We start from the raw sequence: 57,671 nt of genomic DNA on the forward strand, positions 1-57,671 counted from the left end.
CCGGCAAACGCATTCTGATTACTGGTGTTGCGAGCAAATTATCAATTGCTTATGGTATTGCCAAAGCCATGCATGATCAAGGCGCTGAACTGGCTTTTACTTATCAGAATGAAAAACTCAAACCTCGCGTTGAAGAGTTTGCAGCCTCATTAAATTCTAACATCGTATTAGAGTGTGATGTGTCAAAAGATGAAAGCATTGACGCAATGTATGCAGAGCTAGCAAAAGTTTGGCCTAAATATGATGGTTTTGTTCACTCTATCGGTTTCGCACCTGCTGACCAATTAGATGGCGACTATGTTAACGCTGTCACTCGTGAAGGCTTTAAAATTGCCCATGACATCAGTGCATATAGCTTTGTTGCAATGGCAAAAGCAAGCCGTGCAATGTTAAATCCAAACTCTGCATTATTAACGCTGACTTACCTCGGTGCTGAGCGTGCAATTCCTAACTATAATGTGATGGGGTTAGCTAAAGCATCTCTAGAAGCAAACGTACGTTATATGGCAAATGCTATGGGTCCTGAAGGTATTCGTGTTAACGGTATCTCTGCAGGTCCAATTCGTACCTTAGCGGCATCTGGTATCAAAGATTTCCGTAAAATGTTAAATCATTGCGAATCTGTCACCCCTTTGCGTCGCACAGTCACTACTGAAGATGTGGGTAATACTGCAGCTTTCTTATGCTCTGACTTATCGGGTGGGATCACTGGTGAAATCATTCACGTAGACGGTGGTTTTAGTATTGCCGCAATGAATGAATTAGAGTTGAAATAATTTCCCTTTATTTCATTGCATTCTTTCTGAAAACCTCGAACCGCTTCGAGGTTTTCTTTTTTCATGAATAAGTTGTACTGTTCACAGATTTACAAAAGCCTATTTTATTTGCCAGATTTGCGTTTGCTAAATTCTTATAACGCCTTATTATCTAATGTTAGTGAGGGTATTTCTTATCTTCACGGGTATCACCACTTATTGATAGGGAGTTATTTAAGATGAAATTGTACTACACGCCAGGTAGTTGCTCGCTTTCTCCTCATATCGTTCTACGTGAAACGGGTCTCGACTTTTCTATTGAGCGCATTGATTTACGCACCAAAAAAACGGAGTCAGGGAAAGATTTTCTTGCCATCAACCCTAAAGGGCAAGTTCCGGTTCTTCAATTAGATAATGGTGATATTTTAACGGAGGGTGTTGCTATTGTGCAGTATCTTGCCGATCTGAAGCCAGATAGAAATCTTATTGCCCCACCAAAAGCATTAGAACGTTATCATCAAATTGAGTGGCTAAACTTTCTTGCCAGTGAAGTTCATAAAGGCTACAGCCCTCTATTTTCATCTGATACACCTGAAAGTTATCTCCCTGTGGTAAAAAACAAACTAAAAAGTAAATTTGTTTATATTAATGATGTACTAAGCAAACAAAAATGTGTTTGTGGTGATCACTTTACTGTGGCGGACGCGTATCTGTTTACGTTAAGTCAATGGGCACCTCATGTGGCGCTAGATTTAACCGACTTAAGCCATTTACAAGACTATCTAGCACGTATTGCACAACGCCCTAATGTGCATAGTGCACTAGTCACGGAAGGATTAATAAAAGAGTAAGTTGCTATATTATTAATAAACATAAAAAGCGGAAATTAATGACTTCCGCTTTCGCTTTATATTAATAATATGATTAATCTAACTGCGTTGCACAGAAGTTATGGGTTGGGTGCACCATTTGATCTTGAGCGGCGACGAGTTGTAACTCGTACTCATTCATCTCTTTAGTTTTTAACATCACTTCATAAACAGCAGCAGCAACATGCTCTAATGCGGTTTTTAGCTCAACACCTTTTAGTAAATCCACCAGCATTAAGCCACTGGTTAGATCCCCGACACCAACAGGTTGACGTTCACCAAAATCAACCAGCGGTCGGCTCACATGCCAACTGTGCTCTGCAGTCACCAGTAACATTTCAAAGCGATCATGACGAAAGCCTGCTCGTGATAAATGTTTTACTAATACAATTTTAGGCCCTTGCTGGCATAATTGACGCGCCGCTTTTACACATTGGTCAACATTATGCAGCGTTGCGCCACCAGCTAATGTTTCAAGTTCTAATAAGTTGGGTGCAATAATATCACTGATGGGCAAGGCATCTTCACAAAGTACGCCAGAAACTTCTGGAGGCACAATACAACCTTTTTCAGGATGTCCCATAACCGGATCACAAAAGTACCATGCGTTAGGATTAGCTTGTTTGACTTTTTTTACAATATCAACAATGCGTCGGCCTTGCTCTGCCGAGCCAAGATAACCACTTAATACCGCATCACACTGTGCTAATTTACCAATAGCAGCGATACCATCAACGATCTCAGTGATATGCTCCGCCGACATCACACAACCCGTCCATTTTTCTGGATATTGTGTGTGGTTGGAAAATTGAACCGTATTTAAAGGCCAAACATTTACCCCCATACGGCGCATTGGAAATTCAGCTGCGCTATTACCTGCGTGACCAAAAACTACATGAGATTGAATAGAGAGTATATTTTTCATGACATAAACCGATTATTGTGAATACACACAACACCCAAGCTTTATTATCATAGGCGAGGTATACACATTTATTTATTGTTATCAAAAAAGGGCAACCTACTGTTGCCCTTTTGTTGTCAATTATTTCCAGATAACAAGGCAGTAATGTTTTTTACCACGACGTAAAATGGAATAATGACCAAATAAGAAATCTTTTTCTTCAAAGACGTATTCAGGATTATCCTGTTTTTCGCCATTAATAGATACTGCGTTAGAGCCAATCATTGTACGAGCTTGACCACGAGAAGGAACTAATTCTGCATTGACCAGTGCTTGTTGTAAATCATTGCCTTTTTCTAACTCAATAGTTGGCATACCATCTTGCGCTAATTGTTCAAGATCAGCTTGCGTTAAATCTGCAATAGCTCCTGAAAATAGGCTATCGGTAATACGTTTAGCGGCAGTTAAACCTTCTTCACCATGAACTAAACGTGTAACTTGTTCTGCTAACACACGTTGGGCGCGAGGTGCTTGGCCGCTGTTTTTATCTTCCTCTTCCAGTGCATTAATCTCCTCAATGCTCATAAAAGTGAAGAATTTTAAGAAGCGATACACATCCGCATCCGCGGTATTGATCCAGAATTGGTAGAATTTATATGGGCTCGTTTTCTTCGGATCTAACCAAACAGCACCACCTTCTGTTTTACCAAATTTAGTACCATCAGATTTGGTAATTAAAGGTACTGTCATACCAAATACTTGTTTTTGGTTGAAACGGCGAGTTAGATCAATACCCGAAGTAATGTTACCCCACTGATCTGAGCCACCAATTTGTAACTCGACACCGAGGTTTTTGTTTAATGATGCAAAGTCATAAGCTTGTAACAGATTATAAGCGAATTCAGTAAAAGAGATCCCCACATCGTCACGGTTTAAACGCTGTTTAACCGCTTCTTTGTTGATCATTTGGTTCACAGAGAAGTGTTTACCGATATCACGCAGGAAGGTTAGCACATCCATTTGACCAAACCAGTCATAGTTGTTTGCTAATTCCGCACTGTTTTCACCACGGTCGAAATCTAAGAAAGGTGACACTTGTTTACGAATTTTTTCTACCCACTCGTGAACAGTATCTTGGGTATTCAGTTTGCGCTCGGTGGCTTTAAAACTAGGATCACCAATAAGACCCGTTGCACCACCCACCAACGCCACAGGCTTATGCCCGGCTAGTTGGAATCGTTTTAAACACAGCAAAGGAACCAAATGCCCCAAGTGCAGGCTATCAGCGGTAGGATCGAAGCCACAATAGAGAGCGATAGGACCTTGCTCCAAACGCTCCACTAAAGCTGCCTCATCCGTGACCTGAGCGATAAGCCCACGCTCCTGCAATTGTGTAATTAGGTTCTTGCTAGACATCAATGACTCCATCGGTTTATTGTTTTTGTCTATTTAAAATATAAGTGAAACACAAGTGGTATAGCATAAAGCGCCACTACATTAAGTACCAGTAGAAAAAGCCTTTTTGATACAAATTTATTAGCCCAATTAAGGTGCTAAACGTTCAATAGACCATCCTTCTGGTGATTTTTGGTATATAAAGCGATCGTGTAGACGATTTTCTCTACCTTGCCAAAATTCAACAGAGTCAAAAGTGACTCGATATCCTCCCCAGAAACTGGGTAGAGGTACTTCTCCATGTTGAAATTTTTGTTTTAACTCCAAAAACTTACTTTCAAGCACCCCACGGGCAGAAATGCGAGAAGATTGTTTTGATGCCCAAGCTGCTATTTGGCTATCTTTAGGACGGCTATGGAAATATTTTACGACTTCAAATGCTGAAAGTTTCTCAGCTTTCCCTAAAAAACAGACTTGTCGCTCTAAAGGATACCAAGGGAAGAGTAAACTGACTCTTTGGTTATGTTCTAAATGACTCGCTTTACGGCTACCTAAGTTGGTATAAAAAACTAAACCTTTTTCATCAAAGTGCTTTAACAGCACAATACGTTGATAAGGTTGTCCATTTTCATCAACGGTTGCCACACACATGGCAGTAGGATCACTTAAGCGAGCTTCACAAGCTTGCTTAAGCCATTTTTCAAATAAAACTAATGGCTGTTCGGTTAATTCATGACGGCGTAATCCACCTTTCATATATTCACGTCGAAGATCAGCAACATCAATAAAATCCAGATCTGTCATTTTTCACTCTCTCTTTTGAGATACTGTGCTCAGCATATCACGCTTATCGAGGATTTGTAGGATAAATCGCCCCTAAAATTGTTTCTCGTGATGCCCCTGTAACAGAAGGTAAATTGCCGGGTTCATTTGCCATTGTTCGTGCGGCCAACCACGCAAAAGCTAATGCTTCCATATCATCGCCACTAAGACCATATTTGTCCGTTAACGAGACTTCTGTACCCGGTAATAAACTAGCAAGACGATGCATAATTTGACCGTTTTTTGCCCCGCCACCACACACCAATAAACGCTCACATCCACCATTGAGTTGTACTTGCTGTGCAATACTGATAGCGGTTAGCTCTACTAAAGTTGCCTGTACATCCTCTGGAAATACATTGGGTACTTTAGCCAAATGATAATGTAACCATTGGGTATTAAAATATTCTCGTCCTGTACTTTTCGGCGCTGAACGAGAAAAATAGGGGTCTGCCAGCATTTCCTGTAATAATTGGGTATTCACATTTCCAGTTGCTGCCCATTGCCCATTATCATCATAGGCTGTCTGATTATGAACCCAGTTCCAACTGTCTAACAGCATATTGCCAGGGCCTGTGTCATATCCTTTCACTGCAACACCAGGTAATAGCAGCGAAATATTGGCAATACCACCAATATTTAACACAATGCGTTTTTCTGTAGGATGGCCTAATACTGCAAGATGAAATGCAGGAACCAATGGTGCACCTTGCCCACCATATGCCATATCACGACGACGAAAATCCCCGACAGTGGTTATTCCTGTCAAGGCAGCCACTCTATTGTTATCACCAATTTGCATGGTAAACGGGATATCACTTTCTGGCTCATGCCAAATTGTTTGACCATGACACCCTATCGCCGTGATATCAGCAGCACTTAATCGCGCTTTCGCTAATAATTCCATAATAGCTTTTGCATAGAGTTCACCCAGTTGCGCATCTAATAAGCCTAACTCATGCAACGTCACAGGTTGGCCTTGGCAAACGGCTAAAATGCGTTGACGCAAGGTTTGAGGATAAGGTAAAAAATGGTTGGCTTGTTGAGCAACCAGTTTATTACTAATGGCGGCCAACACCACATCAACACCATCTAAACTTGTACCAGACATCACACCAATGTATCGCCCTGCTTTCATGCCCTTTTCCTTATAATCAAGATGATGCAACTTTTTAACATATAATGTTATATTCTTTTTTTCGGAAATCTCTTCTGTGTTTACTTGCGCTCTTTACTATATAGTAAGAGGTATACGATTAAAATCAGTGTCGACATATGCAAAAAATAAGCTATAACTGATATTAAATTAAATTGATATAATCTGAAAAATTATTATCAGATTTCCATTAGGAGTAATTATGTTTAAGCATTTACTTGTTGGTCTTTTTGCTGTGACAACGCTGGCTGGTTGTGTAAATACAAGCTCTTTATCAGGTGATACTTATACGGCAAGTCAAGCTAAACAAGCACAAAACGTAACTTATGGCACCATTGTTTCAGTACGTGCAGTAAACATTCAAGCCGGTAGTGATGAAAATGTTCTTGGTGCTATCGGTGGTGCCGTATTAGGTGGTTTATTAGGTAATACAATTGGTGGTGGTACAGGCCGTAACCTAGCAACCGCAGCGGGTGCTATTGCTGGTGGTATGGCTGGACAACAAGCACAAGGTGCTTTAAACACAACCAAGGGTGTGCAATTGGAAGTACGTTTAGATAGCGGTAAAACTGTGGTTGTCGTACAAAAAGCAGACAATACTGCCTATAGACAAGGTCAACGTGTTGCTGTGATTGGTAACGGCAATAATCTCACCGTTTCTCCACGCTAAGTTTATTTACTTGAGATGTGTGATAAGCAAAACAGGCAACCATTCTAGTTGCCTGTTTTATTAATAGAAATTATTTTACTTATAATAACCAGTTTTATAACTTATTAATTAATTCAAACATTGCATTATCTACCTTTAATTAATGATAAAAATCACTCGCCTTTTATCATCAATTATTAATTGATAACGCTTTTATTATAAGAGCAACAATAGACTTCATAGATAAAATCATCTTATCTACCCTCTAGTAGAATTATAATAAATCCTTTGAAATTAAACAATAAATAGAATTATTACAAATAAAACCATTAGAAATAAAATTGCTGTAAATTAGCCCAATTTAATTAGTCATGTAATCTAATTATATTTTTCTCTAGCTTTTTAATAAGATAAATCAAGTTGTCTATTTCTTCCTTCTTTATACCACTTAATATTTCTTGACGTGTCTTCTCAATAACTGCATAAACTTCTGAAATAAAAGGTTCTGATTCTTTTGTTAACGTTATACGCTTTGCTCTGCGATCACTTGAACAAGTATGTCTACAAATCAGTTTTTTTTCTTCTAACTGATCGAGAGTTCTCACTAATGATGGTTGTTCAATACCAATTGCTTTAGCCAATTGGATTTGAGATTGTTCTGGAGGCAGTTGACTAATATTATACAACGTTACCCAATGAGTTTGGGTCAATTTTAATGGCTTGAGTCGGTGATCAATTAAGGCACGCCATAATCGAACTAAACGCGCTAAATCAGCTCCTAATGTTGATTCCACTTATCCCTCCTTAAATTCGCTTTTCTTTCAGCTTTTACAAAGTTTAGATATGTTCTTTAAAAACACTATTTTGTAAATTACATTATTTATTGATTGATGAGCCGACCTCTTTATCTTATTTTTATAATATTAGAATCCTATTTATTAGATAGGGAATTATTTTTAAGATCCAATTATGTTTATTTATCGCCACGAATGAATCTCTATAAAGAATAACCTTGTTATAAAAACTAATCTATATTTTTTTACATAATAATCATTATTATTTTACAAGGAAAGCCGAGAAAACAAAAAAACCTTACAATTCACGGAATTAAAAATCATTAACAAAACAAATATTTACAATGAATATTATTTACCTTGAAAATTAAATAAAATGAACTAACTAAATACAATCAATAAACTAATTAAATTATATTAAAACGTTAGTTTTATTTTAAAATTTAAAAATAAATAATAAATTTAAAATAAATCCAGCTGTTCATTCTCTTTTTCTGTTTCAGACACTGTTTTTTGTTGAGCTCTTAAATATCGTTGTCGACAAAGTCTCAATACATTTCGTTTTTCCTGTTGACTCATCGTTGACCAACTAAAGCGTTCTTGACGACTACGGTAACAACCAATGCAATACCCTTGTAAATTAGATTCACATCGACCAATGCAAGGGCTTGGGATATCGAAGAATTCTAATTGTTCTTGCATTGATTATTCTCCCCAATTATTTGTTACTATAGAGTATAGTAAAAAGAGATATTATCTGCCCATTTACTACAATACTGATGAATAAAGCGTAAATTGAACTATAGGGCTGTAACGCGTTATAGTACAACACCATCAGTTTATACTGTCGGGTGTCATATTTAACAAACACGAGAGGTTTATATGCGAGTACTTCATACCATGATCCGTGTAGGCGATTTACAACGCTCTATCGATTTTTATACCAAAGTTTTAGGTATGCAACTTCTACGCACCAGTGAGAATGAGGAATATAAATACTCGTTGGCTTTTGTTGGTTATGGTGATGAAAGTAGCGGTGCTGTTATTGAATTAACCTATAACTGGGGTGTGACTAGCTACGAAATGGGGACTGCATTTGGCCATGTTGCATTAGGGGTTGATGATGTAGCTGCAACTTGTGAAGCTATCCGTCAAGCGGGAGGTAACGTTACCCGTGAAGCAGGCCCTGTTAAAGGTGGTACAACAATTATCGCCTTTGTAGAAGATCCTGATGGATATAAAATTGAATTAATCGAAAACAAAAGTGCCAGTCAAGCACTGGGTAACTAAATATTAGTAAAACCAGAAAGGCATGTATTGCTTTTCTGGTTCCTGATTATTATTAATTTCTGATGTGCTATTTTCATCGGATAAGTACAGTTTAATGCCTGATAAAATAAACCCTAATGAATTATGTAACCGCTTTCGAGGTTACTATCCAGTCGTTATTGATGTTGAAACGGGTGGATTTAATGCCAAAACAGATGGCTTACTTGAAATTGCTGCTATCACTTTAAAAATGGATGAGCAAGGTTGGTTAAAACCTGATAATACATTGCATTTTCATGTCGACCCCTTTGAGGGCGCAAATTTAGAGCCAGCGGCGTTAGAATTTACCGGAATTGATCCTACAAATCCTCTTCGTGGTGCTGTCAGCGAATATGAAGCATTACACGCCATTTTTAAAATGGTACGTAAAGGAATGAAAGACGCCAACTGTAACCGTGCGATCATCGTGGCTCATAATGCTAATTTTGATCATAGCTTTGTTATGGCGGCAGCTGAGCGAGCAGGTTTAAAGCGTAACCCTTTTCACCCTTTTGCTACTTTTGATACTGCGGCTTTAAGTGGCTTAGTACTAGGACAAACTATTTTAGCGAAAGCCTGTATTACTGCAGGTATCCCCTTTGATAGTAAACTCGCTCATGGGGCTTTATACGATACAAATCGTACATCATTACTGTTTTGTGAATTAGTTAACCGCTGGAAAAAATTAGGTGGTTGGCCACTACCAACGCCCTAATCAAACTTATGTATTTGGCTGTGCCATATAAAGCAACAAAAAAGAAGCCAGTACAAATAATGCACTGGCTTCTTTTTTTAATTACGGTCAATTTAAATCATGGTGAAAAACGCAATGGGGATTATGCTTCTTCTTCACCACGGTATTTATCTGCAGTCTCTTTTAATAACTTCTGCAATTCACCGCGCTGATACATTTCTAAGATAATGTCACAACCACCGACTAATTCACCATCCACCCATAATTGTGGGAAAGTTGGCCAATGAGCATATTTTGGTAGCTCTGCACGAATATCAGGGTTTTGCAAAATATCGACATAAGCAAAACGCTCACCACAAGCAGAAATCGCTTGAACGGCTTGTGCAGAAAATCCACAGCTTGGTAATTTTGGTGATCCTTTCATGTATAACAGGATGGGATTTTCTTTGATTTGGCGTTCAATTTTTTCGATAGTCGTCATTTATTAAGTCCTTACAACCTTTTTATATTCAGTATGTTTTATATTGAGGAAAACATGAAAGAAGAATACCACTTTATATAAGAAAGCTCTATATAAGTTTAGTTATGTATCTAAATCAATAAATTACGGATAAATCACTCTATAATTGATGAGAAAACATACGACAAGGCATGACGATCTGGGAACAAATAAAATAAGATTAATGTTGGCTTAGCGAAAAATGCCGTAAACCCTCGCCCAATGTGAAGTACCCCCATAAAAAGCACCTAAATAAGTGTATAAATGCACATTACAGTAAAGGACACCAGATAATGTTTTAGTCGACGGATATCTGATGTCCCTGATCACACAAATTTTCAACGTCAATATCAATATCTCGTTAAATTGGATATTGATAAATTTCGTTATTTAATAGGCTTAACAATAATATCCCAACCTGTAGTACCTGAAGCGTGGTAATAATAACCGGCTTTTAATTGCTCTGGTTTTTTACTTGGCCCTTCAGCAACTAAAGTAGATTTCGTTGAGTTATTATCAATACGAATTACACCACCGCGAATACGATCTAATTCATTACCATTGAACAAGGTAATTTGTGGGGAGAAATGCGCATCACTTAAATCAATATGGATAAAAGTGTGCCCTGCATCATAAGCGGCTTTTAATTCTTTATCCGTAATGTCTTTACCATTCTCAAAGGGTAAATCAAAAAATGCTTTTGGATCAATTTTAGCAGTCATAAATACTCCTTTTTATGAATAAACATCAATCATTAGTTCAATTTAAATTATAGATCATAATTAAGCATTCGGATAAATATCCTGCTCACGCTTTGTAAGATACATATAAATTATTTATATATTCAATAAATTAACTTACCCATCTTTTGTTTTGCTTTTATTCAATAGAGATAGAACAATAAGTAAAATTAACTAATTATTTATATATATAAAAATGAGATGTTATTTCTAATAGGGATCTGCCATTATCATGGTTTCGTCAAAACTCGCTTATTTGAACTTATGAGTATTTAGTAATGGAAATGATTTTACTGTTTCTGATTGTGGGATGTATAACTGGATTTTTTGCCGGATTGTTAGGAATTGGTGGTGGAGCCATTATTGTTCCTATTGTGATGTATGTTGTTAGCCAACAAGCTATCCCTGCAGATATGGTAATGAAAATCGCCCTCTCAACCTCTTTTTCTGTCATTATATTTTCTACCGCCTCTTCTGCTTATTCGCATAATAAACATAAAGCGATTTTATGGTCACAATTTCCGCTCCTCGCTGTAGGCACTCTTCTCGGTATGCTAGTTGGGACATTCCTAGTACAAAAACTCTCAAATACCCTATTGCAAATTATCTTTTGTATTTTTATGGCCTATACCATATATGGATTACTGACCAAGAAAAAAGAAGCTGAACGTGTTGAGAATGCCCAAGATCCGGTGGTTTCAAAACCAGCACTGACAACCGGTGGTGGCTTAGTGGGTTTTATTTCAAGTTTTATTGGTATAGCTGGTGGCACCATAACAATACCGCTACTAAGCCACTGGGGGTTTAATACCCGTAAATGTATTGCAACATCATCAATGCTGGGTGTGATTATCGCCACTATTGGGACTGTTATGGGGATCGTTTATGGTTGGCAACAAACTGAATTAGCAGACTATTATTTAGGTTTTGTCTATCTACCTGCTTTTATTGGTATTAGTATTACCAGTATACTTACAGCCCCTATCGGCGTAAAAGTTGCCTATAAACTACCTATTGCCAGAGTACGCCAAATATTTGCCCTATTCTTATTAATCGTCATGGCTAAAATGTTATATCCCCTGATATTGGGATAGTGTTTTAACACTTTACCTCTATCTTAGTGAGAGATACTCTTATCAATATAACTAATCTATATGTTCTATACTAATAGATAAAAGATATTTAGCTGTTATTTCAATGAATTTTTGTTAAAATAATTAGCAAAATAGTAACAACTTAGTGAGTTCATTTGCCTCATTTTATCAATTCAGTTGAATTAGATGGAATGGTTTAAGGCACAAAACCCGAAAATGATAGGATAAAGGAGTACGCAATGTCTTTCGAATTACCAAAATTACCTTATGCGTTAGATGCTCTTGAGCCACATATCTCTAAAGAAACATTAGAATACCACTACGGCAAACACCACCAAACTTACGTAACCAACTTAAATAACTTGGTTAAAGGTACTGATTTAGAAAATAAATCTTTAGAAGAGCTCATCAAAACTACTGAAGGTGGTATTTTCAATAATTCTGCTCAAGTTTGGAACCATACATTCTACTGGAATTGCTTAGCACCAAACGCAGGCGGTGCACCAACAGGTAAAATTGCAGAAGCAATCAATAAAGCGTTTGGCTCTTTTGAAGAGTTCAAAAAACAATTTAATGATGCAGCTGCAAAAAACTTTGGTTCAGGTTGGACTTGGTTAGTGAAAAAAGCAGATGGCTCATTAGCCATTGTTAATACATCTAACGCTGCAACACCTGTTTCTGGCGAAGATAAACCACTGTTAACTGTTGACGTCTGGGAGCACGCTTACTACATCGACTATCGTAATGCACGTGTGAAATACTTAGAAGAGTTCTGGGCACTGGTTAACTGGTCATTTGTTGAAGCAAATCTTGCTTAATTGACTGTTTCAGAGATGGGAAAACCATTTTTGATAATCTAATAACAAAGGGCCTAGCGCCCTTTGTTATATTGATATATTTGATTGCTCACTTTGGATAGCTAAAATTTAAGCAAATAATTAGCAATTAACAATCAAAACAATAAACTTGCATATATTACGATCATAACCAGTGCTGCTACTGCGGTACTTAAACCAAATTTCAGATCCGTATCCATCTATTTCTCCCTCAAAATGATTATAATACTCAGATTAAACCATAATCTTGTCATGGTTAATTATTATTACATATCAAGTTTTGCTAAAATAGCGACTAGAGCACAATTTATAACATTGATTAATACTTTCACTTTTGAGCTAGATCATACAAAATTCACAGCTAATCGCTAAATTATTGCCAGTGTTTGCCCTATATATGACTATACTGGCAGTTAAACCATAAAATGAATTAAAAGAGACCAATGAAGGTCAGGAGTTTTCCACACCATGGCAACAATAAAAGACGTGGCAAAACGCGCAGGCGTATCAACCACGACTGTTTCTCATGTGATCAACAAAACTCGTTTTGTTGCTGAGAACACAAGAGCGGCAGTTTGGGCTGCGATAAAAGAATTAAATTATTCGCCGAGTGCTGTCGCACGTAGTTTAAAAGTCAATCACACTAAATCTATTGGTTTATTAGCCACGTCCAGTGAAGCACCTTACTTTGCTGAAGTGATTGAAGCTGTTGAAAATAGTTGTTATAGCAAAGGCTACACGCTAATTTTATGTAATTCACATAATAATCTTGATAAACAAAAAGCTTATTTAGCTATGTTGGCACAAAAACGTGTTGATGGTTTATTAGTCATGTGCTCAGAATATCCCGATCATCTTCTTTCTCTCTTAGAAGGTTATCGTAATATTCCGATGGTCGTCATGGACTGGGGAAAAGCCCGTGGTGACTTTACTGATACCATTATTGATAACGCATTCCATGGTGGCTATATAGCCGGTCGTTATCTTATTGAACGAGGTCATCGTGATATTGGTATTATCCCCGGCCCTCTAGAGCGAAATACCGGAGGCGGTCGTTTACAGGGCTTTTTAAAAGCCATGGAAGAAGCGAAAATTACGGTAAAAGAAGAGTGGATTGTACAAGGTGACTTTGAACCTGAATCTGGTTACAAAGCCATGACCCAAATGCTCAATCAAAAGCAACGCCCTACTGCCGTATTTTGTGGCGGTGATGTTATGGCGATGGGAGCAATATGTGCAGCTGATGAGTTAGGATTACGTGTTCCTGCCGATATTTCCATTGTCGGCTACGACAATATCCGTAATGCACGCTATTTCACACCAGCTTTAACCACGGTTCACCAGCCGAAAGAGCGTTTAGGACAAATGGCTTTTTCCATGTTACTCGACCGTATTGTGAATAAACGCGAGGATGCACAAACTATCGAAGTACACCCGCGTCTAGTAGAACGTCGCTCTGTTGCCGATGGTCCATTTATTGATTATCGCCGCTGATCCCCTTCATTAACGAAGCCATTCCTCATTTAAGGTTTGGCTATCGCCTAGATAATCTAATAGCCAAGTTAATGCCGGCGATTCGCTTTTATCAACCCATGTTAGACAGCACGGACTGTCTGGCAAGGGTTGTGCTAAGGTAAGGGTAACCAACTTACCTTGTTCGATTAATGGCTCTGCTCGGTGCCAAGGCACCATACCAACACATAATCCTGCTAATAAACACTCAAGCCCCATATCCCATGAAGGTACTATCATTCGGCGCTGGTTATTTAATGCCCAAGTATCTCGTTTTGGTAAACTACGTGAGGTATCTTCTAAACATAAACTAGGATAAGGCCGTAACTCATCATCGGTTAAAGGATGTGCCGCGCTTGCAAGAGGATGATCAGCATGACACACACATCGCCACGGCATAAAGCCCATATCTTTAAAACTATAACGTTCACCAATAGGTGAAGCTCTGGTGGCACCAATAGCCAAATCAACACGCCCGTTCACTAGTGAATCCCAGACACCGTTAAAAACTTCAGGATAAACATAGAGTTCGATATCAGGAAAATGGCGATAAAAGTCCAGAATAAGTTGCTGTGTTCTAGCCGGTTTGACAATACCATCCACGGCAATGCTAAACTGCCCCCGCCAGCCATTTGAGACTTGCTGGCACATATGGCGAGTGTCATTCATTTTTTTGATAACAGAACGGGCTTCTTTAATAAAGATCTTACCCGCATCGGTTAATTCAACATCACGATGCCGGCGTTCAAACAAAGGAACGGCAAGCCATTCTTCTAATTGTCTCACGGTGTAACTCACCGCGGAGGGTACTCTGTGCAATTCTTGAGCGGCTGAGCTAAAACTCCCCGTTCTAGCGACAGCATCAACGACCTCTAGCGAGTATTCTGACCACATAATATTTATTCCTTTGAATTTTTTTCACAGCATTAACCAAATATTCCCGTTTCACAAGTAAAATCACTCTTAGCTACAATATATAAAATGTTTTACATCACATAACATAGAAAATTAAAATGACTTTAAAGAATTCCACACAATCAAAAACACCTTCTCTCTTTATGGTGTATCTCGCCTGCCTTAGTATGCTGGGCTATTTAGCTATCGATATGTATCTGCCTGCATTTGGTATGATGCAACGCGAATTATCAATCAGTGAAGGCGCAGTCAGTAACAGCTTAAGTATCTTTCTATTTGGCTTTGCTGTCGCTCAACTACTTTGGGGGCCACTCTCAGACAAATTGGGGCGTAAGCCTATTTTACTTATTGGGCTAAGTTTCTTCTCCCTAGGTTGTCTAGGTATGCTTTGGGTAGACAGTGCTGCCGGTTTACTAACCATGCGCTTCTTACAAGCCTTTGGCGTCTGCTCTGCAGCCGTTATTTGGCAAGCACTAGTGATAGACCGTTTTGATGAGTCTCGCGCTCAACACGTTTTCGCATCAATTATGCCATTAGTCGCCCTTTCCCCTGCCTTAGCGCCACTAATTGGTGCTTTTCTGTTAAACCACGGTGGCTGGCGCATGATCTTTATGTTGCTGATGGCAATTACTCTTGTATTAATGCTACCCACATTGATGCTAAAAAATATTAAACAAAAATCAGTTATTGATGCAGGCCCATCTACAGTATCATTTTTAACTTTGCTTAAGTCACCTATCTATGCTGGTAACGTATTAGTTTACGCGTCCTGTAGTGCGGGTTTCTTTGCTTGGTTAGCAGGCTCTCCGATTATCCTTGAGAAGATGGGTTATTCACCACAAGATATCGGCTTAAGCTATATTCCACAAACCATCGCATTTATGGTAGGTGGTTATGGTTGTCGCATTCTATTATCAAAAATGTCGGGTAAAACACTGTTACCTTTATTGTTAATTGGCTACGCAGTGAGCATGACAGCGTTGTTCTTAGTCGCCAAATATACACACCCAACATTAACAACAATTTTAATTCCATTTTGTATTATGGCTGTGATGAACGGTGCTTCTTATCCCATTGCTGTCTCTAATGCGCTATCAGCCTACCCTGAAGTGAGTGGTAAAGCCGCCGCATTGCAAAATGCGCTACAATTAGGTCTATGTAGTTTAGCAAGCTTTATTGTCTCAGCCTTTATTAGCCAACAGCCATTAATTAATACCACAGCGATTATGGCACTCACGGCTATTCCAATGGCGCTGGGTTACTTTATTCAACGTAATAAATCCGTTAGCAAACACACAGTTCAGGCGACAGAATAACGCCACACCCTGCTTTTAGGAAAAATCTTAAAAAAGGCCATTTATATAAAATGGCCTTTTTATTTTCTAGAGAAAACCTATTTACATCTCTATACTTGTTCAAACGCTTAAGCGTTTTATTCATTTTTCTTTCGGATTTTGAGGCATTAAACAGATAATTTGCTGATTATGTCAGATTAGTTCTCTTAATAATTTTATTCATTCAATCTGTGTTGAATTCAATATTGTTTTAACTCTACCAATCTGCATTATCCTTTCTTGCTTCATGCCTCAAAACCCGCTTAGTTTACGCCGGAGAGTATATGAGTACATCTTGTGTAGAAGAAGGCCGAAAGACCTCCAATGATCCTTATCAACGGATCGCATCAGAGCTGCTCGCTCAAGCAGACATTCATATCAATGGTTCTGAACCTTATGATATCCAAGTGCATAATAAAGATTTTTATAAAAGAGTATTACAACAAGGCTCATTAGGTCTCGGTGAAAGCTATATGGATGGTTGGTGGGACTGCGAACGTCTTGATATATTCTTTCATAAAGTTTTACGAGCAGGTCTTGAAAATAAATTGCCAAGTAACTGGCGCGATATTTTAAAAATAGCCATGGCACGCATTTTTAATTTACAAACACAAAAAAGAGCGTGGATGGTGGGTAAAGAGCATTACGATTTAGGTAACGACCTCTTTACCGCAATGTTAGATCCTTATATGCAATATTCCTGTGGATATTGGAAGGATGCGGATAGCTTAGAAGTTGCTCAACAGCACAAACTCGACCTTATTTGCCGTAAGTTAGAGCTAAAACCAGGTATGACATTGCTCGATATTGGCTGTGGCTGGGGTGGTCTTGCTGCTTATGCTGCCAAAAACTATGGCGTTTCTGTTACTGGGGTGACCATCTCAGTTGAACAACAGAAATTAGCACAAGAGCGCTGTAAAGGTCTTGATGTCAATATCATCTTAGAAGATTACCGTGACTTAAACGAGCAGTTCGACCGTATCGTTTCTGTTGGTATGTTCGAGCATGTTGGCCCGAAAAACTATGCCACTTACTTTGATGTCGCTCGTCGTAATATCAAAGAAGATGGACTATTTTTATTACATACCATTGGTTCTAATCACAATAAAGTTAATGTCGATAGTTGGATAAGTAAATATATTTTTCCTAACGGTTGTTTGCCGTCTATTCAAAAAACCGCTGAGGCAATGGAAAATAAATTTGTTATGGAAGATTGGCATAATTTTGGTGCCGATTATGACAAAACCTTAATGGCATGGTATGAGCGTTTTTTAGCTAGCTGGCCTGAAATTGAATCTAACTATACACCTCGTTTTAAACGCATGTTTAGCTACTACTTGAATGCTTGTGCGGGTGCTTTCCGCGCCAGAGATATTCAGTTATGGCAAATTATGTTAAGCCCGAAAGGTAGAATAGGTGGATTACGCACACCTCGCTGATTTTTAGCTATCAATAGAGGTAAAAATCCCGTTTTCCATAGACTGAAAAACGGGATTTTTTAATTCTAGTCGTCTGATAACAGACTATATTATTTTTCGTTTTCTTCTTCGTGTGTTGCTTGAAGCTTAACCGTTAATGCTTGTTGCGCCATAACACGCTCTACGGTATCAACAATCGCCTGAGTCTGTGGATCTAACTCAATATTAACTTTATCCCCCAAACGCTTACGACCTAACGTCGTTCTATCGCGAGTCTCAGGGATCAGATGGACACAGAAACGATTATTAACCACATCACCAATAGTTAAACTAATACCATCAATGCCAATAAAACCTTTATGCAAAATATACTTCATCAATGTCTGATCAAAAATACGAAACCAGATCTGTAAGTTATTTTCTGAAGTAATAATTTTCGCAATTTCAGCCGTAGTGACAATATGACCAGACATCACATGACCACCAATTTCATCGCCATATTTGGCCGCTCGTTCAATATTAACTTCTGAACCAACCGTTAACTCGCCCAAATTAGTTAAGCGCAGCGTCTCTTTCACTAAATCGAAACTAATTTTATTGCCATCGATTTTTGTGACGGTTAGGCAACAACCATTGTTAGCGATCGAAGCTCCTGTTTCTAAGTTATTGACTAACTCGGAAGGTAATTCAATGATATGGGTACGGAAATCACCTTTATCTTCAATGGCAATAACACGTCCTTTTCCCTGAACAATACCTGTAAACATCTCACATCTCCTTGGACTGATAAGCGAGTTTATCTTAATTAATTTAGTGTAATCAGGATAACATAAGTGATATTACACAAAGGGATCATTATTACCTTCTCCCCTTATGATGTTTGCCATCAAATATAACGTAAAACCACTTATTTACTTATCAAAATTCTGTGGTTGAAAAACGTCATATCTTTCATTGATAATTAAACATTTATCATTAGAATATGTTTGCTTAAGGATTATTTTACGCCATATTAACATGTGACGTTCTTTCCTCCCTTCCGTCTTATTATAATGAATAAAGGTGTATGCGTGCAGAAGTATATAAAAGAAGCGCGTAGCTTACTTGCTCTTGGTATCCCTGTTATCATCGCTCAATTCTCCCAAACTGCTATGGGAGTAGTTGATACCGTGATGGCAGGTGCTGTCAATGCCACAGAAATGTCTGCGGTTGCTGTAGGTACGTCGATTTGGTTGCCAACGATTTTATTAGGTCAAGGTATATTAATGGCATTGACCCCCATCGTTGCACAATTAAATGGTTCAGGACAACGAAAGCATATTGCTAATCGTACACAGCAAGGTTTTTGGCTTGCCACTTTTTTATCCATCATGGTCATTGCCATTCTTTATAACAGCCGTTTTATTATTGAAGCGCAACATGATATCGAGCCTGAGCTTGCAGAAAAAGCCATTGGATTTATTCATGCCATTATGTGGGGGGCTCCTGGTTGTCTCTATTATCAAGTACTGAGAAGCCAATGTGAGGGATTATCAAAAACAAAACCAGGCATGATCATCGGCTTTATTGGATTATTAATTAACATTCCTGTTAACTACGCCTTTATTTACGGTAAATTTGGTGCCCCACAATTAGGTGGGATTGGTTGTGGTGTGGCAACCGCCTCTGTTTTTTGGGCGATGTTCTTAATGATGCGCTACTATGTGCGTCGAGCACCAACACAACGGGATGTTATGCCCAAAAAACGCCTAGTGTTACCTGAATTCCACACAATAAAACGTATTACATTGTTAGGGTTACCTGTAGGGCTAGCACTATTTTTTGAAGTAACACTGTTTGCTGTTGTGGCATTATTAGTTTCACCATTAGGTGTAACGGCTGTTGCAAGTCACCAGATAGCCCTTAATTTTAGCTCATTAATGTTTATGTTCCCCCTTTCCTTGGGAATAGCTGCAACAATTCGTGTGGGTTATAACCTTGGGCAACGTTCTACAGAGCAAGCTCGTACTTCAGCCATTACAGCCCTTGCTGTCGGATTAATGCTGGCAAGTTGTACCGCTATTTTCTCTATTATTTTTAGAGAAAAAATTGCTTTAATGTATAACGATAACATTGAAGTGGTGACATTAGCCTCTCATCTTATGTTATTCGCCGCACTTTATCAGTTGTCAGATTCCGTACAGGTTATTGGTTCAGGGGTATTACGGGGTTATAAAGATACTCGCTCTATCTTTTTTATTACCTTTATCGCTTATTGGGTAATTGGTTTGCCTTCCGGATATCTCTTGGGACGAACGGATTATATTGTTGAAGCAATGGGGCCTGCGGGGTTCTGGATTGGTTTTATTTTAGGTTTAACCGCTTCTGCAATTATGATGGGAACACGTATTTGGTGGATCCAGCGTCAATCTGATGAGGTTGTCTTATTACGCTCGGAGCGTTAATACTTCCATTAAAGCGTTATTTTTTGGCAAAGGAATGACACAAATATCAACAAATAGCTTTAAATACGAGCAGTTGAATACAAATTTGTGTTTTTCCTCTTGCCAGAAGCAAATCATCTCGCTAATATTCGTCTCCGTTGTCACCCAGAATAAAGAATGCGTCCATAGCTCAGTTGGTTAGAGCACCACCTTGACATGGTGGGGGTCGGTGGTTCGAGTCCACTTGGACGCACCATTTACTCTGAACAACATTTCAATACAGTGCGTCCATAGCTCAGTTGGTTAGAGCACCACCTTGACATGGTGGGGGTCGGTGGTTCGAGTCCACTTGGACGCACCATTTCTCTTTCTTAATTCTTGTTATATTTCGTGTTACCTCCCCTACACCACAACAAAATGATTACGCAAAATTTAATTGCGCAACAAAACGCTTAAAAAACAAGCAATCAGAGCCCTATTTTGATCACATCACTTAAATTTACCTTTTTTCGATTTTCTTCATGGAAATTAACCTCTATAATACAAAACATAATTTTGTTGAAAGGTTTCAGCGTATTGATTTACAGGCATCTTTAGAAAACAGAACAAATGAATCATGATAGACTATAATGTAAGATGTCTAGCAATCTTTTATACAAAATAGTGACAAAATTTTTATCATGTTGTTGGAGCCACTCACATGTTGCGCAACTTATTAGCTAGAAATGAATGCACTTATCGTGTTTCGCACTGTTAAGATGATTGATATAACCCAACAACATTAATCCTTATTCATCCATTACAATAGAATCATTAATAGACTGCCATGAAAAAGACAAAAATTGTTTGCACCATCGGGCCAAAAACCGAATCTGAAGAAAAACTGACTCAATTACTGGACGCAGGCATGAACGTAATGCGTCTGAACTTCTCTCACGGTGACTATGAAGAGCATGGCAACCGTATCAAAAACCTGCGTAATGTCTGCGCAAAAACAGGCAAAAAAGCAGCCATTTTATTAGATACTAAAGGACCTGAGATCCGCACCATTAAATTAGAAGGTGGTAACGATGTCTCTTTAGTTGCAGGTCAGACTTTTACCTTTACAACAGATACTTCTGTTGTTGGTAATAAAGATCGCGTTGCGGTCACTTATGACGGTTTCGCAAGAGACTTAACTGTCGGCAATACCGTATTAGTCGATGACGGCCTTATCGGTATGAAAGTCATTAAAGTCACTGATACTGAAGTGGTATGTGAAGTACTCAACAACGGTGATTTAGGCGAAAATAAAGGCGTTAACTTACCAGGTGTTTCTATCGGCTTACCGGCATTAGCAGAAAAAGATAAACAAGATCTTATCTTTGGTTGCGAACAAGGCGTTGACTTTGTTGCCGCTTCTTTTATTCGTAAACGTTCAGATGTTGAAGAGATGCGTGCTCACTTAAAAGCACACGGTGGCGAAAACATCATGATCATCTCTAAAATTGAAAACCAAGAAGGTTTAAATAACTTTGACGAAATTTTAGAAGCCTCTGACGGTATCATGGTTGCACGTGGTGACTTAGGTGTTGAGATCCCTGTTGAAGAAGTTATCTTCGCACAAAAAATGATGATCGAAAAATGTAACGCTGCACGTAAAGTGGTTATCACTGCAACACAGATGTTAGATTCCATGATCAAAAATCCACGCCCTACTCGTGCAGAAGCTGGTGACGTTGCCAATGCTATTTTAGATGGTACTGATGCTGTTATGCTATCCGGTGAAAGTGCGAAAGGTAAATATCCAGTAGAAGCTGTGACTATTATGGCGACTATCTGTGATCGTACTGATCGCATCATGAAATCACGTTTAGAGTCTTACCAATTAGGTGCTAAATTACGTGTAACAGAAGCTGTTTGTCGTGGTGCTGTAGAAATGGCGGAGAAATTAGATGCTCCTCTTATCGTTGTAGCAACTTATGGCGGTAAATCAGCGCGCTCTATCCGTAAATATTTCCCAACAGCGCCTATCTTAGCATTAACAAATAATGAAGAGACCGCACGCCAATTACTGTTAGTAAAAGGTGTAACAACACAATTAGTTAATAAAATTGCTTCTACTGATGACTTCTACCGTATCGGTAAAGATGCAGCATTATCAAGTGGCTTAGCCCATGCAGGTGATCGTGTTGTTATGGTTACAGGTGCACTGGTTGATAGTGGAACGACAAATACTTCATCAGTACACGTTCTGTAATACTCGATTATAGCTAATTTGTAATTAAAAAATTTAAGCCATCCGTTTTAACGGATGGCTTTTTTATCGCAACTTTTTATAAAACATATCACCTTGATCTACTGCCAAAGAGATTATTTCTGTTGCTGACTATCATGACCTGTTTTATCTATTGGCACTAAATAATGCGTTGAACGAGCACGAGGATGGATAAAAAAGTGTCCTTTCGGTGCATTATGACTCTTAATGTGGATCATCGATACATTGGCTTTATTACCTTTGCGAGAGCACGCATAAATAATAAAAGGTAAAGCAAAAATGATAATAAAACTCACCACTAGCAATGAAACATACGTTGTATCACTACTGCCCCCCGGTAAAGAGCTAGGCGGGAAGAATGAAACAACAAAAGCTAAAATAGACACAATCAGACCGACAACGGCCACTAATAATTTAACACCTTTACCACCGGGAATATTAAATGCACGTTTCTTATCAGCTTGCTTGCAAACCAAATGCATATAGCCAATAAACAGCATGAAATAGCTACATAGATAAATCACCACCGTCAGCGCTAAAGCAATAAGAAATGACATATTACCCCCACCACCGGTGTTAGTCAGTACCACTATAGCAATAGTAGTAATAATTAGCTGAGTGATCACTAAAGCTACCGGTACACCATTTTTATTTACTTTAGCCAGTGTTGGCGGAAGAATACCTTGTTGTGCGGCCACAAACATTCCCCGTGAAGGCCCAACGATCCACGACGCAATTTCAGCCAAGACGCCAAGCAATAATAGTGCAGCAATAATTTTAACTGCCCAAACTAATCCGGTACTAAAATGGCTGACTAAAACACTAAAGGTTTCAACCACACCCGCAGATAAGTTAATTTCGTTATGAGGGATCACTGCCGCAACAGATAAACCACCAATAGAGCTTAAGCATATTGCCACAATCATTAATAAAAACATGGCAAGCGGATAATCACGGCCCGGATTTTTCATTTCGTTGACGTGAGTGGCTGAGGCTTCAACGCCCATATAGCTTAAAATAAAGGCCACAAAAACCACTAAAGTACCAATTTGAGTAAAATCAGGGAAAAAGGTTTTGCTGCTGATTTCTATTGCTAAAGGCGCACCACTGACCAGATAACTAATAGCTAAAAGCACTAAAATAATTGCCGGTAATAATATCCCTGCGAAGAAACCTAATTTAGCAATAGTAGCCGTGTATTTAGTTCCGCCAAATTGAGTTAAAGCTAATCCCCATAAAATCACTAATGCGGCAATCGTTTTGGTGAGCGGATCGGTATTTAACTCAGTCCAATCAAGAATATAAGATAATGCCCCTAATACGAAATAAAGCATTGGAATAAAACCAATCGCTATTTGTAAATAACCAAAAGAGATAGCCGCAAATCCCCAGCGCTCCCCTAGCGTATTAGATACCCAGGCAAATACGCCCCCTTCTTGCCATCCTTCAACGGTTGCCATTTCAGCTGCACATAATGCAACAGGAATAAACCACAACAAACCGCCTAGTAATAAGAAAAAGACTAGACTAAAGCCGGAAGTTGCAAAAGTTGGATACTCATAAACCGCCATCACCATGGATGCAGTTATGGCAAAAAAACCTAATAATGTGAGCTGTTTTGAGGCAGAACTTGTTGCAGATGTCGCCATGCTCATTCTCCTACGTGTATGCAATGAAATAATGGTGTGCAGATAATCAAGGCTGGAGAAAAAGAGTCTATTTCTCCAACCTATTACCAAATAAAAGAGCCTGTTTAGCTGTGGTTAAAGCCACCGCCGTCCTCTTCAGATAAAGGTGTGCTGACAGGATGTTTTTCGAAATAATCGAGAGTACGTTTCATATCTTCTATCAGTAATGTCGCCAAATCTAAACTCACACCATGACGAACAAGAATACGTTGAATAACTAAATCTTGGCGATCAGCAGGCATAGAATAAGCGGGTACTTGCCAGCCACGGCTACGCAATTTATCAGCGATGTCATATAAGGAGTAGCTTACCTTAGCCTCTTTTTTCAGTTTCCACGCTAATGCAGGTATTCCTTTTTGACTATCACCACTGAAGATCATTTCAAAAGGCCCTAGCTTTTCAATTTCTCGAGCAAGGTATTGCGCGGTGTGATAACAGGCATTGTGGATCTTCGCATACCCTTCTCTACCAAGACGCAAGAAATTATAGTATTGAGCAATAATTTGCCCACCGGGACGTGAGAAATTAAGCGCAAAGGTTGGCATATTACCGCCAAGGTAGTTCACATTAAAAATAAGCTCTTCCGGTAAGTCTTTAGCTTCACGCCATACTACCCAACCAGAGCCCAATGGCGCTAAACCAAACTTATGGCCTGATGAGTTAATGGATTTAACACGCGGTAAACGGAAATCCCATTCTAAATCAGGTGCACAGAAAGGCGCTAAAAAGCCACCACTCGCACCATCAACATGAATAGGAATATCAAGTCCGGTCTCTTTTTGTAGTTGATCGAGTGCATCATGTACCGCTTTTACTGGCTCATAAGTACAGGTGAAGGTCACCCCTAATGTTGGCACTACACCGATAGTATTTTCATCAACACGTTTAATGACCTCTTCTGGACTCATCATCAAGCGATCACCTTCAAGCGGGATCTCTCTGAGTTCAACGTCAAAATAACGGGCAAATTTATGCCAACAAACTTGAACTGGCCCACAAATAATATTGGGTTTATCTGTCGCTTTCCCAGCAGCAAGGCGTTTTTTACGCCATTGCCATTTTAATGCAAGTCCCCCTAGCATTGCCGCTTCAGAGGAGCCAATGGTTGAACAACCTAGGGTATTGAGTGGATCGGGTGAGTGCCATAAATCAGCAAGCATATGAACACAACGGTTTTCAATTTCTGCCGTTTGTGGATATTCATCTTTATCTATCATGTTTTTATCGATAGATAAATTCATCAAATCACGGATCTCATCATCTACCCAGGTTTGACAAAATGTGGCCAGATTTTGTCTTGAATTGCCATCTAGCATCAGCTCATCCCTTACAGCATCAAAAACATGACGAGGATGGCTCTCTTGTTGCGGAAAATGTGTTTTCGGTAAGGATTGTGATAAATCAACCGATGCATAAACATCATCGAGTGAACTATAACTTGGCGTTTTTTTATTCATCTTGAAATTACCTTTACTAATTATTATTACATTAGTGACTAAATAATTTTAAATACCTACTTTAAAAGATAGTCTAATAATTCCAGTAATGAAAAATTTTTTATATTTTATGAAAACAATGAGAGTATATTTATCAAATCAACTTTAACACTCTACAAAAAATAACAACCCATTGATTTTAAATGATATTAATAATATTCCACTTGCTTTTATGTTAATTTATTTATGTACATTTAGAATAAAATATTTGTACTATAATAAAACTTGAATTATGAGAAATAACCGTTATAGCATTAAGTAATAACACTTAATTTAAAATATAAATGTAAATGAAATTTTAAATCTAAGTTTTAAAATTAATAATTATTTAATTTAGATTTGATTTAATAAGGAACAAAAAAAAGATGATAGAAAATAACCGACACCCCTTCGCTTGCACAACACTTGCGATTACTGACAAGAAAAAACGTGTTTATCATGGTCGGACAATGGAGTTTTCATCTGATGAGCCAACGTCTATCTTAGCTTATTATCCACAAGGTCATACTTTTCAGCAAAATGCCCCTGATGGAACCCCCGGATTAAAGTACAGCGTTAAATATCCTTTCATGGCTATTACCGCTCCTATTAACTTATCGGGTACCAAAGATGTACTTGAAGGTGTAAATAGTCAGGGACTCTCTTTTAGCTTAAATATGCTACCTAACTCTAAGTTAGATGATCTCGATCCCAAATATTACGCAAGCTCTGTTCCTATTGCTGCTATTGGTGAGTGGGCATTAGGACAATATGCGACGGTTAAAGAGTTAAAAGAGATTATCCCCCAAACCCATTTTTGGTCACAAAAGCTATTATTGTTACGTAACTTACCAAGCCCTTTCCATTACGCATTTTATGATAAAACCGGTGATTGTATTGTTGTCGAAGTCTCTGATGGTAAATTACATATTTATGATAATCCTACCTATTGCATGACCAATGGCCCTATTTTCCCGTGGCATTTGACTAATTTAAACAACTACACTCATCTTTCTAATATCAACGTTTCCAGTAGCACATTAGGTCGTATTAAAATCAACCAACCTGATAGTGGTATTGCGTTAGCAACATTACCTAGCTCAGATACTTCTGTAGATAGATTTATTCGTGCAGTTTATTATTCAACCTATTACCACAAAGTTTCTGATCCCGATAAACAGCTTATTGAGCTTGCTCATATCATGAATCGCTTCGATCGCCCTAAAGATGCAACCATTGATCCACTATTAGGTAATGATACGCTAACTAAACTTCATACTAGTGAATTTTCTGTCTGGACGGCGCTAACTGATTTAGAACGGGGGATCTTTTTCTTCAGAGGCTACAACAACTTAAACTTTCAAAAGTTCACACTTGAGTCATTTAAAAATGAAAGTAGCGCGGTTTTTATTAAGGTCAATTTGGAAGAGGCATTGTAAAATGCTTTAGATAGAAACTAAAATAGTTTAGCACGGAGAAAATTTTTTTATATCAGACTTTTACGAATAAAAATCTTTTGTGAAATAACACGCATTTTTTATACTGGTTATTTGCTTGTTGTAGGTTATTTTTCATATTGTCATATAAAGAGTAAGTAGTTATAGCTAGTTATAAATAAATTCTGTATTTTCTTATAACTGTGCCATACTTACTAGTGGCTTCATACAAAATGCTACTTGTTCCTTTAAACAAACTAATAATAGAGGTTGTCACAATGAAAGCAAAAATTGTACTAGGTGCGGTAATTCTGGCTTCAGGCCTATTAGCAGGTTGTTCTTCTAGCAACAACGCACAATTAGACCAAATCTCTTCTGATGTAAACCGTTTAAATACGCAAGTTCAACAACTAAGTAGTGATGTTCAATCAGCTAACGCTCAAGCAAAAGCCGCTTATGATGAAGCAGCTCGTGCTAATCAGCGTCTAGATAACCAAGTAACTACTTATAAAAAATAATTTGACTGCTTAATAAGCTGAAAACGTTAAGTCAGCTTTAATTAATAATAAAAAGCAGATACCTATGAAGTATCTGCTTTTTTTCATCATTGAATATCTATCATCAATATGCGGTTACATCGACCGGTATACCTGAACGACGAATAATTTCTGCATCCACTTTTGCTTTATCCACTTTGCCACTTTCATACCAAGCCGTAAATTGTTTAGTAAACGTTAGGGGCATCGTCTGGGGATCGTCATCTTCATTTTGTGAGAGTGGTTGGTGCACTTCAATAAATTGCTTACCATCTGCAGTCTCAGTAAATTTAATTGGTTTATTGATCACTTGAACCCGACTGCCTTTGGGTACCACATTAAACAGTGTTTCAATATCATCAGGACGTAATCTAATACAGCCAGAACTCACTCTTAAGCCAATACCAAAATCGGCATTAGTACCATGAATAAGATACTCACCACGACTGTGTGCTAATCTTAACGCATATGCACCCATTGGATTATCTGGCCCTGCTGGTACCACTGCCGGTAACGTGATCCCCTTAGCCGCATAATTTTTACGAATATTGGCTGTCGGCGTCCAAGTCGGATCTTTAATCAATTGAGAAACAGATGTCACCATTTCAGGCGTTTCCCGCCCTAATTGGCCAATACCGATAGGATAGACATCAACTGTTCCCCCTTCTTTGGGATAGTAATAGAGGCGCAATTCTGCCAGATTAATGACAATACCTTTACGCACGGTATCAGGTAAGATCATCTGTAAGGGAATTTGTAGTGTTTTGCCCGCTTCGGGTAATAGAGGATCAATACCTGGGTTGGCTTCCATCATATTTAGCAAACCCACTTGATATTGTGCAGCGATCGTTTCTAAAGAACGTTTATCATCAGGAACGGTGTAAGAAACATTTTCCCCAATGATACGTGAACCATCCGTAGGTAGCAGGTATTCATGTGCATAAGTTAAGTGACTGCTCATCCCTAACAGCGATGCACCCAATAAGGTTAACCATTTCTTCATTGTTGATCCCGTGTGTTAGCAATAAAATAAACTGACTATTATCATGATAACATTCTCATCGTTATGATTATCATATAATAAGTCAGTTTAGAACATTAATATGGGATCGGGTAACATTTATGCTACAGTGTATTCCGAAAAGCGTTTCATTAACCGTGTTACCATAGCGTGTAACCCTTGAGTACGAGATGGCGTCAAATGACTTTCCAGTGCTAATGTCGAGAAATAGTGGTTAACATCAGTGGCGAGAGCTTGCTCTACCGTTTTACCTTGAAAAAGAATAATCACTAATGCCACTAATCCTTTTACAATACCTGCATCGCTATCACCGGCTAAGATCAGCTGTTTATGCTCATCTAATTCAACCGCTATCCAGACTTGGCTCTGACAACCTTCAATAAAATTAGCCGCCGTTCTTTGTTCATCTGTTAATGGTGGTAAGCGTTCTCCTAGCTCCATCATATAAAGATAACGTTGCTCCCAATCCTGACAACGAGAAAAATTGCGTAATAATTTTGCTTCATCAGGCAAAGCCGCAATTGCCATGAATAACCTCTTTTTTAATTGTTAGCCTAATAGTTTTTCAATGCGTAACAACGCATTAACTAGTGCATCAATATCCGCTTTATTATTGTACAATCCCAACGAAGCTCGACACATGGCAGGAACCTGATAATAGTCCATAATTGGCATTGCACAGTGATGACCTGTACGAATAGCAATACCATAGTTATCAAGAAAAGTCCCCACATCATAAGCGTGATGCTTACCTAAATTAAATGCTATCACACCTTGACGCGCTTCATTACCATAAAGCGTTAATGATTTTACTTTGGTTAATTGTTGTTGTGCATATTGCATTAAGCTATTTTCATATGCAGCAATCTTATCCATACCAAATTGAGCAAGATATTCCAAAGCTGCCCCTAAGCCAATGATACCGATAATATTAGGCGTTCCAGCTTCAAATCGCCACGGCGCATCCGCGTAGGTAATATCACCATTGATATGCACATGTTTTATCATAGCGCCCCCCCCTTCCCATGGAGGTAATTCATCAAGTAGCGCTTTTTTGCCATATAGCAAGCCAATCCCTGTCGGCCCATAAAGTTTATGACCACTACATACAAAAAAATCACAATCTAACGCACTAACATTGATAGCTTGATGCATCGCACTTTGTGCCCCATCAACTAAAATATGTAACTCGCCCCCTTGCTGAGCCGAATACTCTCTAGCTTGGCAAATAATTTCAGCAATAGGATTGACGGTTCCCAGTACATTAGACTGATGAGTGATCGCCAGTAACTTAGTTCTGTTATCAATTAATTGGGGTAATTGCGCTAAATCGAGTTGCCCATTAGCGAGCAGAGGAATAACACGGACATGAAAACCATACTGTTTTGCTAACATATACCACGGCACTATATTCGCGTGGTGTTCCATTTCAGTAATGATAATGTTATCACCATCATTTAGGAAACGATGGCTATAACTGTAAGCGACTAAATTGATCCCTTCTGTCGTTCCTTTTACAAAAACGATTTCTTCTTCGCTCTTTGCACCTAAGAAATGTGCTGCTTGCTTACGAACATTCTCCACTAAGGTGGTGGCGTTTGCACTTAATGTGTGAATGCCGCGGTGAACCGCGGCATATTGTGTTAAGGCAAACTGTTTTTCACGCTCCATGACACAAGCGGGTTTTTGCGCACTTGCGGCACTGTCGAGATAGACTAAAGGTTTTTCTTTCACTTGCTGGGAAAGAATAGGAAAGTCATCCCGCGCTTTTTCAATGGAATGTGTCATCATGCCTTTTTATACCTCTGATAAGCGTTGATTTATTCTCTCTAGAACATGAGCTTTGATCACACTATTTTCTAATGATTCTGTTAATTCGGCAGCAAATGCATGAATGATCATTTTGCGAGCTTCACTTAACGCAATACCTCGTGAACGTAGATAAAATAGTTGCTCATCATCAATACGCCCAACCGTTGCACCATGACTACATTTCACATCATCAGCATAGATCTCAAGTTGTGGCTTAGTATCAATTTGTGCTTTATCACCTAATAACAAGTTGTTATTGGTCATTTGACCATCTGTTTTCAGCGCTTGAGGGGTGACTGTGATCATGCCATTAAATACGGCTTTCCCTGCATCCATTGCAATACTTTTATGTAATTGACGGCTTAGGCAATTTTTCTCACCATGCACGAGCCAAGTACGAGTATCGGCAATTTCGTTCGCTTTGGGTAATACCACACTATTCATTGATAGCTCACTGTTCTCACCCGTCAGTGCAGCGCTAGTATGATGACGACTCAGTTTATTCCCCAACAAGAATGCATAACTATTAACACGAGCATCTCGTCCAATGCTTAAATCGTTATGGGCAAAATGTTGGCTAATGCCATTTTCAAAACCAAGTTTAATATGGTTGAACGAGGCATTATCACCAATAGTGGCGGTTAATCTCGCCCCGGTAAAATGACGGTTTTCACCATCACTACTAATATAGTGTTCAATCACTTGCATCTGAGCATTAGCGCCAACATCAAGATGGAAACGATAGTTAGCACTGTTAACTTCTTGCCCTGCATGACCTTGTGTAATATTAAGGATATAAAGCGGTTTATCTGCCACTACGCCTTTTTTCAAGGTAATGAATAGCGGCTGTTGCGCTAAACTTTCAACTAAATGCAAGAACACTTCACCATTAATGGCTTGCGGTAATTCACTTTGGTTATCCAGTAATGTCACTTGGTATGGACCAAAATCTTGACTACTTTCAGCCGGTGAAAATGCACCATTAACCATCACGATACGGTAGCAATCAAATGAGAGTGCCCGTTGCTCAATTAAATCTTGTACCTCAAAAGGTGGCAACATTTGATATTGCTGACTGAGCGTCTCATCTAATGGCGTATAATGCCAATCTTCGTGTCGATAAGCTGGAAAACCCACTTTTTCCACTTGTAGCCAGTGATTACGTGCATTTAAATTATCTTCCCCTTTACGCTGTTGATATAGCGCAGAGAATTGTTTTAATGCCTGTTGATTACGCTGTTCTACTTGATGCTGTTTTTCACGTTTCTCATTGAGGGTCAATAAGCCAGCCATAACCTTGTTCCTCCAATTTTTGTGCTAATGAAAAATCACCTGATTTAATGATTTTTCCTTGGTAAAGCACATGCACATAATCAGGTTTAATATAATCAAGGATACGTTGATAGTGAGTCACCACGATAAAGGCGCGTTTACCATCACGTAAGCTATTGACACCATTAGCGACAATTTTTAGCGCATCGATATCGAGTCCTGAGTCGGTTTCATCTAAGATACACAGTTCAGGTTCAAGGGCAGCCATTTGCAAAATATCATTACGTTTTTTCTCACCACCGGAAAAACCTACGTTAACAGAACGAGTTAACAAATCTTGAGGCATATCCAATAGTTTGATTTTATCTTCAATAAAATCTTCAAAATCAAAGCGATCTAACGGCTCTTGGCCTCGATATTCTCTTACCGCATTGACTGAGGATTGTAAGAAAAACTGGTTACTGACACCGGGGATCTCTACCGGATATTGAAACGCCATAAAGATACCTTCACCCGCTCGCTCTTCAGGCTCTAATTCCAGTAGATCTTTGTTTTTAAAAGTCACACTACCTTCATCAACTTCATACTCTTCGCGACCTGCTAAGGTTGCGGATAATGTACTTTTACCAGAACCGTTTGGCCCCATGATAGCGTGCACTTCGCCGGCACGTACTTGCAAATCTAATCCTTTAAGAATTTCATTGCCTTCAACACTGACATGTAAATTTTTAATATCTAACATAATATATGCCTTCGGTATTTTTATACCCAGAATTTGGTTAATGGTTAACCAACGCTATGTTCTAAGCTGATTGCTAATAATTTTTGTGCTTCTACAGCAAATTCCAGCGGTAATTCTGAGAACACGTCCTTACAAAATCCATTGACAATCATTGAGATTGCATCGTCTTCACTTAATCCACGTTGACGGCAGTAAAATAACTGATCTTCACCAATACGTGACGTTGTCGCTTCATGCTCTAATTGTGCTGAGTTATTCATGACTTCAACATAAGGGAAGGTGTGAGCACCACACTCTGTGCCAATTAACATTGAGTCACATTGTGTGTAGTTACGTGCATTCTGCGCACCAGGTAACACTTTCACCAAACCGCGATAACTATTTTGACTTTTACCCGCAGAAATACCCTTAGAAATAATAGTTGATTTGGTATTTTTACCGATGTGGATCATCTTGGTTCCCGTGTCAGCTTGTTGGTTACCATTGGTCAGTGCCACTGAGAAAAATTCAGCCGTTGAATTATCTCCTTTTAAGATAACACTTGGGTATTTCCAAGTGATCGCTGAACCTGTTTCAGATTGAGTCCACGACATTTTAGCGTTCTCACCTTCACAAAGGGCACGCTTAGTGACGAAGTTAAGAATTCCGCCTTCGCTATCACCGCCAGAGAACCAGTTTTGTACCGTGGAATATTTCACTTCGGCATCTTTATGAATGATAACTTCAACAACGGCAGCATGAAGCTGATAGCTATCACGTACAGGTGCTGAACACCCTTCGATGTAACTGACGTAACTTCCTTCATCCGCAATTAAAATCGTACGTTCAAATTGGCCTGTTTGTGCCGCATTAATACGAAAATAGGTGGATAATTCCATAGGGCAGCGAACACCTTTAGGAATATAAACAAAGGTACCATCAGAAGCGACCGCCGCATTAAATGCCGCAAAATAGTTATCGTGGCTAGAAACAACTGTACCTAAATATTGGCGTACTAATTCAGGATATTCTTGAATCGCTTCACCGAAGGAGCAGAAAATAACACCATGTTTAGCTAGCTCTTCACGATAAGTGGTAGAAACCGATACTGAGTCAAAAATGGCATCTACAGCCACTGACTGCCCTTCTCTTACTGGCACGCCTAACTGATTAAATGCGTCTTCAACTTCTTTAGTTAAATAATCTTGGGTTTCTTGTGTTGAGACTGCTTCATTGTTACCACTAGCACAACTGCCATTGGCACAACAAGCACCGCAAGATGGCGCTGAATAATAACTATAATCTTGATAATTCAGCGATGGATAATCTGCTTTTAGCCAATGAGGCTCTTCCATCTCTAGCCAATGACGATAAGCATCAAGACGAAACTCTAGCATCCACTCTGGCTCATTTCTTTTAGCTGAAATAGCTCGCACAACCGCTTCATTCAACCCTTTATCTAACGTATCGGTTGAGATATCGGTATAGAACCCTTCTTTATAGTGATGATCACTGAGCCAGCCTTGAACTTCATCACCAATTTCAACATTGCTCTGAGACATAATCTGACTTCACTATGTTATACCCCAAAGCTCTCACCACATCCGCAGACGTTCTGAGCTTTAGGATTATTAAATTTAAACATCTGATTAAGTCCTTCACGGACATAATCAACAACTAAACCATCAATGAATGGCATGGCTTTTAATGCAACAAATAACTTGGCGCCATTATGTTCATAGACAAGATCGTCCTCTGTGGGGCCTGCTGCAAGCTCAATAACATAACCATAGCCCGTACAACCTGATGGCTTAATACTTAAGGAAAGTCCCTGACTTTCAGGGTTTTTCTCCACTAATTGGCAAATATGTTTCGCTGCACTATCAGTCAGCACAATGCCTTGCCAAGCAGTATCATTTAGAGAAAAAGTTTCAACATTGTTTGTCATTACTGACCTCATTTCGAAAGGAGATTAATATCTTTCCTGACTCTAATGGTAATGATAACCCTTATCACTTCAACCCTGTCTTTTGAAAGGATATTATAAAATCGTTTAAAAGTTGCTCTTTTTTTGCTTTTTAATTGTTAAATATAGCGCTTAATAAATTGAAATGTAACAATTTTTATCTTTTTTCATTACAAAAATAAAACTTTTTTAAATTCCTTTATTTCGCACAATACGCATAAAAGTTGCAAAGCAAATACATTTTATACCTTTGTCACTGAAATGTAGAGAAAAAGCATAAAAAATCAACAATTGATAATCGCAAAATATTTTCTTTTTATGCTTATACTGATAGGTAAGATAGCACCACTTTTGTGATAACTTCTTATTGTATTGTGTGCTTTTATGACTTATTGATTGATACTAATTGAATTCACATACCTATTAGTGCAATCAATAACTTCTTGATTATTATTACTTTTATTTTCAGCAATAAATTGTAATTGCCATACACGATTTGTGTTAGTATCCGCAATTAATACCCCTTCATAGCTCACTTTTTGATTAGACAACTTTCCTTCAAAGAAAATTTGTCGAGCTGGCATTTCTGACACTGTGAAAGGCTTTATTGTTGTTGAAGTTTCTTTCATGCCATCAATAGTGGAAATATTATCAACGATACCCTGTGCTCCAGAATCAATATCATAGCTCATCATATCGTCAAGTTTAAAATAAACTAAACGAACTTCTGATAACTGGCATACTGGTTTGGCTTGATAAACTAACATCTGTGATGTGACATCTTGGACATGATCAGGTAATAATTGAAAATAGTGTTCTGTATCATCTCTATTTAATGAGAATGAAGTTGGATACGCGATATTAAACCCCGACATAGTACGTACAGGATAATTTATTATCTCTTCACTCTTATTGTGAGTTGATTCGTTATCACATGCTGTAAGTAATAAACTACCGATTAAAATAAAAACGCTTTTATAATTTAGAATAGTTGATGTCATTTTTTCTTACTATTAATAATAATGAAGATAATAATTATCATTAAAATTTAAACTTAAATAAAGATAATTTTTTCACATGACCTCATTTCAATAAATAAAAAACGCCTAAAGTGAAATAATAACCTTAGGCGTTTATTATTGATTAACGAATTAAACAATAACCGCAGTTGTTAAACGTGAAATACAGACTTTACGGTCAGCGTCATCAAAAATTTCTATTGACCATACTTGATGTGTACGACCTAAATGAATAGGTTTACAGACACCTTTTACAACCCCTTCTTTTACTGCTCGCATATGATTGGCATTGATTTCTAAACCCACCACTTTTTGTTCACCTTCTGTGCATAAATAGCCAGCAATTGACCCTAAGGTTTCAGCTAATACCACAGAGGCGCCACCATGTAATAAGCCAAAAGGCTGTTTAGTACGCTGATCTACTGGCATGGTGCCTTCAAGATAATCCTCACCCAGTGCGGTGAGTTCTATACCAAGGTGTCCCACCATATTATTTGGGCTAATATGATTAAGTTGTCCTAATGTTGTTTTTCGTTTCCATATCATTGCATAATCTCCAAAAGCGCCTGTAGTGGATGTTTTAACTCAATATTATCAATACGTTTTACTTGGCTACGACAAGAATATCCGGTACTCAAGCAACGTGCTGTAGGGAGTGTTTTCAATGCATTTCCCCATGACAGTTGATAAATTCCCAATGAATTTTTATAGTTATTCACTTCATGCCCATAAGTGCCCGCCATACCACAGCACCCCGTAGTTACCACTTCAAGTGGTTGACCATAACGTTGGAATATCGCTTGCCACTGTTGCATACTTTGCGGTAATGCCGTTGACTCTGTACAATGACTAAAAAGATACCATTTTTCAGCATCTTCGCAGATCTCAATCGGCTCACTGACTAACTGATTTAGCCACTCATGAACCAGTTGAACCTTAAAGTTACCGCGTTTATCCCCTAATATCTCCCGATATTCATCGCGGTAGCAAAGAACTAAAGCGGGGTCGACTCCTACCATTGGAATGGACAACTGTGCAACTCGATTAAGCATCGTTGCTGTTTTTTGTGCAGTTTTACTAAATTGCTGTAAAAAGCCCTTAATATGCTGTGCTTTTCCGTTAGGTGAAAAAGGCAATAGCACAGGTTTAAAACCAATTTTTTCAATCAATTTAATAAAGTCAGCAACTACTTTAGCATCGTAATAACTGGTAAATGGATCTTGTACCACGATAACATAATGGCTTCGTTGATTTTCTGATAACTGCTCTAACTCTTCCAAGGTCATCGCTAACGCGCTATGTCCAGCTAACTGCTGCTTTAATGTCGGAGATGACAATAGAGGCAGATCTACCATACCAATAGTACGTTTACTCAACGATTGCACCAATGGTTGCTTAATAAAGAAATTAAACAGACTTGGTACTTTTGCCATTAACGGTGTGGTGAGTTCAACATTTGCCACAATATGATCTTTTAGCGGACGTAAATAGCGTTGATGATATAACTGAGTAAATTTGGCTCTAAATGATGGCACGTCAATTTTAATCGGGCATTGTGTAGAGCACGCTTTACAGGCTAAACAACCATTCATTGCTATTTTAACCTCATGAGAGAAATCATATTCTCCACGTTTAGCTTTCCATGTATTGCGTGTTTTTTCAATCAGTCCCCGTAAGCTAGGTTTGTTATTTGTAAGACTTGTTTCTAACTGCTGAGGGCTTACTCCTTGCTCTGTAAGTAAGCGTAACCACTCTCTGACTAATGTCGCTCTGCCTTTAGGTGAATGAATACGCTGTCCAGTTATTTTCATAGAAGGGCACATTGGACTTTTAACATCAAAGTTAAAACATAATCCATTACCATTACACTCTAATGCACCGCGAAAATCTTCGCGAACCGATACAGGAATGGTGCGATCAAATGTACCGCGTTTAATAGCATCGACCTGTTTCATTGGCGCCTCAACCTCGAGAGGAGGACATATTTTACCTGGGTTAAGTCTATTTCGAGGATCGAACACCGTTTTTATTTGACGTAATTCGTGATAAAGGGTTTCGCCAAAGAATTCTGGACTATATTGCGCTCTAAAGCCTTTTCCATGCTCCCCCCATAGTAAGCCACCATATTTCGCCGTTAATGCAACAATTTCATCAGAAATGGTTTTCATGAGTTGTTCTTGTTGCGGATCACACATATCTAAAGCAGGTCTCACATGCAATACGCCAGCATCAACATGACCAAACATACCGTAATTGAGCTGATAACTATCAAGTAATGCCCTAAATTCAGTAATATAATCCGCTAAATGCTCTGGTGGCACACAAGTATCTTCAACAAAAGGAATGGGTTTAGCATGCCCTTTAGCATTACCTAATAGCCCTACTGCTTTTTTACGCATGGCATAAATACGGTTAATATCGGCGAGGTTATCACAAACCTGATAACCGATAACGCCCCCTTCGCCATTATTCATCAGCTTATCTAAGCGCTGACATAAATCCTCCACTTGTGAGGCAATCAGTGTTTTATCATCACCGGCAAACTCAACAATATTTAGCCCTTGCATATCTTTATCGGGCACATCCGTAATCAATGCATTAACGGAATGCCAGACAATATCTTCTCGAGCAAGGTTTAATACTTTGGAGTCAACAGTTTCAACAGAAAGCGCCTTTGCTTTTACTAAAAACGGTGCGTTACGCAATGCGGAATCAAATGAGTCATACTTCACATTCACTAAACTGCGCTGCTTTGGAATGGGGGTAATATCGAGTGTTGCCTCGGTAATAAAGGCCAAAGTCCCTTCTGAGCCGGTTAGAATACGCGTAAGATCAAAATGCTTCATGTCATCGCTAAACACATGGCGTAAATCATAGCCCGTTAAAAAGCGATTCAGTTTAGGGAATTTTTCGAGAATAAGCTGACGTTGTGCTTTGCAACGGGATAATACCGTTTGATATATCCGACCAACAGCAGAATCTTCTTTCGCAATAGTTTCAGCTAAAGCGCTGTCCATCGCGCGAGTTTCAAGCAATTCTCCGCCTAGTAAAACGGCTCTGACGCCTAATACATGATCGGAGGTTTTGCCATATACCATAGAGCCTTGCCCTGAGGCATCGGTATTGATCATTCCCCCTAATGTCGCACGATTACTGGTAGACAGTTCTGGCGCAAAAAAGAAACCATAGGGTTTTAAAAACAGATTAAGTTCATCTTTTATCACACCGGCTTCTACCTTTACCCATCGCTGTTCTGGGTTTATCTCAATAATACGTTTCATATAACGAGATAAATCCACCACTATACCCTCGGTTAACGCTTGACCATTAGTGCCGGTTCCGCCACCTCTTGGTGTCAGAGAGAGGGAATGAAAACGAGGTTCATCCACTAAACGTGCTACAATAGTCACATCCGCTGTAGAACGAGGAAAAATAACCGCCTGTGGTAGCAACTGATAAATACTGTTATCTGTTGCCATAGTGAGTCTATCGGCATAAGTGCTCGATATATCACCTGTAAAACCATTTTGTCGGAGTGTATTTAAAAATTCGGTTGTGAGTTCACTGACTTGCGGTGCTTGCGATATACGTGGGATCATTTGTTATAGCTCTTTAATCTAATTTATCCACATTGCTTTATTAAAACTATCTCAATGTATGCCAAGAGGTGCATAATTTGAATTTGCACTTTCAGACCGATACCTGTTCACCTTATCATACAATTCTGGCAAATTGCGTAGTGACATAAACAACATGATATTTGCCATGTTTATTCATCTGCTTTTAGCATTTTATTCGTGTAGGGATTTAAAATCATGGAAAAACCGCAGATCCATACAGATATACCCAAAATTTTATTCACCGTTCTTTTTATTTCTTTTTTTATTATCGGTAGTTTTTGGATCCTGAATCCTTTTATCGTTGGTTTTATTTGGGCTGGCATGATAGTGGTTGCCACTTGGCCTTTACTCATTATTTTAGAAAAACGAGTAAAATATCGCTGGCTATCAACCATGATCATGATGATTTTAATATTACTGATTTTCGTCATTCCGATTATTTTGTTAATTAGTAGTGTTATTGACAACAGTGCTCCATTGATTGAACTAGCAAAATCACCTTCAGATATTCAACCACCACAACTGCTATGGTTGAAAGAGATCCCCATGGTTGGTAATACACTCTATGAAACTTGGCACTCTATTCTCGTTTCTGGTGGTAATGCCTTAATGGCGAAGATCCAACCCTATATTGGACAAGCAGCAAATTGGTTCTTTGCACAAGCCTTAAATATTGGCCGTTTTGCGCTTCACTTAGTTGTCATGTTACTTTTTTCAGGATTACTCTTTTTACAAGGTGAAAATGTTGTTGCTTGGTTACGCCATTTTGCTGTGCGTCTTGCCGGACAACGGGGTGATGCAGCCATTTTATTAGCCTCCATGTCAATTCGTGCAGTGGCGCTGGGTGTGGTGTTAACTGCGCTGATCCAAGCCGTTATTGGTGGCATTGGCTTAGGTATTTCGGGTGTGCCTTATGCCACAGTATTAACGGTATTGATGTTTATTTGCTGCCTTGCGCAATTAGGACCTTTGTTCGTTCTGGTTCCTTCTATTCTATGGCTATTTTGGACCGGTGATACTACATGGGGTATCGTCATGATCATTTGGGGTGGGATTGTGGCGACGATGGATGGTGTACTACGTCCATTCCTCATCAAAATGGGAGCTGACCTACCTATGGTACTGATTTTGACCGGTGTTATCGGTGGTATTTTAACACTCGGTATGATTGGTCTGTTTATTGGCCCTGTTGTATTAGCCGTAGCACACAGTTTATTGAATGCGTGGATCAATGAAGTTCCTAAACCCGATCCAGATTTAACAGAAACTGTAGAATTTATGAATAAAAACTTTATAGAAAAAGAGTAAATAATATAAAAGCATGTAAGTATCAACACTTACATGCTTTATAAGTATTACTTAAAACTTTAATAAAGATTATCAATTTATGAGTATTTTATTATTTTTATATCTTGAAATTTACAATTTGAAACAATTCTTATTTTTTTAAACCTGTTTGCTACCAGCGAGTTATATTCACTTCTTAATATCCTAATATTTTTTTGATTGAGATAATTCTTAGAGAATAATTAACTCATTTCTCTTAATATAAATCTCATCGAAACGAATGTTTCATTTAATTAATGGTTTTGCCTATTTTATTAATAGATTAAAAGGCGAGACTAAAGTATATAAAATATTGCTGTGTGTAGTCTTTGCCTGTCAGCCCATGATAGGCTTTTTTTTTATCTATTATTTATAAATAGTATAAAAAAAGCTCACATTATTTTGTGAGCTTTTAATTATTCAATAATAATATAATTATTGTTGTGCTAATTTCACCCAGGTTTTAATAACGGTATCTGGGTTTAAAGATAAGCTATCAATACCCTCTTCCATTAACCACTGTGCAAAATCTTCATGGTCAGAAGGGCCCTGTCCGCAGATCCCGACGTATTTACCTTGACGTTTCGCTGATTGAATTGCCATAGATAATAGCGCTTTTACCGCATCATTACGTTCATCAAACAGTGATGAGACGACACCAGAATCACGATCTAAGCCCAATGTTAGCTGAGTCATATCGTTAGAGCCGATAGAGAAACCATCAAAATGAGCCAAGAATTGATCGGCTAATAAAGCATTGGATGGAATTTCACACATCATAATCACTTTTAAGCCATTCTCACCACGTTTTAAACCATTACGTGCTAACTCATCTATCACTTCTTCTGCTTGGCGCACCGTACGTACAAATGGGATCATCACTTCCACGTTAGTTAATCCCATCTCATTACGCACACGTTTCACTGCTTCACACTCGAGTGCAAAGCAACGACGGAAATCATCCGATACGTAACGACCCGCACCACGGAAACCTAACATAGGGTTTTCTTCATCAGGCTCATAGCGATCGCCACCGACTAAGTTTGCATACTCATTTGATTTAAAATCAGACAAGCGAACAATGACACGTTTTGGCCAGAATGCTGCAGCGAGTGTTGCGATACCTTCGGTTAATTTACCAATATAATATTCAACAGGTGATGCATAACCCGCCATCATTTCATCAATTTCAGCTTTTAGTGCATCTGTTTGATCTTCGTATTCGAGTAAAGCGCGAGGATGCACACCAATCATACGGTTGATAATAAACTCTAAACGCGCAAGGCCTACCCCATCATTTGGTAACCCAGCAAAGTCAAAGGCGCGATCAGGATTACCGACGTTCATCATGATTTTTAAGCCAAGTTCTGGCATGTTATCGATTGCGGAGCTTTGAATAGAAAAATCGAGTTTCCCATCATAAACAAATCCGGTATCCCCTTCAGCACAAGAGACGGTGACCACTTGCCCTTCGCTAATACACTCCGTCGCATCGCCACAACCTACCACTGCTGGAATACCTAATTCACGAGCAATAATTGCTGCATGACAGGTTCTTCCACCACGATTAGTCACAATCGCAGAGGCTTTTTTCATGATAGGCTCCCAATCAGGATCTGTCATATCGGTGACCAACACATCACCCGCCTCTATTCTATCCATCTCACTTAAGTTATGGATAACCTTAACCGTACCGCTACCAATACGATGACCAATTGCACGACCTTCTACAATCACAGTGCCTGTTTCATTTAACTGATAGCGTTCCATAACTTGTTGGTTAGAACGAACTGTTTCTGGACGCGCTTGAACAATATATAGACGACCATTATGACCATCTTTAGCCCACTCGATATCCATTGGACGTCCATAATGTTGTTCAATCAATACCGCTTGTTTTGCTAGCTCTTGCACTTCATCATCAGTTAAAGAGAAACGATTGCGCAATGCTTCTGGCGTATCTTCAATACGGACTTGTTTACCATGCTCAATGCTATCGGCATAAACCATTTGGATCTTTTTAGAACCTAGGTTACGGCGCACAATTGCCGGTAAACCTTTCGCCAAAGTTGGTTTATGAACATAGAATTCATCTGGGTTAACCGCCCCCTGAACCACCATTTCCCCTAAACCATAAGCAGAGGTAATAAAGACTACTTGATCAAAGCCTGATTCAGTATCAATAGTAAACATCACCCCTGATGAAGCTAAATCAGAGCGAACCATACGTTGGACACCTGCAGATAAAGCAACACCGCGGTGATCGTAGCCTTGGTGAACACGATAAGAGATTGCGCGATCATTAAACAGTGAAGCAAACACATGTTTAATCGCAACTAAAATTGCATCGATACCTTGAACGTTTAAAAATGTCTCTTGTTGGCCGGCAAAAGAAGCATCAGGCATATCTTCAGCGGTTGCTGATGATCGTACTGCAAATGAGGCTTCAGATTCACCTTCACTTAAGGTCTGATAAGCATCACGAATATCTTTCTCAAACTGAGGGGTAAAAGGTGTATCAATCACCCATTGGCGAATTTGGTTACCCGCTTGTGCTAATTGATTAACATCATCAACATCAATACTATCGAGTAGCTCATAAATACGCTGATTAATACCACTTTGTTCCAGAAAATCATTAAACGCTTGCGCTGTGGTGGCAAATCCATTAGGAACAGACACACCCAGTTCCGCAAGATTAGTGATCATTTCACCGAGGGAAGCATTTTTCCCACCAACACGATCAACGTCATTCATACCCAATTGGTTATACCAAAGTACATTGCACGGGGTGAGGCTATTGCTGGACATTGAGAACAATCCTTTTTTAAACAAATGAGAGAGAGAAAAAAAAGAAAAACCCGCTGTCAAAACGACAACATAAATAAGCGTATCACAATGTTATGGAGAATATAGAAAGGTGAATCGATCAACCAGAAAACTTTATTTTTTTATCCTTTATAATCACTAAAAATACTATAGATAATATTGTCTGAATTGCTAATTCAGCTAAAAAAAAGGTGAGAGGAATGATATTAAGTTTGAATTCAATTAACTGTGATAATAATGAACTTGTTGATAGAACTGTTTTTTTTATCTCTGACGGCACCGCTATTACTGCAGAAGTCTTAGGCCATGCGGTACTCTCACAATTTCCATTAAAAATGAAAAGCTATACCTTACCTTTTGTATCTTCTGTAGAAAGAGCAGAAGAAATAAAAAATAAGATTAATGAAATTTATAAAAAAAGTGGCGCCAAGCCTCTGGTTTTCTACTCTATTATTAGTCCTGATGTAAAACGAATAATAAATAGTAGTGAAGGATTCTGTCAGGATATTGTGCAGTCATTAGTTCTCCCCTTAGAAAAAGAAATTGGCGTTCAAGCGCTACCTCAATTAAATAAAACGCACGGTTTAACAGAAAAAAATCTCAGCAAATATGATGCTCGAATTGCTGCTATTGAATACACTTTATCTCATGATGATGGGATCTCTTTACGCAATCTCGACCAAGCGCAAGTGATCTTAATCGGTGTCTCACGCTGCGGTAAAACCCCTACCAGTTTATATTTAGCGATGCAATTTGGCATTCAAGCGGCTAATTACCCTTTTACTGCTGATGATATGGATTTTTTAAAATTGCCTCCTGAATTAAAAGAGTATCAACATAAATTGTTTGGCTTAACCATTGCCCCAGAACGCCTTGCTGCTATCCGTAGCGAACGTCGTGAAAACAGTCGTTATGCATCTATTCGTCAATGTCGTATTGAATTAGCGGAAGTTGAAGCGCTATTTAGGAAAAATAACATTCCTTACCTAAATACGACAAACTACTCTGTTGAAGAAATTTCCACTAAGGTAATTGATTCTATGGGATTAGCCAGAAGAATGTTCTAGAGACAGTAAGTCATTTTTTATTTATTTTTCACCAATAACAGTGTTGAAATTAGCTGAATTTCGTTTATTGTGATCTTAATCACTGGGTAGACTTACCCTGTATTTTTATTGAGATAAATTATGTTAAAAACAGACGAATTACGGACAAAGGCTTTAGCCAGCCTAGTAACGCCGGAAACGTTAGCTAATGAGTTACCCATCTCACAAGAGATTATCAGTAATATCACTTCTGCCCGTCAACGCATTGAAGCTATTCTCACTGGTGAAGATAAACGACTATTAGTTATTATTGGCCCTTGCTCTATACATGATCCCAAGGCAGCTAAAGAGTACGCAACAAAACTAAATCAACAAAAAGCGCGTTTTCATGACCGTCTAGAAATCGTGATGAGAACCTATTTTGAAAAACCGCGTACCGTTATTGGTTGGAAAGGCCTTATTTCTGATCCTTTCCTTGATAACTCTTGTAATGTTAATGAAGGCATTCGTATTGCAAGGAAACTGCTAATTGAGATCAACGCATTAGGACTCCCCACAGCCACTGAATTTCTTGATATGGTCACGGGGCAATATATTGCAGATTTAATCAGCTGGGGAGCAATCGGGGCAAGAACAACAGAGAGTCAAGTTCACCGTGAAATGGCCTCCGCCCTCTCTTGCCCTGTGGGATTTAAAAATGGCACTGACGGTAATATACGCATTGCGATAGATGCCATTCGTGCCGCTCGTGCCAGTCACACCTTTTTATCACCTGATAAAACGGGACGTATGACAATTTACCAAACCAGCGGAAATCCCTACGGTCATATTATTATGCGTGGCGGTAAAAAGCCTAATTATCATGCCAGTGATGTAGCAGATGCTGTTGATGCACTGAAACAACTTGATTTACCTGAACATTTGGTCATCGATTTTAGCCACGGTAATTGTGAAAAAATTCATCGTCGCCAACTTGAAGTTGCACGCAATGTCGCTCAACAAATTACGGATGGTTCACAAGCTATTGTCGGTGTTATGGCAGAAAGCTTTTTACAAGAGGGATCACAGAAAGTCACAGCAGATAAGGTGCTGACCTATGGACAATCTATCACTGATCCTTGTCTCAGTTGGGAAGATACCGAACAATTACTGGAATTATTAGCTCAAGCGGTTGAAAGTCGATTTAAATAATATCGCCAAAAAGGAGAGTTTTACCTCTCCTTTTTAACTTACACAAAAAGTCGTTATCCATCTTCATCAAGATTAAGCTTTATCTTCTCCCACGCTAATCAACTGTATGATTTTTATTCTAACACCCTATTTTTATTGTTCTTTTGTTACTAATCATCTTAAATTTAGGCGTTTACGTTAAAAAAAGCTTGTCTAAAATATTTTGTTAACGATAATGATTATCATAATCATAACCTCTATCAGTATTGCTATTGAAATGAATAAAAATGTTCATAATTTAAACAATTCATCGATAACTCGTGAAATAAGCTCCCCAGTCATTCAATCTATAAATAGCATAGAATTACTGGGCAAATCGGGCGTGGTTTATATTCAACATAACGGAGAGTTGTATCAGTTACGCCAAACAAAAACAGGAAAACTTATCCTAACAAAATAATTATTTAATCCCTTTTCGCAAGCCACCTATTTTGCTAGGCAGCCAGCTAATTCACTCCATATACAAGGACTTTTATGGATATTAATGGTATGTCTATGCTGAAAAGAAATTTCAAATACTCCACATTAGCTACAGCAATTTGTCTGTTATACGCGCCGACTACTTTTGCTCATATTGAAAAAGTAGAGACAGATACATTGACTGTTATTGGGCAACAAGACAATCAAATAACGGATTTTCAATCTGTCGTCGATACCCGTTCAGCACAAGCTCAAACCGCATCTACCACGGGGCAATTGTTAAAACAAATTCCGGGGATCACCGTATCAGGGACGGGGATCGCCAATGGTGGCAATATTATGATGCGTGGTTACGATCAAAGAGGTGTCAAAATCTTTGTGGATGGTATTCATCAACCTATTGATAATACTATGAACAAGCTTGGTGGCCTTTTTATTGACCCCCCGCTTATTTCGCGCGTTAAAGTCAAACATGGTGGCTCTTCGGTTAAACATGGAAGTGGTGCGCTAGGTGGCGTTGTTTCGTTCTCAACTCTCCATCCAAATGAATTATTAGACGCCAATAAAAACCTTGGTGCTAAATTATTTAGCTCATTCTCCTCAGCGGATAAACATTTTTCTTATGGTGGTGTGATCGCAGGTAGACATCAGTTAGTGGAAGGGTTATTGGCTTATAGCCAAAGAGAGCGTGGCCCGATACGTATTGCTGATGACTCAATATTAAATAATCACGAACGTATCAAAAATTATTTTGCAAAAGTCTATGTTTACCCTACAGAGGAACAAACCGTTATTTTTTCTGCCCGTCAATATAATAATGCAGGAGAGCAAAGAGAAGTTTTAAATCGAATGGGAGGGTTTGGAAAAAGAGACAGTAACAATATGTATCGAGCCACTAAACAAAATGATATCTCACTCACCTATCATTTAAATCCAAATAATTATGATTGGCTCGATCTAACCACTCAACTTTATTATTCTCAGTTTAAAATTGCGCATACGTTTCTGACGGATACACGCAAAGAAATATATCCAGACATAGAAAGTGTGCTAGGTAATTCTGAAAAACGTACCCAATATACCTATGGTATGAAAGTAGAAAACGCCTTTAATTTAAATTACTTTCAAGATAGGTTGACTCAATCTGTGATTATCGGCATTGATGCTGAAAAACAGAAGATGGTATCGAATAATAAGGCTAAAAATTTCCCTTTATCACATATGGATAATGCCTCAGGTTGGGTTCATAACACGTTAAGTACCCCATTATTCCCCATTACTTTAATTGCGGGCCTTCGTTACAACTATTATCAAAATGTCCCTGATAACAGTAAAACTTTAGATTACTACAAAGACTTAAATAAAAAAGGAGACATGACCTCCGCCGACAAATATCAAAAAACATATCAAAATATTTCTAAAAATATTGCGTTACGTCTCACACTGACCAAATGGTTACAGATCTATTCTTCTTATTCTGTTGCCTTTAGGGCGCCGACTTTAAGCGAAATGTATAATGACTCAGTACATTTCACTATAATTTCCCCTTTAAAAAGCTATGATGCGCGTTGGGTTCCAAATTCCACATTAAAACCAGAGACGAATAGAACATGGGAACATGGTATCAATTTACAAAAAAATGCGTTGATTTTTACCAATGACCAGCTAAACATCAAAGCTTCATATTACAGCACTGAATCGATTGACCACATTACTTATCAACAGTGGTATCGTAGTCGTAAGCCTATCCAATTTGGAAATAGTCATATTGCGTTATCTCCCATTAAAAATGCTCGTGAACCTTTATTATTTCAATCAGTTAACTTGCCTAAAGCGCTTATTCACGGCTTTGATTTAAGATTGCTATATTCTCATCCCTATATCGCTATAGGTGTAAATTACAATCAAACTAAAACCTTGGAACTGTCGTCTCTAGAGACTATTTCAATGGTACGTCCTGAAACATTAACCGCTTTTATAAATGCACCCATTATCAAAACACCATTTTCTGTTGCTTGGTCAGGAAAATTTGCCGGCCCAACAGCCAAAAAAGGCACACATAAATACCCTAATTCAAAGGAAGTGACTACTCGATTAAAAGAAGATCTTCAGCAATATCCCGGCTATGGTGTGCATAGTTTTGCAGTCAACTATCAATCCAATAATAAAGATATACAAGCCTCATTGGTACTCGATAATGCATTCAACAAAATGTATTACTCAACGGTAGGTGTGCCTCAAGAAGCTAGAAATATCAAAATGTCTGTCAGTTATCGCTGGTAAACAATAAAAAGAGCAATGATTTTTATCATAACGGGCTGTTGAATTTAGCAGCCCATTTTAATAACGGAGATCGACCTGTATGTCTCAATCATCGCGATGCATAAAGGTGAGTGTTTTAGTTGTTGCAACAGCGATTAGCAGTGCATTCGCTGAAAATAAAAATCAAATCTATGGAGAAAAAAATAGCGGGGAGAGAAACACACAAATAATAACGGTTTATGCAACAGGTAACGAACGAGATAGCTTTACATTACCTATGATGTCGACCGTCATAAAAAATAACAGTGCTTTGACAGAAACGGCTGGAAGTGCCACAGAATTGTTGCGTCATATACCGGGCATTTCAATATCAGGAGCTGGCCGCACAAACGGTGAAACTATCAGTATGCGTGGGTACAGTAGTAACGGTGTTTTGACACTAGTAGATGGCATACGCCAAGGTACTGATACAGGTCATATTGACAGTATTTTTGTCGATCCTCTACTCATTAAACAAGTTGAAGTGGTTCGTGGCCCTTCAGCACTTTTATATGGTAGTGGTGCCCTAGGTGGGGTTGTGGCATATGATACCGTTGATGCCAGCGACTTGCTTGCAAAAAATGAACATGGTGGTGTGCGTGTTACCGCCCTTGGTAATACGGCACAACAGAGTCAAGGATTTGGCATTACCGCTTTTGGTCAACAAGACAATTTCGATGGATTACTCGCCCTCTCCGCTCGTGATAAAGGTACAACTCGCTATGGAGGCGGTTATCGTGCGCAAAACGATGAAACAATCATTAACTTATTATCCAAAGGACGTTGGTTTATTGATGATAGCAATACGTTAAGTGGCCAATTACGCTATTATCATAACAACGCCCAACAGCCTAAGGATCCACAACTCGCCAATAACCCAACACCGGCTAATGTAGCGACAAATCGTACTACAACACAAAAAGATGCACAGTTAACCTATCAATATCATCCTAGTGATATGTCATGGATTAACCTAAAAACACAAGCCTATTACAGCGAGGTAGATATTAATGCGAAAACACAACAAAAAGGATTTGAAGGTAGAGAGCAAAAAACCTATGGCATTAAACTTGAAAATCGCACTCAATTAACCACCTACCCCTTTGCTGCTCACGCTTTAACTTATGGCGGTGAGATCTATAAGCAAAAGCAATCACCCAGTGCAAATGCCGAAAGCTTCCCTAAAGCAGATATTCGTTTTATGTCAGGCTGGTTACAAGATGAAATGACTTTACGTGATGTACCCATTTCATTCATCGTCGGTACAAGGTTTGATAAATATAGCAGCCAAAATGATCGTTATGATGACATCAGCGCTGATAAATGGTCATCAAAAGGAGCTGTTAGTATTACACCCACAGATTGGTTAATGCTTTATACCTCTTATGCTCAAGCTTTTAGAGCACCAACAATTGGCGAGATGTATAACGATGCTAAACATTTTGATGCCCCATTCCCCGGAGCACCAACCAATTACTGGCGCCCTAACCCTAATTTAAAGCCCGAAACCAATTCAACAACTGAATACGGGTTCGGTTTTCAATTCGACGACTTATTATCTAATAATGATAATCTGAAAATTAAAGCTGCCCATTTCAATACGCGTGCAAAAGATTATATTGATACAGATGTCGCTATTTTTCAGGGATATACACAATCGACGAATATTCCAAGAGCAACTATTTGGGGTTGGGATATCGAGATGAATTATCAATCGAAGTTCTTTAGTTGGGATTTGGCTTATAACCATACAAAAGGAAAAGATAATGCCAGTAATGCCTCTATTACCTCTATTGAGCCAGATACATTAACCAGTCGCCTCGATATTCCCGTACCCAATAGTGATTTTTCCGTAGGTTGGGTGGGACAATTTACTAAAAAAACAGATTTTACAAAACATGATCGCTTTAATCGCCCGACCAATCGCCAACAAGCGGGTTATGGTGTCAATGATTTCTACCTCCGTTATGAAGGTAGTGCTTCATTAACAGGGCTAACAACCTCACTGGTACTGGGTAATGCATTTGATAAAAAATACTACTCTTCTGCGGGTATTCCTCAAGAGGGGCGAAATGCCAAAGTACTGGTGAGTTATCAATGGTAATTAACAATAAAATAAACGAAACAATAGGAGTTTCCGTGACTAAACCTCTTTATGAGAGCTACCTGCAAGCAAAAAATGAAAAAAAAGCATCTTATGCGCGTGATTTAGCAACTTATCTTAATGTAAGTGAAGCTGAGCTTACTCACGCGCGTGTTGGGCACGATGCTAAACGCTTACATGGTGATGTTCGTGATATTTTAACCGCTCTCGCAACTGTAGGCGAAGTGAAAGCCATTACTCGTAATGAAATTGCGGTTCATGAACATCTTGGTGAATATACCAATGCTCGTTTTAACGATCATGCAGGATTGATTTTAAACCCTCGAGCTCTTGATTTACGCTTTTTCTTCTCTCATTGGGCAAGTATCTTTGCATTAACCGAAGAGACGGCTCGTGGTATTCGTCATAGTATTCAATTCTTTGATCTTCATGGTGATTCTCTCCATAAAGTGTATACCACTGATAATACTCATATGGACGCATGGAATACTTTAATCGATACTTATTTATCACCAGAAAATCCCGTATTAGAGATTACCCCCGCTAAACCTTTTACTGATGCACCGGTAACAACGGCATTAGCACAACAGTTAGAACAGCAATGGCGCTCGATGACTGACGTTCACCAATTCTTTAAAATCCTGCAAGAAAATAATCTCAGTCGCCAGCAAGCGTTCAAAGCGGTCAGTGATGATTTAGCTTATCAAGTAGATAATAGTGCCTTAAAAACATTATTAGCACTGGCGAAAGAAGTACAAAATGAAATTATGATTTTCGTGGGAAATCGAGGTTGTGTACAGATCTTTACCGGTAAAATTGATCGTTTAGTGCCTCATCAATTTGAAAATAGTGAACAAGTATGGATTAACATTTTTAATCCTGCATTTACACTGCATTTAATTGAGAGCGAAATTGTGGAAAGCTGGATCACTCGTAAGCCAACCCAAGATGGTTTTGTCACAAGTCTTGAACTATTTGATAGCAAAGGTCAACAGATTGCTCAGCTCTATGGACAACGCACTGAGGGAACAAAAGAACAACAACAATGGCGTGAGCAACTCAACGCTCTTGCTAAAATAGCTTAATAGAAGGATAGCTCAATGAAAAAATGGCTTCTTTTGATCCTGTGTAGTTTGATGACATTCACCAGCCTCGCTAATCAACGTATTGTCACTATTGGTGGTGATATTACTGAAATTGTTTTTGCATTAGGTGCAGGCGATCAGGTCATTGCTAGAGATAGTACGAGTTTAGTACCAGAGCAAGTTAAATCATTACCCGATGTGGGTTATATGCGCATGCTCAATCCTGAAGGTATTCTTTCGGTTAAACCGACGCTGATTATTGCTAGCGAATTAGCTCGCCCTTCTTTTGCATTACGTCGTATCGAAAAAGCAGGTGTACCTGTTGAAACTATTACGGGTACACGTTCATTAGAAGCCATTAATGAAAAAATCGATGCTATTGCAACCCTCTTACAAAAAGAAACAGAGAGTCAGCAATTAAAAGAAAAACTCATTCAGTCTATTAATCAAATTGACACGACGCCTATTGATAAAAAAATTATTTATATCATGAGCCATGGTGGTGTTGCCCCTATGGCTGCCGGTCAAAATACTGCTGCAGATACTATTATCACACTGGTAGGCGGAAAAAATGCTATGCAAGGTTTTAGTAGTTACCGCTTACTGTCACAAGAAGGGGTTATTGCCAGCCAGCCTGATATTTTGTTGGTCACTAAAGAGGGAATAAAAGGTATTGGAGGTATCGAAAAACTGTGGGACTTGCCCGGCATAAAGTACACCCCCGCAGGTAAAAATAAGCGCTATATCGTTGTTGATGATATGGGTTTATTAGGCTTTACCTTATCAACCCCCAAAGTTATGCAACAAATTCGTCAAGCATTGGAGCAATAATGTCTCGTTTTCGCTCACCGTGGATGAGTATTGCCATTTTACTCATCTTATTTACCATCATTACGCTTATTTCTGTTAATAGCGGCCCATTAGCACTCTCATTTAGTACTTTATGGGATCGCTCTTTTGATGATATAGAGTGGCAAATTTGGCTTGATATTCGTTTACCTCGAGTACTATTAGCTATTCTCGTCGGTGGCGCTTTAGCCATATCAGGCACCATCATGCAAGGACTATTTAGAAACTCACTTGCCGATCCTGGATTACTGGGTATTAGCAGTGGTGCTGCGCTAATGGTCGCTATTGTGATTATTTTACCCTTCTCTTTTTTATCCGTATTTTCTTTCTACAGTCATATTATTGCCGCCTTTATTGGCGGCTTAATAGTGGCAATGATTATTTTTTCATTGCATCAATTAAGTGATGGTAACTTGGCAAGATTGCTCCTAGCGGGAATTGCCATTAATGCGCTTTGTATGTCTTTTATTGGTGTATTGAGCTATATCAGCACAGATCAGCAACTGCGCCAATTTTCACTATGGATGATGGGCTCTTTAAGTAAAATAGACTGGAACACCTTGGCGATTGCAACTCTCGTGATTATTCCCATTAGTGCATTAGCCTGTTGGCAAGGCCATAAACTTAACCTATTACAACTCGGTGATGAAGAAGCACATTATTTAGGGTTAAATGTAAGAAAAACAAAATTTATTTTACTACTACTCAGTGCCATTTTAATCGGTTGCGCCGTTGCATTAAGTGGTGTTATTGGGTTTGTTGGTCTTGTGGTGCCCCACCTTATTCGTATGCGATTAGGCAGTAACCATATTTGGTTATTACCGGCCACCCTATTAGGAGGAGCAATACTCTTATTAGCCGCAGATACCCTGTCAAGAACCTTGGTATCCCCTGCGGAAATTCCTGTAGGACTTATTACCGGACTTCTTGGTGGACCTTATTTTCTTTGGCTTATTTTACGACAACCAGCAGGACGCATGTCATGATGGAAAATCAACACACTCCATTATTATATGGCAATAACTTGAGCTATAAAATCGGCAATAAAACTATTCTTGAGGATGTTTCTATTGCACTTAATACCGGTGAGCTTGTCACAATCATTGGTCCGAATGGTGCTGGGAAATCATCATTATTACGTTTATTGACCGGCTATACTCCCCCGACACAAGGAGAATGTTTTTTTAAAGGAAAAACTTACTCACAGTGGAATAGTCAATTATTAGCGCAAAACCGTGCTGTTATGCGACAAAACAGCCAGCTATCATTCTCTTTTTCTGTAGAAGAAGTCGTCGCTATGGGAAGAGCGCCACATGGGCAAAAACATAAACAAATCGCAATAGAAACCGCGCTATTACAAACCAATTGTTTAAAGCTCAAAACAAGAGATTACCGTCAATTATCAGGTGGAGAACAACAAAGAGTGCAACTTGCTAGAGTGCTTGCTCAACTTTGGCAACCGACACCTGAGAATGTTGCGCTATTTCTTGATGAGCCCACATCGGCACTTGACCTCTACCACCAGCAACAAAGTTTGCGTTTATTAAAGCAACTGGTCAAAACACAAAATTTGATGGTGTGTTGTGTTCTGCACGATCTCAACCTCGCCTCCCTTTATGCTGATCGTATTTTATTACTGCATCAGGGAAAATTAGTTTGCGAAGGTACACCTCAAGATGTACTCACCGCTGAGAATATTGAAAAATGGTATGGTGCCGAGGTCAGTGTTAATACTCATCCTGAGTTATCTCAACCTCAAGTTTTTTTACGCCCATAAATAATAAAAGAGAAAGGACTGAGCCCTGTTGAATACAGAGCTCAGTCCTTAAAAGACGCTTAATAACATAATTTCTATTGGATGATTATTACCTTCACCAAATAGAGTATTACTGCAATGGTAAAGCAAAACTCACTTTTACCGTCTCCATGGGTACTTCTGTTTTTATGCTTTGAATGCTAGGAATTTGTGTTAAATAATCAGCGTGAAAACGGCGATAAGTGGCGAGATCTTTTGTCACAATACGAATAAGTGCATCACATTCTCCCGCCATTAGATGGCATTCAACCACTTCGGGTAATACTTTTATCGCCTTTACAAATTCTTCAATAGTTTCAGCATCTTGTGCTCTGAACCAAATTCGCGCAAATAAAGATAATCCTGCATCAACTTTACTACCATCTAATACGGCAACATAACGCGTGATCACACCTGACTCTTCAAGTAAACGTACACGACGTAAACAAGGAGATGGTGAGAGTCCCACTTCTTTTGCCAGTTCGATGTTTTGAATTTTGCCATCGCGCTGTAATACTTGCAAAATATGCTTGTCTATCTTATCCAATTTTATTGACATCAAAGATTAACCTTAGTTCTATTTGTGGAATTTTATTGCCAATTAATTATTTTTGTTAGCAACAAAGCAACCCGATTTTTACGAAAATATCATATAATTTTTCAGCTAAATTGCACAGCAAAAACGATATTTTCTTCAATTGCTCAATCAGGTGAAAAAGATGGAATTTAACACTTTGTTATTCTTTGCCCTTACAGTACTGCCTTTAATTTGCACACCTGGCCCCGATATTCTTTTTATCTCCTCACAAGGATTAGCGGGAGGAATAAAATCAGCGTGGTTTGCCAATATCGGTGTCATTTCAGGTTATATCACACATGCTATTCTTAGTGCTTTGGGTCTTGCAACGATAATGGCAACTTCTCCCATTTTCTTTTATCTACTAAAATGGCTAGGTGTGATTTATATTACCTACTTAGCAATCAAAATGCTGATATCTGCCTGCCAAAAAGGCCAACTCACACTACATGCAGATAAAAAAACACATCTCTTTCGCAAGGGCTTTTTAACGAGTTTTCTTAATCCGAAAGGCTTACTCGTCTATCTGGCTATTTTACCAAATTTTATCAATAACCAGAATGATATCGCTATGCAATCTCTGCTTTTATCTGGGATATTTATCACTATTTGTCTATTTATCTATGGCTTTTTAGGTACAGTTTTCGCTTATATTGGTTTAAAAGGCGGATTAAGTGATAAAGGACGCCGTTATAATGATGGCATTGCCGGCAGTTTACTCACCTTTGCAGCCGTTAATTTAGCCCTTAATTAGAGGGCTAGCATCACTTTATAGTGATATTTGCTCAATGCCGTGCAATATGACCATTTAACTGATGAATACGTACGCTAATGTGCTATTTACGACGTAATTTTCGACACCCTTCACCAATAATTTGCATTCCTTTTTCAGTCTGACCATTCCATTGAAAAGAAGAGTTTAAACGAAAAGCATGATTAAACTGTGAACTGGTCGAAAACATAGCACCTGGTGCAATACTCACCCCTCTTTCGAGAGCAAAATGGTACAATGTATTAGCATCAAAAGTTGGCTCGAATTCTAACCATAGGAAATAGCCTCCGACAGGAATATTCACTTTAACATCTTTAGGCAAATGCGTTTGTATGGCCTGTAACATACGATAACGTCTCTGCTCTAATAATAATCTTAAGCGACGTAGATGCCCGTCATACCCCCCTTGTGATAAATAGTCAGCGATAGCTTGTTGTGTTGGCATACTCGCTGATACAGTACTCATCATTTGTAACTGCTGTATTTTAGTCGCATGTTTTCCGGCTGCGACCCACCCGACTCGAAATCCTGGCGCTAAACATTTAGAAAAAGAAGCGCAGTGCAATACGCTATTGGATTTATCAAAGCCTTTCACAGGCATTGGCGCTTTTGGACTATTATACAGTTCACCATAGACATCATCTTCAATTAAGGTTATCTGTTTTGCCGCTAAAATTTCCACTAGTCTGATTTTATTTTCATCAGGCATAGTGCCACCTAATGGATTTTGGCAATGACTCATCAACCAACACGCTTTAATGTCGTATTGTTCTACCACCTTTTCTAACTCATCTAAACAGATGCCTGTCACCGGATCGGTTTTGATAGCAATCGCTTTTAATCGTAAACGCTCTATCGCCTGTAATGCACCATAAAAAGCAGGAGATTCTATGACAACCCAATCTCCTGGCTCAGTAACAGCTTGTAAACTAAAACTTAATGATTCCATCGCACCTGCGGTGATCACAATATCATCAGGCGATACATGAATACCTTGCAGTGCATAGCGTTGAGCTATATTACGACGTAGTTTTTCATTACCAGGAGGTAAATTAATCACTGAACTTTGAGGGGCTAAATGTCTGGCGGCAGAGGCTAATGCTCGGCTTAATTTAGGTTGTATGAATAAACTGGGATCTGGAAAGGCGGAACCGAACGGAATGATATTAGGATCTTTACAGGCTTGAAGAACATTGAATATAGAGGCGCTTATCTCAACATTTTCACTCATATGTAGCCCTTTGCTGGCAGTTACTTGAGCAAAACCGGTATTGCGATGTGCAACATAATAACCTGATTGCGGACGAGCGGTGATCCACCCTTGACTTTCTAACAGTTGATAAGATTGTAAAACGGTCATTAAACTCAAACCTGATTGTTTAACCGTATCCCGTAATGAGGGTAAACGATCGCCTGATTGCCAAATATTATCTTCAATTTGTTGGCGTATCTGTGCCGCAAGCTGTTCATATCGAGTCATATTTACCTATTCACCCTCAAACTGTTATAGTCATTTTTAAACTTATTGTCACTATTATAGTTTACTGTCATATGGTCTACTTATCCACACGATTTACCTGCTATTTACAGATCAGCGCGATTTGTATATCAAAATAATGAGGTTGTTTATGTTTGGGTTAAGTGCCTTTGATTTGGCGCGTATCCAATTTGCGTTTACCGTTTCTTTCCATATTATCTTCCCCGCAATTACTATAGGGCTAGCCAGCTTCTTAGCTGTCTTGGAAGGCTTATGGCTAAAAACTCGCAATAAGGATTATTTAGCGCTATTCCATTTTTGGTCAAAAATATTCGCTGTTAACTTTGCTATGGGCGTCGTCTCTGGTCTCGTTATGGCATATCAGTTCGGTACTAATTGGAGCTTTTTCTCCGATTTTGCCGGCTCTATCACCGGCCCTCTATTGACTTATGAAGTACTTACAGCATTCTTCTTAGAAGCTGGATTTCTAGGTGTGATGTTATTTGGCTGGAACAAAGTAGGTGAAAAATTACACTTTTTCGCCACTTGCATGGTGGCATTGGGTACATTAATGTCAACATTTTGGATTTTAGCCTCCAACAGTTGGATGCAAACACCACAGGGATTCGAAATCGTCAACAATCAAGTAGTTCCCGTTGATTGGCTAGCGGTTATTTTTAATCCTTCCTTCCCTTATCGTCTTGCTCATATGGGCGTTGCTGCATTTCTTGCTTCGGCATTCTTTATTGCCGCCTCGGCTTCATGGCATTTATTAAAAGGCAACAAGACATCTGCAATGAAGAAGATGCTCTCGATGTCTATATGGATTATCTTAATCTTAGCGCCTATTCAAGCACTTATTGGTGATATGCATGGTTTAAATACGTTAAAACATCAACCCGCCAAAATTGCCGCGATTG

52 protein-coding genes and 2 tRNA genes (2 of these 54 cut by a window edge) are annotated in these 57,671 nt (G+C 38.8%); 28 read left to right on the plus strand and 26 right to left on the minus strand.

Going from position 1 to position 57,671, the window contains the following annotated elements; translation table 11 throughout:
• Both fabI and gstA read left to right on the plus strand, forming a co-directional pair.
• A protein-coding gene (fabI, locus tag GWI58_RS00730; protein ID WP_012367980.1) for an enoyl-ACP reductase FabI crosses the window boundary here: on the plus strand, positions 1-776 show its 3' portion. The gene continues 13 nt to the left of window position 1, outside the view; the window shows 776 of its 789 coding nt (coding positions 14-789); its start codon lies beyond the left edge, outside the window; its stop codon occupies positions 774-776.
• Positions 777-994: 218 nt separating this feature from the next.
• On the plus strand, positions 995-1,606 hold the full coding sequence (gene gstA, locus GWI58_RS00735) for a glutathione transferase GstA (RefSeq protein ID WP_004248152.1): 612 nt from the start codon (positions 995-997) through the stop codon (positions 1,604-1,606).
• 73 nt (positions 1,607-1,679) lie between these two features.
• On the opposite strand, the gene pdxY is transcribed toward gstA, so the two are convergent.
• The 4 genes from pdxY to anmK form a co-directional block, all read right to left on the minus strand.
• Positions 1,680-2,549 (minus strand): pyridoxal kinase PdxY, encoded by an 870-nt coding sequence (gene pdxY / locus GWI58_RS00740; RefSeq protein WP_094959235.1) that lies wholly within the window; start codon positions 2,547-2,549, stop codon positions 1,680-1,682.
• A 120-nt stretch (positions 2,550-2,669) separates the two neighbouring features.
• Positions 2,670-3,944, minus strand: a complete 1,275-nt coding sequence (gene tyrS / locus GWI58_RS00745) for a tyrosine--tRNA ligase (RefSeq protein WP_004248155.1) — start codon at positions 3,942-3,944, stop codon at positions 2,670-2,672.
• A 129-nt stretch (positions 3,945-4,073) separates the two neighbouring features.
• Positions 4,074-4,727 carry a pyridoxamine 5'-phosphate oxidase gene (pdxH, locus tag GWI58_RS00750; RefSeq protein ID WP_004243118.1) on the minus strand — a complete coding sequence of 218 codons (654 nt, stop codon included), beginning with the start codon at positions 4,725-4,727 and terminating at the stop codon, positions 4,074-4,076.
• A gap of 43 nt (positions 4,728-4,770) precedes the next feature.
• A complete protein-coding gene (gene anmK, locus GWI58_RS00755) occupies positions 4,771-5,883 on the minus strand; it encodes an anhydro-N-acetylmuramic acid kinase (RefSeq protein ID WP_004243120.1) in 1,113 nt (370 codons plus the stop codon).
• Between the two features lie 220 nt (positions 5,884-6,103).
• Between anmK and GWI58_RS00760 the strand changes: the two genes are divergently transcribed.
• Entirely contained in the window at positions 6,104-6,571 is a 468-nt protein-coding gene (locus GWI58_RS00760) for a glycine zipper 2TM domain-containing protein (RefSeq protein WP_004243121.1), read from the plus strand.
• 344 nt (positions 6,572-6,915) lie between these two features.
• Here the strand turns inward: GWI58_RS00760 and slyA are convergent, their stop codons facing one another.
• A complete protein-coding gene (gene slyA / locus GWI58_RS00765) occupies positions 6,916-7,344 on the minus strand; it encodes a transcriptional regulator SlyA (protein ID WP_004243123.1) in 429 nt (142 codons plus the stop codon).
• Between the two features lie 462 nt (positions 7,345-7,806).
• Positions 7,807-8,046, minus strand: coding sequence for a DUF1289 domain-containing protein (locus tag GWI58_RS00770; RefSeq protein ID WP_004243130.1), 240 nt, complete (start codon positions 8,044-8,046; stop codon positions 7,807-7,809).
• A gap of 180 nt (positions 8,047-8,226) precedes the next feature.
• Here GWI58_RS00770 and gloA point away from each other — a divergent pair, with 180 nt between their 5' ends.
• Positions 8,227-8,634 (plus strand): lactoylglutathione lyase, encoded by a 408-nt coding sequence (gloA, locus tag GWI58_RS00775; RefSeq protein ID WP_012367981.1) that lies wholly within the window; start codon positions 8,227-8,229, stop codon positions 8,632-8,634.
• Between the two features lie 94 nt (positions 8,635-8,728).
• The gene (rnt, locus tag GWI58_RS00780; RefSeq protein ID WP_004243132.1) at positions 8,729-9,367 is read left to right on the plus strand and encodes a ribonuclease T; all 639 of its coding nucleotides are present in this window, start codon (positions 8,729-8,731) and stop codon (positions 9,365-9,367) included.
• A 121-nt stretch (positions 9,368-9,488) separates the two neighbouring features.
• On the opposite strand, the gene GWI58_RS00785 is transcribed toward rnt, so the two are convergent.
• Both GWI58_RS00785 and GWI58_RS00790 read right to left on the minus strand, forming a co-directional pair.
• Positions 9,489-9,827 (minus strand): Grx4 family monothiol glutaredoxin, encoded by a 339-nt coding sequence (locus tag GWI58_RS00785; protein WP_004243134.1) that lies wholly within the window; start codon positions 9,825-9,827, stop codon positions 9,489-9,491.
• A 404-nt stretch (positions 9,828-10,231) separates the two neighbouring features.
• On the minus strand, positions 10,232-10,567 hold the full coding sequence (locus GWI58_RS00790; protein ID WP_004248163.1) for a hypothetical protein: 336 nt from the start codon (positions 10,565-10,567) through the stop codon (positions 10,232-10,234).
• Positions 10,568-10,863: 296 nt separating this feature from the next.
• Between GWI58_RS00790 and GWI58_RS00795 the strand changes: the two genes are divergently transcribed.
• A complete protein-coding gene (locus GWI58_RS00795) occupies positions 10,864-11,679 on the plus strand; it encodes a sulfite exporter TauE/SafE family protein (RefSeq protein ID WP_161768825.1) in 816 nt (271 codons plus the stop codon).
• Positions 11,680-11,918: 239 nt separating this feature from the next.
• On the plus strand, positions 11,919-12,497 hold the full coding sequence (gene sodB, locus GWI58_RS00800) for a superoxide dismutase [Fe] (RefSeq protein WP_094959237.1): 579 nt from the start codon (positions 11,919-11,921) through the stop codon (positions 12,495-12,497).
• A gap of 134 nt (positions 12,498-12,631) precedes the next feature.
• On the opposite strand, the gene cydH is transcribed toward sodB, so the two are convergent.
• Positions 12,632-12,715, minus strand: a complete 84-nt coding sequence (gene cydH / locus GWI58_RS17990) for a cytochrome bd-I oxidase subunit CydH (RefSeq protein ID WP_096043109.1) — start codon at positions 12,713-12,715, stop codon at positions 12,632-12,634.
• 268 nt (positions 12,716-12,983) lie between these two features.
• Between cydH and purR the strand changes: the two genes are divergently transcribed.
• A complete protein-coding gene (purR, locus tag GWI58_RS00810) occupies positions 12,984-14,009 on the plus strand; it encodes an HTH-type transcriptional repressor PurR (RefSeq protein WP_004243141.1) in 1,026 nt (341 codons plus the stop codon).
• Between the two features lie 9 nt (positions 14,010-14,018).
• Here the strand turns inward: purR and punR are convergent, their stop codons facing one another.
• Complete coding sequence (gene punR / locus GWI58_RS00815; RefSeq protein ID WP_004243142.1) at positions 14,019-14,921, minus strand: DNA-binding transcriptional activator PunR; 903 nt, start codon at positions 14,919-14,921, stop codon at positions 14,019-14,021.
• 119 nt (positions 14,922-15,040) lie between these two features.
• Here punR and punC point away from each other — a divergent pair, with 119 nt between their 5' ends.
• Positions 15,041-16,258 (plus strand): purine nucleoside transporter PunC, encoded by a 1,218-nt coding sequence (punC, locus tag GWI58_RS00820; protein WP_004248166.1) that lies wholly within the window; start codon positions 15,041-15,043, stop codon positions 16,256-16,258.
• Positions 16,259-16,560: 302 nt separating this feature from the next.
• On the plus strand, positions 16,561-17,715 hold the full coding sequence (cfa, locus tag GWI58_RS00825; protein ID WP_004243144.1) for a cyclopropane fatty acyl phospholipid synthase: 1,155 nt from the start codon (positions 16,561-16,563) through the stop codon (positions 17,713-17,715).
• 89 nt (positions 17,716-17,804) lie between these two features.
• Here the strand turns inward: cfa and GWI58_RS00830 are convergent, their stop codons facing one another.
• The gene (locus GWI58_RS00830; protein WP_004243145.1) at positions 17,805-18,461 is read right to left on the minus strand and encodes a riboflavin synthase; all 657 of its coding nucleotides are present in this window, start codon (positions 18,459-18,461) and stop codon (positions 17,805-17,807) included.
• Positions 18,462-18,764: 303 nt separating this feature from the next.
• Here GWI58_RS00830 and GWI58_RS00835 point away from each other — a divergent pair, with 303 nt between their 5' ends.
• The 4 genes from GWI58_RS00835 (at position 18,765) to pykF (ending at position 22,356) form a co-directional block, all read left to right on the plus strand.
• Positions 18,765-20,138, plus strand: a complete 1,374-nt coding sequence (locus GWI58_RS00835) for an MATE family efflux transporter (RefSeq protein WP_004248167.1) — start codon at positions 18,765-18,767, stop codon at positions 20,136-20,138.
• A gap of 158 nt (positions 20,139-20,296) precedes the next feature.
• Positions 20,297-20,373: transfer RNA gene (locus GWI58_RS00840), tRNA-Val, on the plus strand.
• Between the two features lie 28 nt (positions 20,374-20,401).
• Positions 20,402-20,478, plus strand: a tRNA-Val gene (locus GWI58_RS00845).
• A gap of 465 nt (positions 20,479-20,943) precedes the next feature.
• Complete coding sequence (gene pykF / locus GWI58_RS00850) at positions 20,944-22,356, plus strand: pyruvate kinase PykF (RefSeq protein WP_004248168.1); 1,413 nt, start codon at positions 20,944-20,946, stop codon at positions 22,354-22,356.
• 113 nt (positions 22,357-22,469) lie between these two features.
• On the opposite strand, the gene gadC is transcribed toward pykF, so the two are convergent.
• Both gadC and GWI58_RS00860 read right to left on the minus strand, forming a co-directional pair.
• The gene (gene gadC / locus GWI58_RS00855; protein ID WP_161768826.1) at positions 22,470-24,023 is read right to left on the minus strand and encodes a glutamate:gamma-aminobutyrate antiporter; all 1,554 of its coding nucleotides are present in this window, start codon (positions 24,021-24,023) and stop codon (positions 22,470-22,472) included.
• Positions 24,024-24,127: 104 nt separating this feature from the next.
• Positions 24,128-25,519, minus strand: a complete 1,392-nt coding sequence (locus tag GWI58_RS00860) for a glutamate decarboxylase (RefSeq protein ID WP_161768827.1) — start codon at positions 25,517-25,519, stop codon at positions 24,128-24,130.
• A gap of 404 nt (positions 25,520-25,923) precedes the next feature.
• On the opposite strand from GWI58_RS00860, the gene GWI58_RS00865 reads away from it, so the two are divergent.
• Complete coding sequence (locus tag GWI58_RS00865) at positions 25,924-26,976, plus strand: linear amide C-N hydrolase (protein WP_161768828.1); 1,053 nt, start codon at positions 25,924-25,926, stop codon at positions 26,974-26,976.
• Between the two features lie 275 nt (positions 26,977-27,251).
• The gene (locus tag GWI58_RS00870) at positions 27,252-27,491 is read left to right on the plus strand and encodes an Lpp/OprI family alanine-zipper lipoprotein (protein WP_004248171.1); all 240 of its coding nucleotides are present in this window, start codon (positions 27,252-27,254) and stop codon (positions 27,489-27,491) included.
• Positions 27,492-27,594: 103 nt separating this feature from the next.
• On the opposite strand, the gene GWI58_RS00875 is transcribed toward GWI58_RS00870, so the two are convergent.
• The 10 genes from GWI58_RS00875 to ydiJ all read right to left on the minus strand — a co-directional run bounded on the left by GWI58_RS00875 (position 27,595) and on the right by ydiJ (position 38,919).
• Positions 27,595-28,512, minus strand: coding sequence for a L,D-transpeptidase family protein (locus GWI58_RS00875; RefSeq protein ID WP_004243156.1), 918 nt, complete (start codon positions 28,510-28,512; stop codon positions 27,595-27,597).
• 117 nt (positions 28,513-28,629) lie between these two features.
• Positions 28,630-29,058: a cysteine desulfuration protein SufE gene (gene sufE / locus GWI58_RS00880; RefSeq protein WP_004243158.1), complete on the minus strand. Its 429-nt coding sequence runs from the start codon at positions 29,056-29,058 to the stop codon at positions 28,630-28,632.
• Between the two features lie 21 nt (positions 29,059-29,079).
• A complete protein-coding gene (sufS, locus tag GWI58_RS00885; protein ID WP_004243160.1) occupies positions 29,080-30,321 on the minus strand; it encodes a cysteine desulfurase SufS in 1,242 nt (413 codons plus the stop codon).
• Positions 30,322-30,327: 6 nt separating this feature from the next.
• Complete coding sequence (sufD, locus tag GWI58_RS00890; protein ID WP_041701140.1) at positions 30,328-31,635, minus strand: Fe-S cluster assembly protein SufD; 1,308 nt, start codon at positions 31,633-31,635, stop codon at positions 30,328-30,330.
• A complete protein-coding gene (gene sufC, locus GWI58_RS00895) occupies positions 31,610-32,356 on the minus strand; it encodes a Fe-S cluster assembly ATPase SufC (protein WP_004243163.1) in 747 nt (248 codons plus the stop codon). Before sufC ends, sufD begins: the two co-directional genes overlap by 26 nt.
• A gap of 44 nt (positions 32,357-32,400) precedes the next feature.
• Complete coding sequence (gene sufB / locus GWI58_RS00900) at positions 32,401-33,897, minus strand: Fe-S cluster assembly protein SufB (RefSeq protein ID WP_161768829.1); 1,497 nt, start codon at positions 33,895-33,897, stop codon at positions 32,401-32,403.
• A 17-nt stretch (positions 33,898-33,914) separates the two neighbouring features.
• Positions 33,915-34,283, minus strand: a complete 369-nt coding sequence (gene sufA, locus GWI58_RS00905) for a Fe-S cluster assembly scaffold SufA (protein ID WP_004243167.1) — start codon at positions 34,281-34,283, stop codon at positions 33,915-33,917.
• A gap of 407 nt (positions 34,284-34,690) precedes the next feature.
• Positions 34,691-35,302, minus strand: coding sequence for a hypothetical protein (locus GWI58_RS00910; RefSeq protein ID WP_004243168.1), 612 nt, complete (start codon positions 35,300-35,302; stop codon positions 34,691-34,693).
• Positions 35,303-35,452: 150 nt separating this feature from the next.
• A complete protein-coding gene (locus GWI58_RS00915; RefSeq protein ID WP_004243169.1) occupies positions 35,453-35,866 on the minus strand; it encodes a hotdog fold thioesterase in 414 nt (137 codons plus the stop codon).
• Entirely contained in the window at positions 35,863-38,919 is a 3,057-nt protein-coding gene (ydiJ, locus tag GWI58_RS00920) for a D-2-hydroxyglutarate dehydrogenase YdiJ (RefSeq protein WP_161768830.1), read from the minus strand. The genes GWI58_RS00915 and ydiJ overlap by 4 nt, the downstream gene beginning before the upstream one ends.
• 216 nt (positions 38,920-39,135) lie before the next feature.
• Here ydiJ and ydiK point away from each other — a divergent pair, with 216 nt between their 5' ends.
• Positions 39,136-40,248, plus strand: coding sequence for an AI-2E family transporter YdiK (gene ydiK / locus GWI58_RS00925; RefSeq protein ID WP_004243171.1), 1,113 nt, complete (start codon positions 39,136-39,138; stop codon positions 40,246-40,248).
• A 453-nt stretch (positions 40,249-40,701) separates the two neighbouring features.
• On the opposite strand, the gene ppsA is transcribed toward ydiK, so the two are convergent.
• Positions 40,702-43,077, minus strand: coding sequence for a phosphoenolpyruvate synthase (ppsA, locus tag GWI58_RS00930; protein ID WP_004243172.1), 2,376 nt, complete (start codon positions 43,075-43,077; stop codon positions 40,702-40,704).
• Positions 43,078-43,295: 218 nt separating this feature from the next.
• Here ppsA and ppsR point away from each other — a divergent pair, with 218 nt between their 5' ends.
• The 9 genes from ppsR to GWI58_RS00975 all read left to right on the plus strand — a co-directional run bounded on the left by ppsR (position 43,296) and on the right by GWI58_RS00975 (position 53,907).
• The gene (ppsR, locus tag GWI58_RS00935; RefSeq protein WP_004243173.1) at positions 43,296-44,162 is read left to right on the plus strand and encodes a posphoenolpyruvate synthetase regulatory kinase/phosphorylase PpsR; all 867 of its coding nucleotides are present in this window, start codon (positions 43,296-43,298) and stop codon (positions 44,160-44,162) included.
• A gap of 120 nt (positions 44,163-44,282) precedes the next feature.
• On the plus strand, positions 44,283-45,332 hold the full coding sequence (locus GWI58_RS00940; protein ID WP_004243174.1) for a 3-deoxy-7-phosphoheptulonate synthase: 1,050 nt from the start codon (positions 44,283-44,285) through the stop codon (positions 45,330-45,332).
• 214 nt (positions 45,333-45,546) lie between these two features.
• On the plus strand, positions 45,547-45,771 hold the full coding sequence (hemP, locus tag GWI58_RS00945) for a hemin uptake protein HemP (protein WP_110229188.1): 225 nt from the start codon (positions 45,547-45,549) through the stop codon (positions 45,769-45,771).
• An 89-nt stretch (positions 45,772-45,860) separates the two neighbouring features.
• Positions 45,861-48,074 carry a TonB-dependent receptor domain-containing protein gene (locus GWI58_RS00950; protein WP_237611656.1) on the plus strand — a complete coding sequence of 738 codons (2,214 nt, stop codon included), beginning with the start codon at positions 45,861-45,863 and terminating at the stop codon, positions 48,072-48,074.
• Between the two features lie 79 nt (positions 48,075-48,153).
• Positions 48,154-50,196, plus strand: coding sequence for a TonB-dependent hemoglobin/transferrin/lactoferrin family receptor (locus tag GWI58_RS00955; protein ID WP_041701143.1), 2,043 nt, complete (start codon positions 48,154-48,156; stop codon positions 50,194-50,196).
• A gap of 35 nt (positions 50,197-50,231) precedes the next feature.
• Positions 50,232-51,281, plus strand: a complete 1,050-nt coding sequence (locus GWI58_RS00960; protein WP_004248182.1) for a hemin-degrading factor — start codon at positions 50,232-50,234, stop codon at positions 51,279-51,281.
• A gap of 15 nt (positions 51,282-51,296) precedes the next feature.
• Positions 51,297-52,112: a heme/hemin ABC transporter substrate-binding protein gene (locus tag GWI58_RS00965; protein ID WP_094959247.1), complete on the plus strand. Its 816-nt coding sequence runs from the start codon at positions 51,297-51,299 to the stop codon at positions 52,110-52,112.
• Positions 52,112-53,116, plus strand: a complete 1,005-nt coding sequence (locus GWI58_RS00970; protein ID WP_004248185.1) for a FecCD family ABC transporter permease — start codon at positions 52,112-52,114, stop codon at positions 53,114-53,116. Before GWI58_RS00965 ends, GWI58_RS00970 begins: the two co-directional genes overlap by 1 nt.
• Positions 53,113-53,907: a heme ABC transporter ATP-binding protein gene (locus tag GWI58_RS00975; RefSeq protein WP_004243181.1), complete on the plus strand. Its 795-nt coding sequence runs from the start codon at positions 53,113-53,115 to the stop codon at positions 53,905-53,907. Before GWI58_RS00970 ends, GWI58_RS00975 begins: the two co-directional genes overlap by 4 nt.
• A gap of 109 nt (positions 53,908-54,016) precedes the next feature.
• Here the strand turns inward: GWI58_RS00975 and GWI58_RS00980 are convergent, their stop codons facing one another.
• Positions 54,017-54,484 carry an Lrp/AsnC family transcriptional regulator gene (locus tag GWI58_RS00980; RefSeq protein ID WP_004243182.1) on the minus strand — a complete coding sequence of 156 codons (468 nt, stop codon included), beginning with the start codon at positions 54,482-54,484 and terminating at the stop codon, positions 54,017-54,019.
• Positions 54,485-54,644: 160 nt separating this feature from the next.
• Between GWI58_RS00980 and GWI58_RS00985 the strand changes: the two genes are divergently transcribed.
• Positions 54,645-55,256 carry a LysE family translocator gene (locus GWI58_RS00985; RefSeq protein WP_110229184.1) on the plus strand — a complete coding sequence of 204 codons (612 nt, stop codon included), beginning with the start codon at positions 54,645-54,647 and terminating at the stop codon, positions 55,254-55,256.
• Positions 55,257-55,338: 82 nt separating this feature from the next.
• Here GWI58_RS00985 and GWI58_RS00990 read toward each other — a convergent pair whose 3' ends face one another.
• Positions 55,339-56,754, minus strand: a complete 1,416-nt coding sequence (locus tag GWI58_RS00990) for an aminotransferase-like domain-containing protein (RefSeq protein WP_036895093.1) — start codon at positions 56,752-56,754, stop codon at positions 55,339-55,341.
• Between the two features lie 148 nt (positions 56,755-56,902).
• Here GWI58_RS00990 and GWI58_RS00995 point away from each other — a divergent pair, with 148 nt between their 5' ends.
• Positions 56,903-57,671, plus strand: the 5' portion of a protein-coding gene (locus tag GWI58_RS00995; RefSeq protein ID WP_049207938.1) for a cytochrome ubiquinol oxidase subunit I. It continues 566 nt past the right edge of the window; the window shows 769 of its 1,335 coding nt (coding positions 1-769); its start codon is at positions 56,903-56,905; its stop codon lies off the right edge, out of view.

It is taken from the genome of Proteus sp. G2674, from assembly GCF_009915195.1.
In the GTDB taxonomy this organism is placed as follows: Bacteria; Pseudomonadota; Gammaproteobacteria; order Enterobacterales; family Enterobacteriaceae; genus Proteus; species Proteus mirabilis.

Bases quoted from the DNA above. Each gene is read 5' to 3' on its own strand.
- gstA (WP_004248152.1), top strand. From the start codon at position 995: ATGAAATTGTACTACACGCCAGGTAGTTGCTCGCTTTCTCCTCATATC.
- pdxY (WP_094959235.1), bottom strand. From the start codon at position 2,549: ATGAAAAATATACTCTCTATTCAATCTCATGTAGTTTTTGGTCACGCA.
- tyrS (WP_004248155.1), bottom strand. From the start codon at position 3,944: ATGTCTAGCAAGAACCTAATTACACAATTGCAGGAGCGTGGGCTTATC.
- pdxH (WP_004243118.1), bottom strand. From the start codon at position 4,727: ATGACAGATCTGGATTTTATTGATGTTGCTGATCTTCGACGTGAATAT.
- anmK (WP_004243120.1), bottom strand. From the start codon at position 5,883: ATGAAAGCAGGGCGATACATTGGTGTGATGTCTGGTACAAGTTTAGAT.
- GWI58_RS00760 (WP_004243121.1), top strand. From the start codon at position 6,104: ATGTTTAAGCATTTACTTGTTGGTCTTTTTGCTGTGACAACGCTGGCT.
- GWI58_RS00770 (WP_004243130.1), bottom strand. From the start codon at position 8,046: ATGCAAGAACAATTAGAATTCTTCGATATCCCAAGCCCTTGCATTGGT.
- gloA (WP_012367981.1), top strand. From the start codon at position 8,227: ATGCGAGTACTTCATACCATGATCCGTGTAGGCGATTTACAACGCTCT.
- rnt (WP_004243132.1), top strand. From the start codon at position 8,729: ATGCCTGATAAAATAAACCCTAATGAATTATGTAACCGCTTTCGAGGT.
- GWI58_RS00785 (WP_004243134.1), bottom strand. From the start codon at position 9,827: ATGACGACTATCGAAAAAATTGAACGCCAAATCAAAGAAAATCCCATC.
- GWI58_RS00790 (WP_004248163.1), bottom strand. From the start codon at position 10,567: ATGACTGCTAAAATTGATCCAAAAGCATTTTTTGATTTACCCTTTGAG.
- GWI58_RS00795 (WP_161768825.1), top strand. From the start codon at position 10,864: ATGGAAATGATTTTACTGTTTCTGATTGTGGGATGTATAACTGGATTT.
- sodB (WP_094959237.1), top strand. From the start codon at position 11,919: ATGTCTTTCGAATTACCAAAATTACCTTATGCGTTAGATGCTCTTGAG.
- cydH (WP_096043109.1), bottom strand. From the start codon at position 12,715: ATGGATACGGATCTGAAATTTGGTTTAAGTACCGCAGTAGCAGCACTG.
- purR (WP_004243141.1), top strand. From the start codon at position 12,984: ATGGCAACAATAAAAGACGTGGCAAAACGCGCAGGCGTATCAACCACG.
- punR (WP_004243142.1), bottom strand. From the start codon at position 14,921: ATGTGGTCAGAATACTCGCTAGAGGTCGTTGATGCTGTCGCTAGAACG.
- punC (WP_004248166.1), top strand. From the start codon at position 15,041: ATGACTTTAAAGAATTCCACACAATCAAAAACACCTTCTCTCTTTATG.
- cfa (WP_004243144.1), top strand. From the start codon at position 16,561: ATGAGTACATCTTGTGTAGAAGAAGGCCGAAAGACCTCCAATGATCCT.
- GWI58_RS00830 (WP_004243145.1), bottom strand. From the start codon at position 18,461: ATGTTTACAGGTATTGTTCAGGGAAAAGGACGTGTTATTGCCATTGAA.
- pykF (WP_004248168.1), top strand. From the start codon at position 20,944: ATGAAAAAGACAAAAATTGTTTGCACCATCGGGCCAAAAACCGAATCT.
- gadC (WP_161768826.1), bottom strand. From the start codon at position 24,023: ATGGCGACATCTGCAACAAGTTCTGCCTCAAAACAGCTCACATTATTA.
- GWI58_RS00860 (WP_161768827.1), bottom strand. From the start codon at position 25,519: ATGAATAAAAAAACGCCAAGTTATAGTTCACTCGATGATGTTTATGCA.
- GWI58_RS00865 (WP_161768828.1), top strand. From the start codon at position 25,924: ATGATAGAAAATAACCGACACCCCTTCGCTTGCACAACACTTGCGATT.
- GWI58_RS00870 (WP_004248171.1), top strand. From the start codon at position 27,252: ATGAAAGCAAAAATTGTACTAGGTGCGGTAATTCTGGCTTCAGGCCTA.
- GWI58_RS00875 (WP_004243156.1), bottom strand. From the start codon at position 28,512: ATGAAGAAATGGTTAACCTTATTGGGTGCATCGCTGTTAGGGATGAGC.
- sufE (WP_004243158.1), bottom strand. From the start codon at position 29,058: ATGGCAATTGCGGCTTTGCCTGATGAAGCAAAATTATTACGCAATTTT.
- sufS (WP_004243160.1), bottom strand. From the start codon at position 30,321: ATGATGACACATTCCATTGAAAAAGCGCGGGATGACTTTCCTATTCTT.
- sufD (WP_041701140.1), bottom strand. From the start codon at position 31,635: ATGGCTGGCTTATTGACCCTCAATGAGAAACGTGAAAAACAGCATCAA.
- sufC (WP_004243163.1), bottom strand. From the start codon at position 32,356: ATGTTAGATATTAAAAATTTACATGTCAGTGTTGAAGGCAATGAAATT.
- sufB (WP_161768829.1), bottom strand. From the start codon at position 33,897: ATGTCTCAGAGCAATGTTGAAATTGGTGATGAAGTTCAAGGCTGGCTC.
- sufA (WP_004243167.1), bottom strand. From the start codon at position 34,283: ATGACAAACAATGTTGAAACTTTTTCTCTAAATGATACTGCTTGGCAA.
- GWI58_RS00910 (WP_004243168.1), bottom strand. From the start codon at position 35,302: ATGACATCAACTATTCTAAATTATAAAAGCGTTTTTATTTTAATCGGT.
- GWI58_RS00915 (WP_004243169.1), bottom strand. From the start codon at position 35,866: ATGATATGGAAACGAAAAACAACATTAGGACAACTTAATCATATTAGC.
- ydiJ (WP_161768830.1), bottom strand. From the start codon at position 38,919: ATGATCCCACGTATATCGCAAGCACCGCAAGTCAGTGAACTCACAACC.
- ydiK (WP_004243171.1), top strand. From the start codon at position 39,136: ATGGAAAAACCGCAGATCCATACAGATATACCCAAAATTTTATTCACC.
- ppsA (WP_004243172.1), bottom strand. From the start codon at position 43,077: ATGTCCAGCAATAGCCTCACCCCGTGCAATGTACTTTGGTATAACCAA.
- ppsR (WP_004243173.1), top strand. From the start codon at position 43,296: ATGATATTAAGTTTGAATTCAATTAACTGTGATAATAATGAACTTGTT.
- GWI58_RS00940 (WP_004243174.1), top strand. From the start codon at position 44,283: ATGTTAAAAACAGACGAATTACGGACAAAGGCTTTAGCCAGCCTAGTA.
- hemP (WP_110229188.1), top strand. From the start codon at position 45,547: ATGATTATCATAATCATAACCTCTATCAGTATTGCTATTGAAATGAAT.
- GWI58_RS00950 (WP_237611656.1), top strand. From the start codon at position 45,861: ATGTCTATGCTGAAAAGAAATTTCAAATACTCCACATTAGCTACAGCA.
- GWI58_RS00955 (WP_041701143.1), top strand. From the start codon at position 48,154: ATGTCTCAATCATCGCGATGCATAAAGGTGAGTGTTTTAGTTGTTGCA.
- GWI58_RS00965 (WP_094959247.1), top strand. From the start codon at position 51,297: ATGAAAAAATGGCTTCTTTTGATCCTGTGTAGTTTGATGACATTCACC.
- GWI58_RS00970 (WP_004248185.1), top strand. From the start codon at position 52,112: ATGTCTCGTTTTCGCTCACCGTGGATGAGTATTGCCATTTTACTCATC.
- GWI58_RS00975 (WP_004243181.1), top strand. From the start codon at position 53,113: ATGATGGAAAATCAACACACTCCATTATTATATGGCAATAACTTGAGC.
- GWI58_RS00980 (WP_004243182.1), bottom strand. From the start codon at position 54,484: ATGTCAATAAAATTGGATAAGATAGACAAGCATATTTTGCAAGTATTA.
- GWI58_RS00985 (WP_110229184.1), top strand. From the start codon at position 54,645: ATGGAATTTAACACTTTGTTATTCTTTGCCCTTACAGTACTGCCTTTA.
- GWI58_RS00990 (WP_036895093.1), bottom strand. From the start codon at position 56,754: ATGACTCGATATGAACAGCTTGCGGCACAGATACGCCAACAAATTGAA.